The sequence below is a fragment of the Streptomyces sp. NPDC101118 genome (assembly GCF_044759445.1).
Classification (GTDB): Bacteria; Actinomycetota; Actinomycetes; order Streptomycetales; family Streptomycetaceae; genus Streptomyces.
The window spans coordinates 209219-266889 of sequence record NZ_JBIVZG010000005.1 but is presented as its reverse complement, the minus strand read 5'-3'; the positions used below and the strand labels follow the sequence as shown (position 1 = coordinate 266889).

45 protein-coding genes (1 of these 45 cut by a window edge) are annotated in these 57671 nt (G+C 73.8%); 31 read left to right on the top strand and 14 right to left on the bottom strand.

Going from position 1 to position 57671, the window contains the following annotated elements; genetic code table 11:
- From ACIQUQ_RS12305 to ACIQUQ_RS12285, 5 genes are all read left to right on the top strand, one after another.
- Positions 1-2323, top strand: the 3' portion of a protein-coding gene (locus tag ACIQUQ_RS12305; RefSeq protein ID WP_403974369.1) for a protein kinase. It extends 257 nt beyond the left edge of the window; the window shows 2323 of its 2580 coding nt (coding positions 258-2580); the start codon falls outside the window, past its left edge; it ends in the stop codon at positions 2321-2323.
- 103 nt (positions 2324-2426) lie between these two features.
- Positions 2427-4001, top strand: a complete 1575-nt coding sequence (locus tag ACIQUQ_RS12300) for a serine/threonine-protein kinase (RefSeq protein ID WP_403974366.1) — start codon at positions 2427-2429, stop codon at positions 3999-4001.
- Between the two features lie 115 nt (positions 4002-4116).
- On the top strand, positions 4117-5730 hold the full coding sequence (locus ACIQUQ_RS12295; RefSeq protein ID WP_403974363.1) for a succinic semialdehyde dehydrogenase: 1614 nt from the start codon (positions 4117-4119) through the stop codon (positions 5728-5730).
- A gap of 107 nt (positions 5731-5837) precedes the next feature.
- Positions 5838-7589, top strand: coding sequence for a GMC family oxidoreductase N-terminal domain-containing protein (locus tag ACIQUQ_RS12290; RefSeq protein WP_403974546.1), 1752 nt, complete (start codon positions 5838-5840; stop codon positions 7587-7589).
- 221 nt (positions 7590-7810) lie between these two features.
- Positions 7811-9424, top strand: coding sequence for a peptidase (locus tag ACIQUQ_RS12285; protein ID WP_403974361.1), 1614 nt, complete (start codon positions 7811-7813; stop codon positions 9422-9424).
- Positions 9425-10002: 578 nt separating this feature from the next.
- On the opposite strand, the gene ACIQUQ_RS12280 is transcribed toward ACIQUQ_RS12285, so the two are convergent.
- Entirely contained in the window at positions 10003-10308 is a 306-nt protein-coding gene (locus ACIQUQ_RS12280; RefSeq protein WP_403974359.1) for a chorismate mutase, read from the bottom strand.
- Positions 10309-10643: 335 nt separating this feature from the next.
- Here ACIQUQ_RS12280 and guaA point away from each other — a divergent pair, with 335 nt between their 5' ends.
- From guaA to ACIQUQ_RS12260, 4 genes are all read left to right on the top strand, one after another.
- Positions 10644-12227: a glutamine-hydrolyzing GMP synthase gene (gene guaA, locus ACIQUQ_RS12275; protein ID WP_403974357.1), complete on the top strand. Its 1584-nt coding sequence runs from the start codon at positions 10644-10646 to the stop codon at positions 12225-12227.
- Positions 12228-12494: 267 nt separating this feature from the next.
- Complete coding sequence (locus ACIQUQ_RS12270) at positions 12495-13289, top strand: class II aldolase/adducin family protein (RefSeq protein ID WP_403974355.1); 795 nt, start codon at positions 12495-12497, stop codon at positions 13287-13289.
- Between the two features lie 80 nt (positions 13290-13369).
- The gene (locus ACIQUQ_RS12265) at positions 13370-14638 is read left to right on the top strand and encodes a hypothetical protein (RefSeq protein ID WP_403974353.1); all 1269 of its coding nucleotides are present in this window, start codon (positions 13370-13372) and stop codon (positions 14636-14638) included.
- A 19-nt stretch (positions 14639-14657) separates the two neighbouring features.
- A complete protein-coding gene (locus tag ACIQUQ_RS12260; RefSeq protein WP_403974351.1) occupies positions 14658-15194 on the top strand; it encodes a TQO small subunit DoxD in 537 nt (178 codons plus the stop codon).
- Here ACIQUQ_RS12260 and ACIQUQ_RS12255 read toward each other — a convergent pair.
- Together ACIQUQ_RS12255 and ACIQUQ_RS12250 are read right to left on the bottom strand one after the other, a co-directional pair.
- Positions 15188-15433, bottom strand: coding sequence for a hypothetical protein (locus ACIQUQ_RS12255; RefSeq protein ID WP_403974349.1), 246 nt, complete (start codon positions 15431-15433; stop codon positions 15188-15190). The genes ACIQUQ_RS12260 and ACIQUQ_RS12255 overlap by 7 nt on opposite strands.
- Positions 15420-16769: a PspC domain-containing protein gene (locus ACIQUQ_RS12250; protein ID WP_403974346.1), complete on the bottom strand. Its 1350-nt coding sequence runs from the start codon at positions 16767-16769 to the stop codon at positions 15420-15422. The genes ACIQUQ_RS12255 and ACIQUQ_RS12250 overlap by 14 nt, the downstream gene beginning before the upstream one ends.
- Positions 16770-16900: 131 nt before the next feature.
- Here ACIQUQ_RS12250 and ACIQUQ_RS12245 point away from each other — a divergent pair, with 131 nt between their 5' ends.
- Both ACIQUQ_RS12245 and ACIQUQ_RS12240 read left to right on the top strand, forming a co-directional pair.
- Positions 16901-18193: a PspC domain-containing protein gene (locus tag ACIQUQ_RS12245; RefSeq protein WP_403974344.1), complete on the top strand. Its 1293-nt coding sequence runs from the start codon at positions 16901-16903 to the stop codon at positions 18191-18193.
- Between the two features lie 14 nt (positions 18194-18207).
- On the top strand, positions 18208-18903 hold the full coding sequence (locus tag ACIQUQ_RS12240; protein WP_403974543.1) for a LuxR C-terminal-related transcriptional regulator: 696 nt from the start codon (positions 18208-18210) through the stop codon (positions 18901-18903).
- Between the two features lie 22 nt (positions 18904-18925).
- Here the strand turns inward: ACIQUQ_RS12240 and ACIQUQ_RS12235 are convergent, their stop codons facing one another.
- The gene (locus tag ACIQUQ_RS12235) at positions 18926-19408 is read right to left on the bottom strand and encodes a MarR family winged helix-turn-helix transcriptional regulator (protein ID WP_403974342.1); all 483 of its coding nucleotides are present in this window, start codon (positions 19406-19408) and stop codon (positions 18926-18928) included.
- 123 nt (positions 19409-19531) lie between these two features.
- Between ACIQUQ_RS12235 and ACIQUQ_RS12230 the strand changes: the two genes are divergently transcribed.
- Complete coding sequence (locus ACIQUQ_RS12230; RefSeq protein WP_403974340.1) at positions 19532-20095, top strand: NADPH-dependent FMN reductase; 564 nt, start codon at positions 19532-19534, stop codon at positions 20093-20095.
- 35 nt (positions 20096-20130) lie between these two features.
- Here ACIQUQ_RS12230 and ACIQUQ_RS12225 read toward each other — a convergent pair whose 3' ends face one another.
- Positions 20131-21210: an NlpC/P60 family protein gene (locus ACIQUQ_RS12225; protein ID WP_403974338.1), complete on the bottom strand. Its 1080-nt coding sequence runs from the start codon at positions 21208-21210 to the stop codon at positions 20131-20133.
- Positions 21211-21402: 192 nt separating this feature from the next.
- On the opposite strand from ACIQUQ_RS12225, the gene ACIQUQ_RS12220 reads away from it, so the two are divergent.
- Entirely contained in the window at positions 21403-21756 is a 354-nt protein-coding gene (locus ACIQUQ_RS12220; protein ID WP_399946223.1) for a hypothetical protein, read from the top strand.
- 91 nt (positions 21757-21847) lie between these two features.
- Here the strand turns inward: ACIQUQ_RS12220 and ACIQUQ_RS12215 are convergent, their stop codons facing one another.
- Positions 21848-22915: an NlpC/P60 family protein gene (locus ACIQUQ_RS12215; RefSeq protein ID WP_403974541.1), complete on the bottom strand. Its 1068-nt coding sequence runs from the start codon at positions 22913-22915 to the stop codon at positions 21848-21850.
- A gap of 207 nt (positions 22916-23122) precedes the next feature.
- On the opposite strand from ACIQUQ_RS12215, the gene pcrA reads away from it, so the two are divergent.
- The gene (pcrA, locus tag ACIQUQ_RS12210) at positions 23123-25696 is read left to right on the top strand and encodes a DNA helicase PcrA (protein WP_403974335.1); all 2574 of its coding nucleotides are present in this window, start codon (positions 23123-23125) and stop codon (positions 25694-25696) included.
- A 78-nt stretch (positions 25697-25774) separates the two neighbouring features.
- Here the strand turns inward: pcrA and ACIQUQ_RS12205 are convergent, their stop codons facing one another.
- A complete protein-coding gene (locus tag ACIQUQ_RS12205; RefSeq protein ID WP_403974332.1) occupies positions 25775-27382 on the bottom strand; it encodes a M23 family metallopeptidase in 1608 nt (535 codons plus the stop codon).
- A 264-nt stretch (positions 27383-27646) separates the two neighbouring features.
- Positions 27647-28462: an esterase/lipase family protein gene (locus tag ACIQUQ_RS12200; protein ID WP_403974329.1), complete on the bottom strand. Its 816-nt coding sequence runs from the start codon at positions 28460-28462 to the stop codon at positions 27647-27649.
- Between the two features lie 222 nt (positions 28463-28684).
- On the opposite strand from ACIQUQ_RS12200, the gene ACIQUQ_RS12195 reads away from it, so the two are divergent.
- Positions 28685-29098, top strand: a complete 414-nt coding sequence (locus ACIQUQ_RS12195) for a cobalamin B12-binding domain-containing protein (RefSeq protein WP_403974326.1) — start codon at positions 28685-28687, stop codon at positions 29096-29098.
- A gap of 749 nt (positions 29099-29847) precedes the next feature.
- Here the strand turns inward: ACIQUQ_RS12195 and ACIQUQ_RS12190 are convergent.
- Positions 29848-31422: a DUF5691 domain-containing protein gene (locus ACIQUQ_RS12190; RefSeq protein WP_403974323.1), complete on the bottom strand. Its 1575-nt coding sequence runs from the start codon at positions 31420-31422 to the stop codon at positions 29848-29850.
- Positions 31423-31511: 89 nt separating this feature from the next.
- On the bottom strand, positions 31512-32867 hold the full coding sequence (locus ACIQUQ_RS12185) for an SWIM zinc finger family protein (RefSeq protein ID WP_403974320.1): 1356 nt from the start codon (positions 32865-32867) through the stop codon (positions 31512-31514).
- Between the two features lie 124 nt (positions 32868-32991).
- Here ACIQUQ_RS12185 and ACIQUQ_RS12180 point away from each other — a divergent pair, with 124 nt between their 5' ends.
- The 5 genes from ACIQUQ_RS12180 to sucD all read left to right on the top strand — a co-directional run bounded on the left by ACIQUQ_RS12180 (position 32992) and on the right by sucD (position 40643).
- Entirely contained in the window at positions 32992-34098 is a 1107-nt protein-coding gene (locus ACIQUQ_RS12180; protein ID WP_403974317.1) for an AAA family ATPase, read from the top strand.
- Positions 34095-36353 carry a DUF5682 family protein gene (locus ACIQUQ_RS12175; RefSeq protein ID WP_403974314.1) on the top strand — a complete coding sequence of 753 codons (2259 nt, stop codon included), beginning with the start codon at positions 34095-34097 and terminating at the stop codon, positions 36351-36353. The genes ACIQUQ_RS12180 and ACIQUQ_RS12175 overlap by 4 nt, the downstream gene beginning before the upstream one ends.
- A 640-nt stretch (positions 36354-36993) precedes the next feature.
- Entirely contained in the window at positions 36994-38145 is a 1152-nt protein-coding gene (locus tag ACIQUQ_RS12170) for a VWA domain-containing protein (RefSeq protein WP_403974538.1), read from the top strand.
- A gap of 410 nt (positions 38146-38555) precedes the next feature.
- A complete protein-coding gene (gene sucC / locus ACIQUQ_RS12165) occupies positions 38556-39734 on the top strand; it encodes an ADP-forming succinate--CoA ligase subunit beta (RefSeq protein ID WP_399946249.1) in 1179 nt (392 codons plus the stop codon).
- A 21-nt stretch (positions 39735-39755) separates the two neighbouring features.
- On the top strand, positions 39756-40643 hold the full coding sequence (gene sucD / locus ACIQUQ_RS12160) for a succinate--CoA ligase subunit alpha (protein ID WP_399946252.1): 888 nt from the start codon (positions 39756-39758) through the stop codon (positions 40641-40643).
- A gap of 158 nt (positions 40644-40801) precedes the next feature.
- Here the strand turns inward: sucD and ACIQUQ_RS12155 are convergent, their stop codons facing one another.
- Positions 40802-42559 (bottom strand): helix-turn-helix domain-containing protein, encoded by a 1758-nt coding sequence (locus ACIQUQ_RS12155; protein WP_403974310.1) that lies wholly within the window; start codon positions 42557-42559, stop codon positions 40802-40804.
- Positions 42560-42684: 125 nt separating this feature from the next.
- On the opposite strand from ACIQUQ_RS12155, the gene ACIQUQ_RS12150 reads away from it, so the two are divergent.
- Complete coding sequence (locus tag ACIQUQ_RS12150; protein WP_403974536.1) at positions 42685-44397, top strand: DUF6350 family protein; 1713 nt, start codon at positions 42685-42687, stop codon at positions 44395-44397.
- Between the two features lie 229 nt (positions 44398-44626).
- Here ACIQUQ_RS12150 and ACIQUQ_RS12145 read toward each other — a convergent pair whose 3' ends face one another.
- On the bottom strand, positions 44627-45196 hold the full coding sequence (locus ACIQUQ_RS12145) for a hypothetical protein (RefSeq protein ID WP_403974307.1): 570 nt from the start codon (positions 45194-45196) through the stop codon (positions 44627-44629).
- A gap of 205 nt (positions 45197-45401) precedes the next feature.
- On the opposite strand from ACIQUQ_RS12145, the gene purN reads away from it, so the two are divergent.
- Both purN and purH read left to right on the top strand, forming a co-directional pair.
- Entirely contained in the window at positions 45402-46016 is a 615-nt protein-coding gene (gene purN / locus ACIQUQ_RS12140; RefSeq protein WP_403974304.1) for a phosphoribosylglycinamide formyltransferase, read from the top strand.
- On the top strand, positions 46013-47581 hold the full coding sequence (gene purH / locus ACIQUQ_RS12135; RefSeq protein ID WP_403974301.1) for a bifunctional phosphoribosylaminoimidazolecarboxamide formyltransferase/IMP cyclohydrolase: 1569 nt from the start codon (positions 46013-46015) through the stop codon (positions 47579-47581). Before purN ends, purH begins: the two co-directional genes overlap by 4 nt.
- Positions 47582-47664: 83 nt before the next feature.
- On the opposite strand, the gene ACIQUQ_RS12130 is transcribed toward purH, so the two are convergent.
- A complete protein-coding gene (locus ACIQUQ_RS12130; RefSeq protein WP_403974298.1) occupies positions 47665-48402 on the bottom strand; it encodes an RDD family protein in 738 nt (245 codons plus the stop codon).
- A 247-nt stretch (positions 48403-48649) separates the two neighbouring features.
- On the opposite strand from ACIQUQ_RS12130, the gene ACIQUQ_RS12125 reads away from it, so the two are divergent.
- The 6 genes from ACIQUQ_RS12125 (at position 48650) to ACIQUQ_RS12100 (ending at position 54953) form a co-directional block, all read left to right on the top strand.
- A complete protein-coding gene (locus tag ACIQUQ_RS12125) occupies positions 48650-49558 on the top strand; it encodes a bifunctional methylenetetrahydrofolate dehydrogenase/methenyltetrahydrofolate cyclohydrolase (protein ID WP_399946268.1) in 909 nt (302 codons plus the stop codon).
- Positions 49548-49976, top strand: coding sequence for a DUF3017 domain-containing protein (locus ACIQUQ_RS12120; protein WP_403974295.1), 429 nt, complete (start codon positions 49548-49550; stop codon positions 49974-49976). Before ACIQUQ_RS12125 ends, ACIQUQ_RS12120 begins: the two co-directional genes overlap by 11 nt.
- 206 nt (positions 49977-50182) lie before the next feature.
- The gene (locus ACIQUQ_RS12115) at positions 50183-51172 is read left to right on the top strand and encodes a malate dehydrogenase (protein ID WP_399946274.1); all 990 of its coding nucleotides are present in this window, start codon (positions 50183-50185) and stop codon (positions 51170-51172) included.
- Positions 51173-51295: 123 nt separating this feature from the next.
- Positions 51296-53080, top strand: coding sequence for a hypothetical protein (locus ACIQUQ_RS12110; RefSeq protein WP_403974292.1), 1785 nt, complete (start codon positions 51296-51298; stop codon positions 53078-53080).
- Entirely contained in the window at positions 53067-53471 is a 405-nt protein-coding gene (locus ACIQUQ_RS12105; protein ID WP_403974289.1) for a hypothetical protein, read from the top strand. Before ACIQUQ_RS12110 ends, ACIQUQ_RS12105 begins: the two co-directional genes overlap by 14 nt.
- 606 nt (positions 53472-54077) lie before the next feature.
- Positions 54078-54953, top strand: coding sequence for a serine/arginine repetitive matrix protein 2 (locus ACIQUQ_RS12100; RefSeq protein ID WP_403974286.1), 876 nt, complete (start codon positions 54078-54080; stop codon positions 54951-54953).
- 115 nt (positions 54954-55068) lie between these two features.
- Here ACIQUQ_RS12100 and ACIQUQ_RS12095 read toward each other — a convergent pair whose 3' ends face one another.
- On the bottom strand, positions 55069-55905 hold the full coding sequence (locus ACIQUQ_RS12095; RefSeq protein WP_403974534.1) for a DMT family transporter: 837 nt from the start codon (positions 55903-55905) through the stop codon (positions 55069-55071).
- A gap of 108 nt (positions 55906-56013) precedes the next feature.
- Between ACIQUQ_RS12095 and ACIQUQ_RS12090 the strand changes: the two genes are divergently transcribed.
- Complete coding sequence (locus tag ACIQUQ_RS12090) at positions 56014-56322, top strand: hypothetical protein (RefSeq protein WP_403974283.1); 309 nt, start codon at positions 56014-56016, stop codon at positions 56320-56322.
- Between the two features lie 8 nt (positions 56323-56330).
- A complete protein-coding gene (locus tag ACIQUQ_RS12085; protein WP_403974280.1) occupies positions 56331-57539 on the top strand; it encodes a glutathionylspermidine synthase family protein in 1209 nt (402 codons plus the stop codon).
- Positions 57540-57671: the final 132 nt, after the last annotated feature.

Here is a 57671-nt window from a genome sequence, read left to right as displayed (position 1 = left end):
CGAGGCGGCCCAGGCCGCCGCACGCATCCCCGACCATCCGCGGCTGGACCAGGTCTTCGACGTGTTCGCCGAGGCCGGGTCCCTCTGGATAGTGAGTGAACTCGTCGCCGCCCGCCCGCTCGCGGCGCTCCTCGCGGACCGCCCGCTCAACGCGTACCGCGCGGCCGAGGTCGCCTCGGACGTACTGACCGCCCTGCGCGTGCTGCACGCGCACGGCTGGACCCACCGCAACATCACCGTGCGGACGGTGCTGGTCTGCGAGGACGGCCGCGTGGTGCTCACCGGCCTGGCCGCCGGCGCCGCCGAGGAGGCGCTGTGCGGGTACGACCCGGTCCCGCCGGCCGACCCGGGCGGTACGGGGCTCCCCGCGGCCGTACCCGGTTCCACCCCGCCGCCCGCGGGCCCGACGACCAGCACCACCGCAGCCGTTCCCGCCCCGGGCACCCCGCCGCCGCCCTCGCGCACGGCCCCCGCCCCGGCACCCGACCCGCGGCCCCCCGTCGCCCCCGGCTACGGCACCCCCGGCAGCGCCGACCTCAAGGCGGCCGCCCGCGCCGGGGCCATCGCGGCGTACCGCGCCGGCGCCCAGGCCGCCGCCACCCGCCGCGTGCCCGAGCCCGAACCGCCGCGCCCCCAGGGCTCCAACCTCCCCCAGGGCTACTCGTACCCGTACGGCGGCCCGGACGCGGCCAACCGGCGTCTGCCAGCCCGCCCGGCACTCCCGCAGGGCTACACCCCGGCCGCGGTCCCGCCCCAGCCCCCGGCACCCGAGCCGTCGGCACCCCAGCGCCCGGCACCCGAGCCGCCGCACCTCCCGGCCCCGCACCCGTCCCGGCAGCCGGCCCGCACGCAGGAGCCGGCCCGGCAGCCGGACCGGCCCCCCGCCGCCGACCCGGCACCGCGCCCCGCCGCCCCCTCGGGCTGGGACGACCCGGCCCCCGCCCCCGGCCGCGGCCCCGGCACCCCGCTGGCCGCCGAGCGCGCCCGGCAGACCCGGATCGCCGTGGTGGGCGCGGTCACCGAGCGCTGGGCGCCCGAACAGGCCCACCCCGTACACGAGAACTGGCAGCTGGCGGCACCCGTCGGCCCCGCCACCGACCTGTGGGCGCTCGGCGCGCTCCTCTACCGCGCGGTCCAGGGCCACGCCCCCTACCCCGAGGACAGCGGAGCCGAACTGGTCGAACTGGTCTGCTCCGAGCCCCCGGCGTTCGCCGAGGAGTGCGGCCCGCTGCGCCCGGTGGTCGAGTCCCTGCTGCGCCAGGACCCCACCGAGCGCCCGGACTTCGAGGAGCTGCGCGGCTGGCTGCGCTCCCTGGTCCGGTCCGCCCCCGAGCCCGAGGCCGGCACCCGCGCGGTGCCGCTGCCCGCGCCCGACGCCACGAAGCTGCCGATCGTGCGGCGCCGGGGCGAACTGGTACGCAAGCGGCGTCCGGGGCGCGAGGGTTCGGGCCACGGCAGGCACCGCCAGCCGGCCCCGCCCAAGCGCGGCGCCAGGGGCACGCCCAGGGGCACCTTCGAAGGCACTTCCGGGAATCCCTCCAAGGCCGCCAGGTCTGCCCACCGCACCTCCACCAGCGCCACGACCGCCATGCCCCGGACTCCGGGGGGCACTTCGGCCCGCCCCGCCCGGGCGCTGGGCCGCACCCTGCTGCTGGTGATCCTGCTCGCGCTGGCGGCCTGTGTGGCGTACGCGATGGTGTTCATGCCCAAGGCGGAGCCCACGGCGCAGAACGTCCCCCAGCGGCCCGGCGCCACGTCCGCCGGCCCCGGCACGCCGACCACCCGGGCGCCGAGCCCCGCACGGAGCAACTCCCGTCCGCAGCCGCAGACCACGGCCCCGGCCACCGCTCCCGCCCCGACCGGTGCCGCCGTGCCCGCGGGCTACACGCTCGCCAGGGACACCGAGGGCTTCGAGGTCGCCGTACCGCAGGGCTGGCAGCGGCGGCCGCTGAACGACAGCGGCCAGGTCCGGTACTCCAACGGGGACTTCGAGCTGATCCTGGTGCCCGGCCGGGACGCGGCACCCGGTGCCGGCGACCCGCTCGGCTACCAGCGGGACAGGGAACGCGAACTGGAGCCGGTCCGCAGCAGCAGCTGGGGCACCCAGACCGGGGTCCGCGAGATCACCGTGGGTAACCGGAAGATGGCCGAAGGGCAGTACACCTGGACCGACGGGAGCGGCCGTTCGGTCTACGTCCGCAACCGTGTGTACGCGCTCGGCGGCCGCTACCACGTGCTGATGGTGATCGGTCCGGATTCCGGACGCGACAAGGTCACCGAGATCTACGAGCGTGCCACGGCCAGTTACCGCAGTACGCGTTAAACCGACAGTTGCGTCACAGTGCGGTCTCGCAGGGCGCTCGTGGTACCTGGACGGTGACTTCGCTCCGTAACCTGGCTCAAGTTGCACAGAGTGGCGGGAATTCGTGAATCAGAGGACAGGCGCGGGCTCGGTACTCGCGGGCCGGTACCGGCTCGGCGAGCCCATCGGCAGCGGCGGCATGGGCAAGGTGTGGCGCGCGCACGACGAGCTCCTGCACAGGACGGTCGCCGTCAAGGAACTGACGGCGGGTCTGTACGTCGCCGAGGCCGACCGGGCGGTCCTCGTGGAGCGGACGCGCAAGGAGGCCCGGGCGGCCGCCCGCATCCAGCACCCGGCCGTGGTCACCGTGCACGACGTGCTGGAGCACGACGACCGGCCGTGGATCGTGATGGAGTACATCGACGGTCCGTCGCTCGCCGACGCGGCGAAGGAGACCGGGCACATCGACCCGCGCGAGGCGGCCAGGATCGGGCTGCACGTGCTGGGCGCACTGCGCGCGGCGCACGCCGTCGGCGTCCTGCACCGGGACGTGAAGCCGGGCAACGTGCTGCTGGCCAAGGACGGCCGCGTCCTGCTGACGGACTTCGGGATCGCGGCGATCGAGGGCGACTCCTCCATCACCCGCACCGGCGAACTCGTCGGTTCCATCGACTACCTGGCCCCCGAGCGGGTCACCGGCGGCGCCCCCGACCCGGCCTCCGACCTGTGGGCGCTGGGCGCGACGCTGTACACGGCGGTCGAGAACCGGTCGCCCTTCCGCCGCACCTCGCCGCTGTCCAGCCTGGCGGCGGTGGTCAACGACGAGCTGCCGCCGCCGCGTCAGGCCGGCCCACTGGGTCCGGTGATCACGGCGCTGCTCTGCAAGGACCCCGCGCAGCGGCCGAACGCGGCCGAGGCCGAGCGGATGCTGCTGGAGGCGATGGAGGGCCGGGCGCCCAAGGCCGCGCACGCGTACGTGCCCACGCAGCGGATCACCGCCGACCAGGTGCCCGACGGTGCGCCCGGGGGCACCGCGCGGCTGCCGGAGCAGCACCAGTTCGTCCGTACGGACGCCCGGCCCGCGGCCGGGCCGCTCCGGCGGGCCGTGCTGGTGGCCGTCGTGGCGGCGCTGCTGGGCGGCGGCATCGCCTTCGGGATCCTGCGGTACGCCGACAGCACCGGTACGGACGACCCCTCGGGCAATCCCACGGCGAGCGGGAGCGCGAAGGCGGCCCCGGCCGGGGAGACGCTGCCGGCCGGGTGGGTCAGGGTCGACGACCCCGAGGGCTTCAGCCTGGCCGTGCCGAAGGGCTGGAAACGGCAGACGGACGGCGACCAGATCGACTACACCCCGGACAACGGCCGGCACCGCATCCGGATCAGCCGGGACGCCACCCCGGACTTCGAGAACCCGTACATGCACCTGCTGGACGTGGAGAAGACGGTGCGGACGCGGCTGCCGAAGTACCACCGGGAGACGCTGCACGCGAACACCTTCCGGGGGCAGACCCAGGCCGGGATCTGGGAGTTCACCTGGACGGAGAAGAAGGACAACCCCGGCCCGAAGCGGGCGATCGACCAGATGTACGTGGCGCCCGACGGCACCGAGTACGCGATCTACATGTCGTCCCCGCTCAAGGACTGGGACACCACCCGCCAGCAGTTCGACACGGTGCTCAGGACCTGGAAGACCACCTGAACCCGGGGCCGGTGAGCGCCTGAGCTGGGATGTTGCCAGTGGATGCTGGCAGCGATGGCAAAATATGGTTACCGGCGGGTACCCAAAGGCTTGCGTTCCGCATACCCTCACGGCCATGACGGACTCGCTGGCCCAGGCCACCGCCCCCACCAATCCCGTGGCTCCCACCCCGGCAGGCGTACGCACCGCAGCCGACGTCGTGACCCCCGACCTGGTAGCCCGCCTCACCCGCGGAGTGGCGGGCTCCGGCCGGACCGCCAACCACACCCCCTTCACCGGGGAGAAGCTGGCCGACCTGCCCGAGTCCACCCCCGAGGACGTGGCCGCCGCCTTCGAGCGGGCCCGCGCCGCCCAGCAGACCTGGGCGGCGGTGCCGGTCCGCCGCCGGGCCGCCGTCCTGCTGCGCTTCCACGACCTGGTCCTCTCCCGCCAGTCCGAGGTGCTCGACCTCATCCAGCTGGAGACCGGCAAGGCCCGCCTGCACGCCCACGAGGAGGTCCAGGCCGTCGCGGTCGCGGCCCGCCACTACGGCCGCAAGGCGCCCGCCTACCTGCGCCCCAAGAGCCACACCGGCGCCATGCCCACCCTCACCAAGGTCACCGAGCTGCGCCAGCCCCGCGGGGTCGTCGGCCAGATCGCGCCCTGGAACTACCCGCTGGAGCTGTCCGTCGGCGACGCCCTGCCCGCCTTCGTCGCGGGCAACGCGGTCGTGATGAAGCCCGACACCGAGACCGCGCTGACCGCCCTGTGGGCCCGCGACGTGCTCATCGAGGCCGGACTGCCCGCCGAGGTCTTCCAGATCGTGCTCGGCGAGGGCCCGGTCGTCGGCCCCGAGGTCGTCAAGCACGCCGACTACGTCTCCTTCACCGGCTCCACCCGCACCGGCCGCGAGGTCGCCCAGGGCGCAGCCGCCCGCCTGGTCGGCGTGTCCCTGGAGCTGGGCGGCAAGAACGCGATGCTCGTCCTGCACGACGCCGACGTCGAGAAGGCCGCCGCCGGCGCCGTCCGCGCCTGCTTCTCCTCCGCCGGCCAGCTCTGCATCTCCATCGAGCGGCTGTACGTCCACGCCTCCGTGGCCGACGAGTTCGTCGCCCGCTTCGCCGCCCGCACCAAGGCCATGCGCCTGGGCAGCGCCCTCGCGTACGGCGCGGACATGGGCTCGCTGGTGGGCGAGCGCCAGTTGGAGACCGTCAAGCGGCACGTCGAGGAGGCCGTCGAGAAGGGCGCCAGGCTCGTGGCGGGCGGCGTCCACCGCACCGACATCGGCCCGCTCTTCTACGAGCCCACCATCCTCGACGGCGTCGAGTCGCCCATGGCCGTCTGCGCCGAGGAGACCTTCGGCCCGGTCGTCTCGATCTACCGCTTCACCGACGAGGACGAGGTCATCGCCCAGGCCAACGCCACCGCCTACGGCCTCAACTCCAGCGTCTGGACCAAGGACGCCCGGCGCGGCCACCAGGTCGCGGCCCGCCTGCGCACCGGCACGGTCAACATCAACGAGGGGTACGCGCCGGCCTACGGCAGCGTCCAGTCCCCGATGGGCGGCATGAAGGACTCCGGCCTCGGCCGCCGCCACGGCTCCGAGGGCATCCTCAAGTACACCGAGGCCCAGACGGTCGCCCACCAGCGACTGCTGCCGATGGCCCCCTCCCTCGGCATGGACGACGACCGCTACGCGGCGTTCATGACCCGCAGCCTGCGGGTCATGAAGGCCCTCCGGATGCGCTAGGAGTACCGGTGACCGACCCACACGAGAGCGGCACCCCCGCAGTCCCCGCCGGCACCCCCGACGGCGGCTCCGCGGGCGACGCCGCGTACGACTACGACGTCCTCGTCATCGGCTCCGGCTTCGGCGGCTCCGTCTCCGCCCTGCGCCTGACCGAGAAGGGCTACCGCGTCGGCGTCCTGGAGGCGGGCCGCCGCTTCACCCGCGAGACCCTCCCGAAGAACTCCTGGGACCTGCGCAACTACCTGTGGGCACCCGCCCTCGGCCTGTACGGCATCCAGCGCATCCACCTGCTCGGCAACGTGATGGTGCTGGCCGGCGCCGGGGTCGGCGGCGGCTCCCTCAACTACGCCAACACCCTCTACGTACCGCCGAAGGCCTTCTTCCAGGACCGGCAGTGGGCCGGCATCACCGACTGGCAGGAGGAGCTGGCCCCCTACTACGACCAGGCCAAGCGGATGCTCGGGGTGCGGCTGAACCCGACCATGACGCCCTCCGACGTCCACCTGAAGGCGGCCGCCGAGAAGATGGGCGTGGGCGACAGCTTCCACATGGCCCCGGTCGGCGTCTTCTTCGGCGACGGCGAGGACGCCGAGGGCGCCTCCCGCGCGAAGGCCGGCCAGGAGGTCCCCGACCCCTACTTCGGCGGCGCCGGACCCTCCCGCAAGGCCTGCACCGAGTGCGGCGAGTGCATGACCGGCTGCCGGCACGGCGCGAAGAACACCCTCAACGAGAACTACCTGCACCTCGCCGAGCGCGCCGGGGCCGTCATCCACCCGATGACCACCGTCACCGCGCTGTCCGAGCACCCCGAGGGCGGCTACCGCGTCCGCACCGTCCCCACCGACGGCCGCCGCAAGGGGAAGGCCACCGTGCTGCACGCCCGGTACGTGGTCGTCGCCGCCGGCACGTACGGCACCCAGACGCTGCTGCACACGATGAAGGACCGGGGCGAACTGCCCCGCCTCTCGCCGCGGCTGGGCGAGCTGACCCGTACCAACTCCGAGGGCCTGGTCGGCGCCCAGACCGACGACCGCCGCTACCGCAGGCGGCACGGCAGGAAGGCCGACTTCACCCGGGGCGTCGCGATCACCTCCTCGGTGCACCCCGACGCCGACACGCACATCGAGCCGGTGCGCTACGGCAAGGGCTCCAACGCCATGGGCTTCATGACCGTGCTCCAGGTGCCCTACTCCAAGCACCGGGTCGCCGCCTGGTTCGGCAGGACCGCCCGGCACCCCGTCCAGCTGCTGCGGTCGATCTCCAACCGGCGCTGGTCCGAGCGGACCATCATCGGCCTGGTCATGCAGTCCCTGGACAACTCCCTCACCACCTACCGCAAGCCGGGCGGCATCGGGAAGGGCCTGCTCACCGCACGGCAGGGCCACGGCGCGCCCAACCCGACGCAGATCGCCGAGGCGACCCGGGCCGCGACGCTCCTGGCCGAGGAGATCAACGGCTTCCCGGGCAGCAACGTGGGCGAGCTGATGGGCACCCCGCTCACCGCGCACTTCCTGGGCGGCTGCCCGATCGGCGGCTCCGCCGAGGAGGGCGTGGTCGACCCGTACCACCGGCTGTACGGCTACCCGGGCGTCTTCGTGGTGGACGGCGCGGCCGTCTCCGCCAACCTGGGCGTGAACCCCTCGCTGACCATCACCGCGCAGGCGGAGCGGGCGATGTCCTACTGGCCGAACAAGGGCGAGGCCGACCCGCGTCCGGCGCAGGGCGAGGCGTACGTACGGCTCTCCGCGGTGGAGCCCGCGAGCCCGGCGGTGCCGAAGGACGCCTTCGGTGCGCTGCGGCTGCCCTTCCTGGCGGTGCCCGAGGTGCCGAAGCGTTCCGGGGCCGGGGCACAGGAGTAGCGGCGGGAAAGGGAAAGGGGCTGCACCCCCCTCCTGGTGCAGCCCCTCACGCCGGAGCGTTGGTTCCGCATAGGTGACACGTGTTCGGCGGGGATGGTTGTAGCCGGATCCGGGAAATGCCCTGTGATCCGGGTCACATGAGGGGCTCCGTTCGATCATCGTCCTCAATTCGTGACCTGCCGGTACGCAACTCTGTTCGGGATTCGCTGGTCGAAGCGGGCATGAGACGAATCTCCCTGCTGGCTGCGGCGGGCCTCGTGGCCCTTGGGCTGACCACCCCCGCACAGGCCGCCGGCCCCGACTACACCCTGAGCGGCACCACCGAGGCCGGCCTCTCCCCGTACTCCGGAACGAGCGCGCCGAAGGCGTCTACCGCCGACATCTGGGTCACCAACCCGACGGAGAAGGACTACGAGGGCGAGTACACCGTCACGTTCGACCTGAGCGCGCTGAAGGGCGTCGCCGAGGTCAGCGTGAAGGAGGAGGGCAGCCGGGACTGCGAGCGTTCGGGCGACCGGCTCGTCTGCACCGACAGCCGCCTCTACGCCGGCCTGCAGAGCGTGGTGAAGCTGAAGCTCACCGCCGCCAAGGGCAGCAAGCTCGGTGACCACGGCGCCATCAAGGTGACCGGCAAGGCCGCGGGCATCAACTTCACCTCCTTCTCCACCGAGGTCACCGTCGGCGGCCCCGACCTGGTGATGCAGCGGCTGAAGCTGAAGAGCGCGATGAAGGTCGGCGACAAGCAGGCCACCCCGGTCGCGTTCGTCAACAAGGGCACCCGCCCGGCCAACGGCGTGGTGCTGGAGCTGATGACCACGCGCGGCCTGGAGTTCGTCGAGAAGTACGACAACTGCGAGTTCCGCCCCGAGGGCCCGCAGGCGGGCTATGGAACGACCGTCTGCACCTTCGAGGGCTCCTTCGAGCCGGGGTACGTCTACCAGCTCGACCAGCCGCTGAACCTGCGGGCGACGAACCGGGCCTGGTACGACTCCTTCATCTACCGGATCCACGAGACCCCCGACGGGGCCGCCCCGCTGAAGGCGCCCGGCACGGGCGCGAAGCTGAGCCTGAAGCCGGCCGCCTCGAAGTTCTCCGGTGACCTCACGCCGTGGGACAACCAGCAGGAGTTCGACTTCCGCACCGCCAACACGGCCGACTTCACCGCCACCCCGGTCTCCCTCAAGGCCGCGGCGGGCCAGACGGTCCGCGCCTCCTTCGGCTTCCGCAACCACGGCCCGGCGTGGATCGCGAACCTCCGCTCCGACGAGCCGGCCGCGACCGTCGACGTCAAGATCCCCACGGGCGCCCGGGTGACGAAGAAGCCCGAGGGGTGCTCGGCCCTCAACGCCGACTACAGCTGGCGCGAGCAGGAGCTCGGCGCGCCGCTCTACCGCTGCGGCACCGGCTACGTCGTCGACGAGAACGAGACCGTCGCCTTCCCCTTCGAGCTGAGGGTCGACAGGGTGGTCCCCGACGCGGCGGGCTCCGTGACCACCGGCGCGTGGCAGGGATCCGAGGCGCTCGGCAAGCTCCCGTTCGACCCGAACCACGGCAACAACACCGCCGTCCTCGTGCTGAACCCCTCCGAGACCGACCCGACGACGGACCCGAGCACGTCCCCGACGCCGACCGCCTCCGCCACGGCCTCCGCGAGCCCCTCGGCGAGCGCGTCCCCGTCCGCCTCCGCGACGCCCTCCGCGTCGGCCACGCCGGGCGGCCAGCTCGGTAACACCGGCAGCGACGCGGGTCTGCTCGCGGCCGGTGCGGCGGCCACCGTCGCCGGCGGTGCGGCGATCTTCTTCGCGGCCCGCCGCCGCCAGGGGCAGCGCCACTGACGCGTCCCGGTGGGGCGCAGGCCCGTACGCCGGTACGCCGAAGGGCCCCGCGGACACGGTCCGCGGGGCCCTTCGTGCGTCGGCCCGGCGTCAGGGCAGCGCCGGAGCCGATCCGCGGCGCCGGGGGGTGCGCCGCGTGGCAGGTGACTGCATGGTGCTCGACGGACCGGCGCCCCGCAACCATTTCCGCCGGGGTGACCGTTTGCGGCCAGCTGCTGGAGGCGCGGTCGTTGCGGAGGGTGTCCGCGCGGGCCTGGGAGGGAAACGGAAGGGGAACCGGACCGGCCGGCTCCGGGCGTCCCCGGAACCGGCCGTCCTTTTGGGTGACCGGGCTGCTGTCCCCTGCCGACCGGTCACGCGCTGGGGCGAGGTCCCACGACGTACGGTCCACGGGCCGTACGTCTCATCGCTCCAGCGGAGCCACGCGTGGTGTGTGCGGCCCGCGGCTGGCTGGCGCGGACTACCCACACCAACGAAGGGCCCCGGGGGCGGTCACGGTCCGGACGGGTGACAAACGCGTGGCCGCGTGGGCCCGTACGCGGCGCCTCCCGCACCGGTGACCCGGCCTCGTACGCCCGTCACACCCGGCCGCGGCACAGCTCCAGCAGCGTCATCGCCAGCGCGGTGCCGGGCTTGCCCAGGGCCTCGCTGTAGTGCGCCAGGACCTCCATCTCGCGCGAGAGGTTCACGCGGCGGCCGCCCGAGGTGATCCGGGCCTCCTGGATGACGGCGGAGACGGCCATCCGCTCCTGGATCAGGCCGATGATCCGGTCATCGAGCGCGTCGATGCGGTCCCGCGCGCCGGTGATCAGCTCGGCGGCGTCGGCGGTCCGGGCACCGGTGGCCTCGGCGCGGGTCTGCGTGGCGGTGGCGGTGATCGTCATGGGGTGTCTCCTGTCGGGGTGTGGTGGCCGACAGTCCGGGAACGACAGAGCGCCCCGGGCCTGTCGGCCGGGGGCGCTCTGGGGGTTCAGTGGCTCAAGCGGAGCATCACGAGGACCCATGGCGACCGGACCGGCCGGTGCCATAGGTAAAGAGGAAGCTCAGCTGCTTGCGCACGGCACGGATTATTGCCGCACGCGGCGCCCGGAGCCAAGCGGGTTCGGATGCTGAGACGAGAGCCGGCCCCCGCCCGCTTCGGATGGTGAGACGAATACGCCCGCACGGCCCCCGTTAGAATCGACAAAACAACACCCTCTTTCCCGCCGGAAGGCCCGCCGTGCCAGAAGCACCCTCCGCCCCGGACGTCGTCCTCGTTGTCGACTTCGGCGCGCAGTACGCCCAGCTCATCGCCCGCCGCGTCCGTGAGGCCCGGGTCTACAGCGAGATCGTGCCGAGCACGATGCCCGTCGCCGAGATGCTGGCCAAGAACCCGAAGGCGGTCATCCTCTCCGGCGGTCCGTCCTCCGTGTACGAGGAGGGTGCCCCCACCCTCGACGCCGCCCGTGACCTGTTCGACTCCGGTGTTCCGGTGTTCGGCATGTGCTACGGCTTCCAGCTGATGGCCACCACCCTCGGCGGCACCGTCGACAACACCGGCGCCCGCGAGTACGGCCGTACGCCGCTGTCCGTCAGCAAGACCGGCTCCACCCTCTTCGAGGGCACCCCCGAGCACCAGTCGGTGTGGATGTCGCACGGCGACGCCTGCTCCGCCGCGCCGGAGGGCTTCACCGTCACCGCCTCCACCAACGTGGTGCCGGTCGCGGCCTTCGAGAACGACGCCCGGAAGCTGTACGGCGTGCAGTACCACCCCGAGGTGATGCACTCCACGCACGGCCAGCAGATCCTGGAGCACTTCCTCTACCGCGGCGCGGGCCTGAAGCCCGACTGGACCACCGGCAACGTCATCGAGGAGCAGATCGCGGCCATCCGCGAGCAGGTCGGCGACAAGCGCGCCATCTGCGGCCTCTCCGGCGGCGTCGACTCCGCGGTCGCCGCGGCGCTGGTCCAGAAGGCCATCGGCTCGCAGCTCACCTGCGTGTACGTCGACCACGGCCTGATGCGCAAGGGCGAGACCGAGCAGGTCGAGAAGGACTTCGTCGCCGCGACCGGCGTCAAGCTGAAGGTCGTCGACGCGCAGGAGCGCTTCCTGTCCGCCCTCGCCGGGGTCTCCGACCCCGAGGAGAAGCGGAAGATCATCGGCCGCGAGTTCATCCGCGTCTTCGAGCAGGCCCAGGCCGAGATCATCGCCGAGGCCCCGGACGACCAGCCCGTGGAGTTCCTGGTCCAGGGCACCCTGTACCCGGACATCGTCGAGTCCGGCGGCGGCACCGGCACCGCGAACATCAAGTCGCACCACAACGTCGGCGGCCTCCCCGAGGACCTGGAGTTCAAGCTCGTCGAGCCGCTGCGCCAGCTGTTCAAGGACGAGGTCCGGATGGTCGGCCAGGACCTCGGCCTGCCCGAGGAGATCGTCCAGCGCCAGCCCTTCCCGGGCCCCGGCCTCGGCATCCGCATCGTCGGCGAGGTCACCAAGGAGCGCCTGGACCTGCTGCGCGAGGCCGACGCGATCGCCCGCGCCGAGCTGACCGCCGCCGGCCTCGACCGCGAGATCTGGCAGTGCCCGGTGGTCCTCCTCGCCGACGTCCGCAGCGTCGGCGTGCAGGGTGACGGCCGCACGTACGGCCACCCGATCGTGCTGCGCCCGGTCTCGTCCGAGGACGCCATGACCGCCGACTGGACCCGGATGCCGTACGAGGTGCTCGCCCGCATCTCGACCCGCATCACCAACGAGGTCAAGGACGTCAACCGGGTCGTCCTCGACTGCACCAGCAAGCCGCCGGGCACCATCGAGTGGGAGTAGGAACAGAGTGCCGGGAGGTGCCCACTCTCCGCCGACGCGGAGGTGTTCCGCCCCCGGGCACCATCGAATGGGAGTGACACTCCCCGGTACGCCGCCGAGGCCGCCGTCCGCCCTTCCGGGCGGGCGGCGGCCTCGCCGTTTCTCTGGCCACCTGCCGCAGCCGCCGGTACTTTGCGCCGCGAGCCGAGCCGTCTCGAAGGAGCCCCGATGCCGGGAGCCCCGATGCCAGGAGCGCCGATGCCAGGAGCCCCGATGCCAGGAGCGCCGATGCCAGAGCTGCCGCCGCCCGTGCCCGTCGACCGTCTGCGGCTCGCGATGCCGCCCCGGCACGCGACCGCCGAGGAGGAGCGCGCGTACCGCAAGGAGCGGCTGGCCGGGGCGCTCCGGCTGTTCGGCGCGCTCGGCTTCGAGGACGGCGTGTCCGGGCACATCACCGCCCGGGACCCCGAGTTCACCGACTGCTACTGGGTCAATCCCTTCGGCGCGGCCTTCTCCCTGATCCGCCCCGAGGACCTGCTGCTGGTCGACGGCGCCGGGCGGGTGCTCCAGGGGGAACAGCGGGTCAACGAGGCCGCGTTCGAACTGCACGCCGCCGTGCACCGGGCCCGGCCCGAGGTGGTCGCCGTGGCCCACGCCCACTCCGACCACGGCCGGGCCTTCGCCGCGCTCGGCGCACCGCTCGACCCGATCACCCAGGAGGCCTGCGCCTTCTACGAGGACCACGCCCTGCTGCACCGCTACACCGGGGTGTCGGCCGGTGAGGCGGAGGGCCGGCTGATCGCGGAGGCGCTCGGGCCGCACAAGGCGCTGGTGCTGCGCAACCACGGGCTGTTGACGGTGGGCGACTCGGTCGACGCGGCCGCCTGGTGGTTCGTGTCCATGGACCGGTGCTGCGGGATCCAGCTGGCCGCCAGGGCCGCCGGGCGGCCGGTGCTCATCGACCACAAGAACGCGGTGCTCACCCGCGAGCAGCTGGGCTCCGACCTGGTCGCGTGGATCAGCTACCAGCCCCTGTGGCAGCGGCACGCGTCAACATCACGTACGCAAGCTCACCCGCTCTGACATCGCTCGCAATCCGGAGCACTCCCGGCGTGGTGCACAATTCGCAGGCACTGCACGGTAGTTAGAGAGGCGGCACGTTCGTGGCTGTCCAAGAGATCCACCACCGAAGTACGCACGGCGGCGGCTGCACCTGCGACGACTGTCCGCACGGGGCCCGTGAGGGCCACCGCAGGGCCGTCGCCGCCTTCCTGGAACAGCGCGACGAGTTCGCCGCCGGCCAGGGGCTGCCCGCCGCCGTCGCCCGGTCCGCCGGCGCCTCCCGCCAGTGGGTCTCCGACGAGCTGACCCAGGCCGCGCGCACCGTGGCCGAGCGGGGCAGGGAGGCCGGGCACTCCTGGCTCTACCTGCTGTCGCGGCGCGCGGTGCTGGCCGTCTGGATCGCGGCCGGCGTGCTGCTGCTGGTCCAGGTCGGCACCGCCCTCGGGACGGGCTGGTCCACCGCACGCACCGCCGGGCTGCTGTCGGCGCTGGTGCTGGCCGGGCTGCTCACCGTGGCCGCGCGGGCCCAGACCCTGAGGGGCGGGCTGCTCGCGCCGCTGGTCGGCGAGGACAACCGGCTGTCCACGTCCAAGGCGGTGCCCTGCGCCTGGGTGCTGGTGACGGCGTTCGCCGCGCTGCTGCCCGCGCTGCGGCTGGCCGCCAGCTCGCCGGGGCCCGAGCGAGACGCGCTGTACGCCGGGCTGGAGCTGCCGCGGGCGCTGCCGCTGCTCGCGGTGCTGGCGCTGACCTCGGCCGTCGCCGTGCTGGTGCGGCGCGTGGTCTCCGTACGGATCCTGTCGCAGCGGCTGCAGAAGCTGCCGGCCGACCGGCCGCGCGGGGCGGACCTGCTCACCGACGACGCCGGGCGGGGGAGCCTGCCCGACGCGCAGTACGTGCTGGTGGCCACCGTGACGCTGGGCTTCGTGGCCGTGTCCCTGGCCCGTTACCCCGACCGGCTGCCGCACCTGCCCTGGTCGCTGGCGGTGCTGACGGGCCTGTCCGCCGGGGTGTACCTGGCCGCCAAGTACGCCGAGGGCTCGCGGCCCATGGTGCTGTCCGTGGTGCGCACACGGGAGCCCGGGGACCTGGACGCCGCGATCCGCACCGGCGACGACATCGAGATCCGGGGCGTCGGGTTCGTGCCCGCCGGGGCGCAGACGCCGGAGATGCTGGCCCGGCTGGTGGTGCGGATCGGCGCGGTGCACGTGCACGTGCCGCTGGTGCCGGTGGCGGGGGGCTTCGCCAACCCGTCGGACCAGGTCCTGACCGTGCCGGTGCCCGCCGACGTGGAGCCCGGGCGGGTGGACGTGCAGGTGGTCACCGCGGCCGGGGTGGAATCCAACCGCTGCACCATCGACGTGGCCGAATAGAGCGGGTAGACATGGTGGCGTGACCGGATTCAAGCTCTCCGACCTCGCCGCACTCCGTGCGCGGGCCGCGCGCCACGCACTGCTGCCGCTGCGCGTCTTCCTCGGCGTGACCTTCGTGTACGCCGGGCTGGACAAGCTGACGGACCCGGCCTTCCTGAAGGCCTCCGGCTCGGGCTCGATCGGCGAGCTGATGGACTCCGTGCGGGACAGCTCCGCCATCCCGGCCCTGGTCGACCTGGCGCTGCTGTCGCCGGTGGGTTTCGCCGTGGTCCTCGCGATCGGCGAGATCCTGGTGGGCCTCGGCACCCTCGCCGGGCTGTTCGCCCGGGTGGCCGCCGCCGGCGGAGCGCTGATCTCGCTCAGCCTCTGGCTCACCGTGAGCTGGCAGTCCGATCCGTACTACTACGGCAACGACCTGATCTACCTGATGTCCTGGCTGCCGCTGGTGCTCGCCGGGGCGCCCACCTTCTCGCTCGACGCGCTGCGCGCCGCGCGCAAGGGGGACCGGCCGCTGCCCCCGTCCGGTGGGACCACCCCCGGATCCCGGCCTCAGTAGCCCCGGCCCGGTCCGGAGGGCATGCCCTCGCCCGCCTCCTCCCGGCGCTGCCCGCGGCGCACGATGTACGCGGCCCAGCCGGCCAGCGCGGCCAGGGACAGACCCGCGCCGATCATCGGCACCAGCACCCACCAGGGGATCTCCAGGCCGCCCCGGGCGTCCACGGCGAACAGCACGCCGGCCACCAGCAGCACGATCCCGGCTATCAGCCGTCCCGGCTGGAACTCATGACGCCGCACGGGCCACCTCCACCTGTCCCACTCCTGCCTTCAGGTCCAGCTCGATGGTCCCGCCCGGCCGGCTCCCGGCAGCGGGCTCCAGCGTCACCGACTTCCGCTGGTCGGGGTGGACCTGGATGTCGTCGGCCTTCTCGCCGGGGAGCCGGATGTCCCCGAGGCCCAGGTCGATCTCGGTCCTGGCGGTCACCCCGGGCGGCAGGACGACCTTGAGCTTCCCCGCGCCGATCTCCGCCGAGACGGCCCGCGTCTGGCCCTTCGGCACCTCGATCCGGCTCAGGTCCAGCGTCGCCACGCCGGTGTCCGCCTCGTACCGCGGCTGCACCTGCGCCGCCGTGGCCGGGCGCCAGTACGTCCGCATCCACTCCGTGCCGATCTCGCGCGGCAGCACCATGGACCCCATCAGCAGGCCGGCCGTGACGAGGGCCAGGAACAGGCTCCCGAACCCGGTGCGGCCCTTCACCGAGCTGACCGCGATGCCGAGCCCGAAGACCGCCAGCGCACAGGCCAGGCCTATCTGCAGGGCGGTGCCCAGGGGGCTGGTGTCCCAGGTCAGGCCGGTGCCCAGGCCGCCCGCGAGGAGTGCGAGCAGGAAGATCCGGCCGCCGATCCCGCCCGGCCGGGGCTCCGCATCGCGCGGGGGCGCGGTCGCGGTGCCGCCCCAGGACGGCGTCGGCTCCTCCGCGCTGCGGTCCACCCCGGCGGCGTCCGGCGGTCCCCAGAGGTAGCCGACGCCCACGGGCCCGGTCGTGCCGTCCTTGACGAGCGGGTCCCGCCACCAGGACATGACGCTGCCCGGGACGGGCGGCGCCTGGGTCTCCGGCGGGGCCTCGGCGCGCACGTGGGCGGCGACCGACGCCTCCAGGCTGGTGTCCCCGGAGTCGGCGGGGCGCTTCTGCGACCAGTAGGCGGCGCCGACCATCGCCAGGACGACCAGCGCCGAGAAGACGCCCAGCCCGCCGTTGTCCAGCATCGACAGGAACACCGCGCAGCCCACCAGGGCCGTCAGCAGCGCGGCCAGCGTGGAGCCCTCGACCCGGCCGGTCAGCAGCCGGCGCGCCTCGTTCTCCTCCTCGCCCTCGGCGGGCAGCAGCAGCCAGGCGAAGCCGTAGAAGATGAGGCCCACGCCGCCGGTGACCGCCAGCACGCCCAGCACGACCCGGAAGACGACGGGGTCTATGTCGTAGTGGCGGCCCAGGCCGCCGCAGACGCCCGCCAGCACGCGATTGCCGCGCGGCCGGCGCAGGGACGCACGGTCCGCCGGCGCGCGGCCCGGTCCGCGCTCCGGTGACGGGGCACCGGCGGAACCCGGGGTCGGGGAGTCGGAAGGCTCGGTCATGGCTCCATGGTGACGGGCGCGCGAACCACGGGACATCAGGCCTGACCCTGGCGCAACCCTGATATCCCCCGGGGAGAACTGGGGGGATGCCCTGATGCCCCGGGCCGCGCGCACGTGTGACCATCGGTGCCATGCCAGCAGCAGCGCCGCGCGTCGCGCACCCCGTGCCCGAGCCCGAAGAGCAGCCACTGCGCAGGCTGTACCGCAGCGCCGACGGGCGGATGCTGGGCGGCGTCGCGCGGGGGCTCGCCGGGCACCTCGGGCTGCCCGTCCTGTGGGTGCGCCTGGCGTTCCTGGCGCTGTTCCTGTTCGGGGACGGGCTGGGCGTGCTGCTGTACGCCGCGTTCTGGGTGTTCGTGCCGCTGGGCGTGGGCGGCTCCGCGGGGAAGGACCGCTCCCCGTTCGAGCGGCTGCCCGACGGACGCCGCAGGCTCCGCCGGCCCGAGCGGGGCCAGGTCGCCGCGCTGATAGCCCTGGCCGCCGGCGCCGCGATCTTCATCTCCAAGGTGCAGTTCGGCGGCCAGTCGGGCCGGTACGTCTGGCCCGCGCTGCTCGTCGCCGCGGGCGTCGTCCTGGTCTGGCGGCAGGCGGACAACGCGAGGCGGGCCCACTGGAGCGACGTGTCGCGCCGCCACAGCAGGCTCCTTCCCCTGGCCCGGGCGCTGGCCGGGGTGGCCCTCGTCGGGGTCGGCGTCACCGTGTTCATCGTGGTCCGCGGCTCGGCGGCCCAGTTGGGGAACGTCCTGACCGCGGCCCTCGCCGTCCTCGTCGGCATCGCGCTGCTGGCCGGTCCCTGGCTGATCCGGATGACCCAGGACCTCTCCGAGGAGCGCCTGATGCGCATCCGCGCCCAGGAGCGCGCCGAGGTGGCCGCCCATGTCCACGACTCGGTGCTCCACACGCTCACGCTCATCCAGCGGAACGCGGAGGAGGCGGGCGAGGTGCGACGGCTGGCCCGTGCCCAGGAGCGCGAGCTGCGCAACTGGCTGTACAAGCCGGAGGGCACCGGCAAGGACGAGGCCGAGGCGCCGGAGACGCTGGCGGAGGCGGTCAAGAAGGCGGCCGCGGAGGTCGAGGACCACCACGGCGTCCCGATCGAGGTCGTGGTGGTCGGCGACTGCCCGCTCGACGAACGCCTGGGCGCCCAGGTCCAGGCCGCGCGCGAGGCGATGGTGAACGCCGCGAAGTACGGTGGCCAGGGCGGCCCGGTACAGGTGTACGCGGAGGTCGAAGGGGACACGGTCTTCGTGTCGGTCCGCGACCGGGGACCCGGTTTCGACCTCGACGCGGTACCGGACGACCGGATGGGCGTACGAGAATCGATCATCGGCCGGATGCAGCGGAACGGCGGGACCGCGCGGCTGCGGTCCGTGCCCGACGGCGGCACGGAAGTCGAGCTGGAGATGGAGAGGGCGCCGCAATGAGCGGGGTAGAGGGCATGAGCGAGGACGGCACTGCGACGGGCGGGACGGACCGCAGGGTCCGGGTGGTGCTCGTCGACGACCACCGGATGTTCCGCGCGGGCGTCCAGGCGGAGATCGGCGAGACCGGGCGGACCGGGGTCGAGGTCGTCGGCGAGGCGGCCGACGTGGACCAGGCGGTCACGGTCATCACGGCCACCCGCCCCGAGGTGGTCCTGCTCGACGTCCACCTGCCGGGCGGCGGCGGCGTCGAGGTGCTGAGGCGGTGCGCCCCGCTGATGGCGGCGGCCGAGCAGCCCGTGCGCTTCCTGGCGCTCTCGGTCTCGGACGCGGCCGAGGACGTCATCGGCGTGATCCGGGGCGGCGCCCGCGGGTACGTCACCAAGACGATCACGGGCACCGACCTGGTCGACTCGATCTTCCGGGTGCAGGACGGGGACGCGGTGTTCTCGCCCCGCCTGGCGGGCTTCGTGCTGGACGCCTTCGCTTCGACGGACGCGCCGCCGGTGGACGAGGACCTGGACCGGCTGACGCAGCGGGAGCGCGAGGTGCTCAGGCTGATCGCGCGCGGGTACGCGTACAAGGAGATCGCCAAGCAGCTGTTCATCTCGGTGAAGACGGTCGAGTCGCACGTCTCCGCGGTGCTGCGCAAGCTCCAGCTGTCCAACCGGCACGAACTGACCCGCTGGGCCACCGCGCGCCGGCTGGTCTGACCGGGAGGCCCGGACCTGGGCCTCAGGACTTCCTCCGCACCCCCAGGCGCCGCGCGATGTTCTCGCCGATGCCGGCCAGCGTCTCCAGCTCCTCGGGGGTGAGCAGGTCGATCAGGTGGCGCCGGACCGAGGCGACGTGCAGCGGCGCCGCCTCCCGGATCGTGGCCAGGCCCGCATCGGTCAGCACCACCTCGGCGCCTCGGCCGTCCCCCGCGACCTCCTCGCGACGGACCAGCCCGCGCTGCTCCATCCGGGTGAGGTGGTGGGACAGCCGGCTCCGGGACCACTGCATCAGTTCGGCCAGCGCCGTGATCCGCATCCGGGTGCCGTCGGTCCCGCTGAGCACGGACAGTACGTCGTAATCCGGCTCGGAGAGGTTGCTGTCCGTGCCGAGGTCGCGCGAGATCTCCGCGTTGACCAGGGGAAACATCCGCCGCCACGCGTACCACGCGTCCTGCTCCCGGCTGGTCAGCCAGCGGGGCCCGGGGGAGGCGGATTCGGTCATGCTTTCACTCTAGCCCAGTAGGTGACGTGTCACCTATCTAGTTGACATGTCATCAAGTTCGGGGTTCCATGGGCTCGGTCAATTGATGACACGTCAACAATCTCCTGTACCCGGAGGGCTCCCATGCCGCGCCTGCTCGTTCTGTCCGCCAGCACCCGCACCGCCTCCAACGGCCGCCCCTTCGCCCGCTGGATCACCGACACCGCCCGCGCCCACGCCGGCTTCCAGGTGGAGTTCACGGATCTCGGAGAGCTGGCCCTGCCGCTCCTCGACGAGCCCGAGTACGCCTCCACGGGCATCTACCACCACCAGCACACCCGCGACTGGAGCGCCGTCGCCGGCGCGGCCGACGCCTTCGTCTTCGTCATGCCGATGTACAACGGCGGCTTCACCGCGCCCCTGAAGAACGCCCTCGACCACCTCTACGCGGAGTGGAAGGGCAAGCCGGTCGGTCTCGTCAGCTACACCGCCGGCCCCACGGGCGGCACCCCGGCCGTCGAGATGATCCTCCCGGTCCTCGGCAACCTCGGCCTCAAGCCGGCCGACCGCCGGATCGCCGTGCCCGCCATCCACGAGCACGTCGCCGGGGGCGCCTTCACCGCTCCTGAGGGCCTCGCCGACGAACTCGGCGCCCTGCTCGACGAGCTGGCCAAGCGGACCGTCAGCGAGACCGTCGAGGCCGAGTAGCGCCCCGCCGGGGGAGGGGCGCCCGGCGCGGCCCGTCAGACGGGCCGGGCCGCCCCCGCCCAGGGCATGTCGTCGATCGACGCCACCCGCACGGTGCTGCCCGGGCGCGGGGCGTGGATCATCTTGCCGCCGCCGATGTACAACCCCACGTGACTCACCCCGGAGTAGAAGAACACCAGGTCACCAGGGGCGAGTTGGCTGCGCGAAATCCGGCTGCCCGTGTTGATCTGCGTGTACGTCGTCCTGGGCAGCGTCACCCCGGCCGACCGCCAGGCGGCCTGGGTCAGCCCCGAGCAGTCGTACGCGTTCGGACCGGTCGCCCCCCACACGTACGGCTTGCCGATCGCCCCGTACGCGAAGGCCACCGCCTGGGCGGCGCGCGAGCTGGGCGCCGCGACCGCCTTGGCCGGTGGCGGCGCCACGGTCCGGCCTGCCGAACGGGCCGCACGGGCCGGATCGGCCGAGCCGCCGCCGTGGCCGTCCTCGGCCTCGATCCGGGCGCGCTGCTCGGCGGTGAGCCGGTTCAGCAGCCGCTTGGCCTCGGCCAGTTTGCCCTCGACGGTGGCCTTGTGGCGGGCTAGCCGGGTCTGCTGGGTGCGGAGTTCGGCCAGCGTGGTGGCGGCCTTGTCCTGGAGGGCGCGCACCTCGCCCACCTGGCGGCGCACGGCGGCGATCTCGGCGGCGTTCCGGTCGCCCGCGCGCTCGATCAGCGCGGCCCTGGCCAGGTACTCCTCGGGGTCGTCCGCGAGGGCCAGCTGCATGGCGGGGCCGAGGCTCCCGCTGCGGTACTGCGAGGCGGCGAGCGAACCGAGGGCGTTCCGCGCGGTGTTGAGCTTCGCGGTCTTCCGGGCGGCCTCGTCGCGCAGCGCGTCGAGCGAGCGCTGGGCCCTGCCGGTCTTCTCCCTCGCCCCGTTGTACTGCTCGGTGGCCGCTTCGGCCTCCTCGTACAGGCGGTCCACCTTGGCCTTCACCTGGGCCGGTGTGAGGCCGGGCTCCGCCTGTGAGGAGCCGTCGAACAGGGTGGCGGTCGCAGCGCCCGCGAGGGCGAGGGTGGCGGCGGTCCTCACGGTGCCGCCGGTCAGCGGGCGCTGCCTGGGCTTTCGATGACTGGCCACGAGGGCACTCACGTCCTTCCGTAGGCGCGGCGCCCCGAGGGGCACGGCTTCTTGGGGGAGGACGCTAAACCTCCAGGTAACGGCCGGATGACGAGATGACCGGAAGTGATCCAGTCCTAGGGGCCGATGACCGGAACTGACGGAACCGACCCCTGCGCGGGCCCGGAATCGCCCGGACCGTAGGCTCGCCGCATGGACGTACTCACCAATGTCTTCGTCGGGCTCCACATCGTCGGCATCGCCTCGCTGCTGGGCGGGTTCCTCACCCAGATGAAGGCGATGGGCGCCGGCACGGCCAGGTTCGTCCCCGCGATGCTGCACGGCGCGCTGACGATGCTGGTGACGGGCGTGGCCCTGGTCGGCTTCAACGAGATGCAGGACCACAGCCTCAACAACATCAAGATCGGTGTGAAGCTGGCGATCCTGTTCGTCATCCTCGCGCTGGTCTACGTGAAGCGGGACGAGGAGAGCGTGCCGAAGGGCATGTTCGGCGCCGTCGGCGGCCTGACCCTGGCCAACGTCTTCATCGCCGTCCTCTGGACCTGAGCCGCCCCGGCCGGCCCGGGCGGGCCGGCCGCGTCCAGCGCACCTCCGTGAGGCGGGCGAAGACGATCACGTGGCCGTCGTGGTCCGGCCCTCAGGAGGGCCGGACCCTGCCGTACATCGGCTGGTAGTGGATCGAGTCCTCGCGGATGTACGCGCCGGGGCGCGGCGCGTGGATCATCCGGCCGCCCCCGATGTACAGCCCCACGTGCGAGATGTCGTCGTAGAAGAAGACCAGGTCGCCCGGGACCAGGTCCGCCGTCGCGATCCTGGGTCCCGCCTCGACCTGCTCCCAGGTGGTGCGCGGCAGGTCCACGCCGGCCGCCCGCCAGGCGGCCTGGGTCAGCCCGGAGCAGTCGTACGAGGCCGGGCCGGTCGCCCCCCACACGTACGGCTTGCCCAGCTGCGCCCGCGCGAAGGCCACCGCCCGCGCCCCGCGCGTCGAGGGCGTGGGTGCCGGGGTGCCCGGGTCCCGCCGCTCCCGCTGCGCCTCCGCCTCGCGCCGCGCCGCCGCGCGCTGCGCGTCCGCCCGCCGCCGGGCCTCCTCCGCCCGCTCCAGCTCCGCGAGCCTGGCCCGTTCCTCGGCCGTGAGCCGGGCCAGCAGCCCGCGCGCCGCGGCCAGCTTCGCCTGCACCTCGGCCTTGCGCCGCCGCAGCTCGGTCTGGGAAGCGCTCAGCTCCGCGAGGCGCTCCGCCGCTTCGGCGCGCTCCCGCGAGGCCGCCGCCTGCCGCGCGGCGAGGCCCGCCAGGGCGTCCCGCTCCTCGCCGCCGAGCCGGGCCAGCAGGTGCTGCTGCGCGAAGTACGCCTGTGGGTCGTCGGCCAGCAGCAGCGTGGCCGTGTCGCCCAGGCCGCCGCTGCGGTACCGGGCGGCCGCGAGGCTGCCGAGCCGGCGCCGGGCCTCGTTGAGCCGCTGCGCGTTCCTGGCCACCCGCTCCATCACGGCGTCCGCCGCGGCCCGCTGGGCGTCCGTACGTTCCTTCGCCGCGTCGTAGCGCTGCGTCGCCGCGCCCGCCTGCCGGTACAGTCCGTCCACCTGCCGCCGCACCTCCTCCACCGACGGGCGCGGCCCCGGCACCGCGGGCGCCGCCGCGGCGGTCTGGGCCAGCAGGCCCACCGAGGCGAGGGCGGCGGAGGCGCCGAGGGCGGGGGCGGTCGTGCGCATCGGGGTGCGCGGCTTGCGGTGGGACACGGCCAGCACGTCCTTCCGGGGCGACTTGGCGGAGCACGCTAGCGCCGGGCGGGACGGCTGGGAAGGGTCCGCGCGGAGGGTCACGCACCCGCCCCGCACCGTCACCGTCCGTGTGTGACGCGTCTCCCCTCCCGGAACACGGGCCACGCTGTCGGTGCGGGCCCCTAGACTCGGAAGGCGATGAGCAGCCTCTTTGACGACAGCTTCCTGGCGGACCTGAGCCCCTCCGGCGAGGAGCCCCCGCCGCCCCCCGAGGAATACGGCCCGGAGGAGCCCGCGGACGACCTGTTCGGCGGGAAGTTCGACGTGCCCATGACCGGTGACGCGTACTACCGCGACGGCGCGCCCAAGCCGGTCATCGACCCGGCCGCCCTGCTCGACGGGCTGAACGAAGAGCAGCGCGCCGCCGTGGTGCACGCGGGATCGCCGCTGCTCATCGTGGCCGGAGCCGGCTCCGGCAAGACGCGCGTGCTCACCCACCGGATCGGCCACCTGCTGGCCGCGCGCAACGTCCACCCCGGCCAGATCCTCGCGATCACCTTCACCAACAAGGCCGCCGGTGAGATGAAGGAGCGCGTCGAGGGCCTGGTCGGCCCGCGGGCGAACGCGATGTGGGTGTCCACCTTCCACAGCGCCTGCGTCCGCATCCTGCGCCGCGAGTCCAAGCGGCTCGGCTTCACCTCGTCCTTCTCGATCTACGACGCGGCCGATTCCAAGCGCCTGATGGCCCTGGTCTGCCGCGACCTGGACCTGGACCCGAAGAAGTTCCCGCCGAAGTCCTTCAACGCCAAGATCTCCAACCTCAAGAACGAGCTGATCGACGAGGAAGCCTTCGCCGACCAGGTGGCTGGGGGCACCTCCCAGACGGAGTCCGGGGGAGGGTTCGAGAAGACCCTGGCCCAGGCCTACGCGATGTACCAGGCCCGGCTGCGCGAGGCCAACGCCCTCGACTTCGACGACATCATCATGACCACGGTCCACCTCCTCCAGGCCTTCCCGGACGTGGCCGAGCACTACCGCCGCCGCTTCCGGCACGTCCTGGTGGACGAGTACCAGGACACCAACCACGCCCAGTACACACTCGTACGCGAACTGGTCGGCGCCGGCTACGACGACCTGCCCCCGGCCGAGCTGTGCGTGGTGGGTGACGCGGACCAGTCCATCTACGCCTTCCGCGGCGCGACCATCCGCAACATCCTCCAGTTCGAGGAGGACTACCCCGAGGCCACGACGATCCTGCTGGAGCAGAACTACCGCTCCACCCAGACGATCCTCTCCGCGGCCAACGCCGTCATCGAGCGGAACGAGAACCGCCGCCCGAAGAACCTGTGGACCGACGCCGGCACCGGCGCGAACATCACGGGGTACGTCGCGGACACCGAGCACGACGAGGCGCAGTTCGTCGCGGACGAGATCGACCGCCTCACGGACGCGGGCCACGCGAAGGCCGGCGACGTGGCGGTCTTCTACCGCACCAACGCCCAGTCCCGGGTGTTCGAGGAGATCTTCATCCGGGTCGGGCTGCCGTACAAGGTCGTCGGCGGCGTGCGCTTCTACGAGCGCAAGGAGGTCCGGGACATCCTGGCCTACCTGCGGGTCCTCGCGAACCCCGAGGACAACGTCCCGCTCCGCCGGATCCTGAACGTCCCCAAGCGCGGCATCGGCGAGCGCGCCGAGGCGATGATCGACGCCCTCGCCCACCGCGAGCGGATCACCTTCCCGCAGGCCCTGCGGCGCGTGGACGAGGCGTACGGCATGGCCGCGCGCTCGGCCAACGCCGTCAAGCGCTTCAACGTGCTGATGGAGGAGCTGCGCACCATCGTCGAGTCCGGTGCGGGCCCGGCCACGGTGCTGGAGGCGGTCCTGGAGCGTACGGGCTACCTCGCCGAGCTGCAGGCCTCCACCGACCCGCAGGACGAGACCCGGATCGAGAACCTCCAGGAACTCGCGGCCGTGGCGCTGGAGTTCGAGCAGGAGCGCGGGGCGGCCGCGGAGGCGGCGGACGGCGCTCAGGGCGCGGACGGCGCCGCGGGCGGCGCTGCTGCAGGCGGTGCGGCGGCCGGTGCGGCCACCGGGACCCTGGCCGAGTTCCTGGAGCAGGTGGCCCTGGTCGCCGACTCCGACCAGATCCCCGACGAGGACGAGGAGGGCAGCGGCGTCATCACGCTGATGACGCTGCACACCGCCAAGGGCCTCGAGTTCCCCGTGGTGTTTCTGACCGGCATGGAGGACGGCGTCTTCCCGCACATGCGGGCCCTCGGCCAGGTCAAGGAGCTGGAGGAGGAGCGGCGGCTGGCGTACGTCGGCATCACGCGCGCCCGCGAGCGGCTGTACCTCACGCGCTCGTCGATGCGCAGCGCGTGGGGCACGCCCTCGTACAACCCGCCCTCGCGCTTCCTGGAGGAGATCCCGGAGAAGTACCTGGAGTGGAAGCGCACCGGCGCGCAGAAGCCCGCCGGTCCCGTGTCGGGGCTGGGCTCGCGCGGCGGCCGGGCTTCCTTCGGGACCTCGCCGGAGGCCTTCCTGTCCACCTCGCGGACCAAGGCCGGGCCCTCCGGCTTCGCCACGCGCCGGGCCGCCGACAAGCCGGTGATCTCGCTGTCGGTGGGGGACCGGGTCACCCACGACCAGTTCGGGCTGGGGACCGTCATGGAGGTCAAGGGGGTGGGCGCGGACGCGCAGGCCACCATCGACTTCGGGGACGCCAAGCCCAAGCGGCTGCTGCTGCGGTACGCGCCGGTGCAGAAGCTCTGACGCGCAGGACGCGAAAAAGGGGGAGGGCCCGGGCTGGGAAGCCCGGGCCCTCCCCCTTTTCGAGGTCGGTGGTCCGTCCTACGTCGGGTCGAGGCCGTGGCTGCGGAGCCACGTCAGCGGGTTGATCGAGGCGCCGCCGCCCGGACGCACCTCGAAGTGGAGGTGCGGGCCGGTGGAGTTGCCGGAGTTGCCCGAGTACGCGATGACGTCGCCGGCCTTGACGGTGCCGGACCGGAAGCGCGTGCTGCTCAGGTGGCAGTACCAGGTCTCGGTGCCGTCGGGGGCGGTGACTATGGCCATGTTCCCGTAGGCGCTGTTCCACTGGGTGCGCACGGTGCCGTCGGTGGCGGCCATGACCGGCGTGCCGTAGGAGACCGGGAAGTCGATTCCGGTGTGCAGCGACATCCAGTTGACGCCGGACTGGCCGTACATGGCGCTCAGGCCGTGACGGGCCACCGGGAGCGCGAACTTGGGACGCAGCGCCTCCTTGCGGGCCGCCTCCTCCGCGCGCTTCTTGCGCTCCTGCTCCGCGCGTTCACGCAGGTCGATACGTTCCTGTGTGCGGCTCGCGCGGTCCGCGAAGTCACCCGCGTCGGCGCTGAGCGCGGCGAGCTGGGTGTCGAGCTTGCTGTTGGCGGCGACGGGCTTGACCGAGGCCGGGTCGGGAGCGGAGAGGGTCTTGGTCTCCTCGACGGGGGCCTGGCCCGTCAGTCCGCCGACCGAGGCGGCGGCGACGCCGGCCACGCCCATGACGCAGGCCGAGGGCACGGCGACGGTCAGCAGCGCGGAGCGCTTGGCGGGGGTGCGGCGGCGGCCGCGGCTGCCGCTCTGGGCGGCGGCCGCGCGGCGGGCGGCGCGGGGCGCGGGGGTGACGGTCTCGGGGATGGTGTCCGCGGCCTCGGGGGCCGGGTCCTCCGCCTCGAAGTCGAAGTCCAGCTCGATCTCGCCGACCATCGTGGCGGCGGCAGCGAAGGCGACCTGGTCGGCGGACGGGCCCTCGACCGCGGGGCCCTCGGACTCCGGGGCGGGCGGTGCGGCCGGCGTCGGCTCGGAGTACTCGGAGTACGTGGAGAGGTCGACGTAGGTCTGCGTGGCGTCGTACTGCTGGGCGGGCTGGTGCTCCGGATACTGCTGCTGCGCGTACGGGTCGGCCGAGGTGTCGTAGGCCGTCGCGGTCGCGTCGTAGGCGGCCGTCGTCGTGTCGTAAGCGGGCTCGTAGCCGCCGTTCCAGGCGGTGGCGTCGTACGTGCCGGTCTCGGAGCCCGGCGTCGCCCAGTGGCCGGAGTGCTGGCCCGAGGGGTCGTACGCGAACGGTTCGGGCTGCTGCTGGTGCGCGGTCTGCCAGGCGTTCGCGTCCCACTGGCCGGTGGTGTCGTCCGGGGTCAGCTGGGCCGGGATGGCGCCGAGGTAGCTCTCCTGCGAGGTCCAGGCGGTGGCGTCGTAGTGGCCCGACTGCCCGGCGTCGTAGCCGGTCGCGTAGGCCGTGTCCTGGGTGCCGTAGGCCTCGTGCGGCTGCTGTGCGCCGTACGCCCCGTAGGGGTCGTACTCGTACGAGGGGTAGGCCGCCTGCTGCGTTCCGTAGCCGCTGTCGAGGGACCCGAAGAGCGGGTCACCGGCGAAGGTGCTGGTGGAAAGGCCGTCGTACCCGGCATGCGGGTAGTGGCCCGACGATGGGCGGTCGTTCACCAACTTCTCTTTCGCCTCGGCGGTGGGGGCCTGGGTGGCCGGGGAGGTGAGAGGTTCCCCGGAGGAGAGCAGTGGCGTGACTGTACCCGGCGGTTACAGGCGTCGACAATCTTCGGCAGGTTTTGGGCATTCAGGAACCGGGCATTCAGCCGCCTTTCGGCCGACCCGAAGCCGAGGCTTGCCCTGAGGTTCGAATCGCGTTCGAACGATTTTCGCTGGGTGTTGGCCGAAAAGAGCCGGATGGTCCCGGGTGTGCGGGGGGAATCAGGCGACCGAGAACGAACCGGACGCCGGGCCCGACTCCAGGAGCGTCCCGGGCGCGTCGCCGGAGAGGATCCGGCGGACGTGCGCCGCCACGGCGGGGTGTGCCGGCAGCGCGAGGTGTCCGATGCCGGTGACCCGGATGTTCTCGGTGATCAGGTCGGGGTGGTCGAGGCGGGCGGCCGTCACCGGCACCATCAACTGGTCCAGATCCGTCCAGAAGCAGGCGAACCGGGTCCGGCAGCCGGGGGCCGGGGCTGCAAGCTCCGTGAGGACCGGTGAGTCCGGGCGCATCTGACGCACCAGCGGGTGGGCGTCCATCAGGGGCGCGATCCGGGTGCCGTGGTGCGGCGTGCCCAGGGTGACCACCGTGCGGACCCGGGCGTCGCCGCCGAGCCGCTGGACGTAGTACCGCGCGACCAGGCCGCCGAGGCTGTGGCCGACCAGGTCCACGCGGTCCTGCCCGGTGTGGGCGAGCACCTCCTCGACCTGCCGGGCCAGCCGGCGGGCGGCGGCGCGGAGGTCGGTGGTGAGCGGGGAGTAGTTCAGCGCCTCGACGTGGTGGCGGCCGCCCTCCGCGAGGATGCGACGCAGCAGGAGGAAGACGGAGCGGTTGTCCGTGAAGCCGTGCAGCAGGATCACCGGCGGGCGCGGCGCGCCGCGCAGCGGAACCTCGTCCGGGTGCGGGGGCCTGGGTGCGGCGGGTCGGCGCTCCGCGAGCACGCCCGTGGGGTACACCAGCAGGTGGGCGGTGAGGATGGCCAGTTCCAGCACGGTGGCGCGGAGTGCGGTCGTCGGCAGCTTGTGTGACAGGCCCATGGCCGTCCTCCCGAAATGATCTCCGGAGTTCGGCATCGGCATGCCACGCCACCGCGCCGCGCGGCTGACGGCACGGTGGCGTGGCGACCTCGTCGCGGCTCCCCTTGCGATCGTGTCCCACCGTGTGATTTCCCCCTCGGGGAGTGCCGCGAAACGGTGGCGTGCGGGATGCTGTCCTTAACGTTCGTTTACTTCGACAGCGCAGTCGGCATGGAGGCAGTGATGGGTGTGACCGGTCCGATCCGTGTGGTGGTGGCCAAGCCGGGTCTCGACGGCCACGACCGCGGCGCGAAGGTGATCGCCCGTGCGCTCCGTGACGCGGGCATGGAGGTCATCTACACGGGCCTCCACCAGACCCCCGAGCAGATCGTCGACACCGCGATCCAGGAGGACGCGGACGCGATCGGCCTGTCGATCCTGTCCGGGGCGCACAACACGCTCTTCGTGAAGGTGATCGACCTACTGAAGGAGCGCGACGCGGAGGACATCCTGGTCTTCGGCGGCGGCATCATCCCGGAGGACGACATCCCGCCGCTGAAGGCGAAGGGCGTGGCCGAGATCTTCACGCCGGGCGCCACCACGACGTCGATCGTCGACTGGGTCCGCGCGAACGTCCGCCACCCGGCCGAGGCGTAACCCCTCCGGGACGGGTGCGGGACCACACGGGTCCTGGGCCGCGGGGCCGTTGCCGGGGGCGGGGGCCAGGGGCCGGGAATGATGCGCACCCGGTGGGGAGTCGGGCCCACTTCCGGCGTTGAAGGCTGCGGTGGTGCGCTGGGGGCGGCGGCGGAACGCTTTTCGGCCGAGGGGTGACTCCACGCGCGCATGCTCGGGGTGTCTGCGAGGGCTTCCGGCTCGCCTTCGACCACGGTGACTCCACGCGCGCATGCCCGGGGTCGTCCCGGAACGTGACGAGTTCGCCGAGTGCGGAGCCGCCCTGGTGGGCGGAACCTGCCGGCGGTCGCCGACAGCTCGGTGCGCCTCTGCCGCCGTGGGGCTCCTGCCCCCCGCGGTGCCGGGCCGCGTACGTTCGGCACCGGGCCGCGTACGTTCCGGCGCTGGGCCGCGTACGTTCCGGCACCGGGCCACACCAGGCCGCACCGGGCCGCCTCGTGGTGCGTGGGTCCCCTCGCCCCTTGACCCGTCGTGGCCTGCAGGCCCTGAGGCAGGCCCACCCCTGGGGCAAGGGGGCTTCGCCCCTGGCCTTCGGCCACCCCAGGCCCGGGCCTGCCTCCGGACCAGCCTGCCACGACGCCTCAAGGGGCTCCCCCACGCACCACGAGGCGGCGGCGATCACGACGTCGGCCGGGACTGTCGCCGGGCCACGGCCGCGCCCCGCCGGGCCCGGCCGGGGTCAGGAAGTCGACCAGCATCGTGGCGCGGAGTCAGGAGAGTTCGGTCAGCATCGTGGCGCGGAGCCGCAGGGTCGAGACGAGGCGCTGGAAGGCCTCGGTCCAGTAGCCGCCGGCGCCGGGGGCCGTGTCGGCCGGCTCCTCCGGAGCCGCCGTCAGCGCCTCCAGGCGCACCGCCTCCGCGGGGTCCAGGCAGCGCTCCGCCAGGCCCATCACCCCGCTGAAGCTCCACGGGTAACTCCCCGCGTCCCGCGCGATGTCCAGCGCGTCCACCACCGCCCGGCCCAGCGGCGGGGCCCACGGCACCGCGCACACCCCCAGCAGCTGGAACGCCTCCGACAGCCCGTGGGCCGCCACGAACCCGGCCACCCACCCGGCGCGTTCCCCGCCCGGCAGCGCCTCCAGCAGCTTCGCCCGCTCGGCCAGCGACGCGGTGCCGGGACCGGCCGCGGGCGGCGCCGCGGGGGAGCCCAGCAGCGCCCGGGACCAGTCGGCGTCCCGCTGCCGTACCGCGGCCCGGCACCACGCCGCGTGCACGTCCTCCGCCCAGCCGTCGGCTATCGGCAGCGCCACGATCTCCGCCGGGCCCAGCCCCCCGAACCGCTCGCGCCAGCAGTCCAGCGGCGCCGCCTCGACCACCTGCCCCAGCCACCAGGACCGCTCCCCGCGCCCCGCCGGGGGACGCTCCACCACGCCGTCCTTGCGCATCCCCGCATCGCACTCCGTCGGCGCCGACACCCCCTCGGGCCCCACACAGGCCAGCGCCCGCTCCGCCATCCGCGCGGCCAGCGCCGACCGCGGCAGCGCGGACAGCAGCTCCGCGGCCGTGGCCCGGACGTTCCGGCTGCGGTCGCCCAACGCCCGCTCGAGGAAGGGCTCGTCCGCATCCGAGAGACCCGCTCGCAGCGAGTCCAGGAACATCAGCCGGTCCTCGGCCCGCTCGGCCCCCCACGTCGTCTCCAGCAGCTCCCGCGCCGCCGCCGCGTCGGACCCCCGTACCGACGCCAGCAGCGCCACGCGCTCCGCGAACAGCCCCTCCTCCCACAGCCGCGCCACCGCCGCCGTGTCCGACGGCTCCGGCAGCCCGGTGCCGCCCGCCCCGCTGCGCAGCGCGAACCGCCAGTCGGAGTTCAGCCGGGCCAGCCACCGCCCCCGCGCGCCCGCCAGCTCCAGCGCCGCCGGCCGCAGGTCCGTACGGGCCCGCGCCGCGTCCAGCAGTGCCGGCAGCAGCGCGGCGGGGGCCTGGTAGCCCCGCGCGTTCGCCGTCGCGAGCCACTGCGGCAGCAGCTCCGTCAGGTCCGGCAGCGTCCCCCGCCCGGAACCGCCCCCGCCCGTCCGGCCCGCCAGCAGCTGCCCCAGCCGCCGTCGCGCGGCCTCCGGCAGTTCCGGCCGCGGATCCTCCGCCGCGGGCTCCGGGCGCGGCCGCGCCGGCGCAGGCCGCAGCCCCGCCCTGCGCCGCACCGTCTGCAGGGCCGCCGCGTCCAGCAGCCCCTCGGGCGAGCCCCCGCCGGCCCCCTCGCGCCTCCGCTCGGTGCCCAGCAGCGCCGCGGTGACCAGGCCCTCCCAGTCCGTCGCCCGCCATCCGTCCACGACCGCGTCCGCCGCCATCGCGTCCTCCCCTCGTCGTCCCTGCGTATCCGTCCGCCCCCGGCCCCGCCCCGGTCCGGCCCCCTCCTCCGGGCCGGGGCGGGAGCCCCTCACACCAGAGCCACGGCCTCGGCCGAACCCGGCGTCCACGCCGTGAGCGGTGTGAAGCCCTGGTGCCCGCATTCGCCGAACACCGTCAGCGGCCCGCCCCCCGACAGCGCCGCCAGCTGCCACTGCCCGGTCCGCGAGCGCACGTCCCGGCTCAGCGGCAGGGCCGACTCCCCGTCCCCGTCAGCCAGTTGCCAGGCCGGCTCGCCCGGCACGGGTACCACCCCCGCCAGCACCACCGGCCAGGAGTCCAGCCACGGGTCCTCGCGCAGCGCCGCGCCGTACAGGTCGAGCGCCGCCCCCGTGCTCACCCCCGGCGGCGCCCCCGCACCCACCACCGGCGGGCCGGACCGCTCGCCCAGGTCCACCCGGAGCTGCCCCGCCCCCGCGTGGTACGTCGCCTCCGCGTCCAGCACCAGCCCCACGGGCAGCGACAGCTGCGGCGGCCGGCCCGCCGGGCCGAAGTCCAGCACCATCGCGGCCCGGCCGGAAGCCACCCCCCGCAGCCACACGCGCCGCGTGGTCAGCCGCCCGTCCGGCGAGACCGAGTCGTACTGGGACAGCACCTGCCACCGGTCCCGCACCACGGGGCCCGTCGCGGCCCCCGGCAGCCCCACGCGCGTCCGCACCGTGGCCGCCAGCGGCTCCGGCAGCGCGGACACGCCCGTCCAGGCCCGGTCCAGCAGGTGCAGCAGCGCGCACTCCTCCAGCATCCGCACCGGCCAGCCCGGCCCGGACGCCGGCAGCGTGCCCAACTCCCGCACCCGTGCCGCCAGCCCGGGAGCCTGCGCGTCCACCATGCGGGCGGCCGTCTCCTCCCACAGCGCGTACCCCGCCCGCTCCTGGCCGGCCAGGCCGCCCCGCAGCAGGTCGGCGAGCCGCTGCTCCAGCTCCGCGACGCCCGCCCCGATCCGCTCCGCGCGCCGCTCGGCCCGTCGCCTGGCCGCCTCCGGATCGGCCGGCCCGTCCCCCGTGCCGCCCTCCTTCCGCTTCGCCGCCCGGTCCGCCCGCTCCGCGCGCGCCCCGAGCCACTCGCCCGCCCAGTCCGGCGCCTCCTCCGTCTCCGGCACGGCGTCCGCGTCCGCCGCCCAGAGCAGCAGCAGCCCGATCGCGTGCTTGCACGGGAACTTCCGGCTCGGGCACGAGCACGAGTACGCGGGCCCGGTGAGGTCCACCACCGTGCGGTACGGCCTGCTGCCGCTGCCCTTGCACTGCCCCCATACGGCACCGGAAGCGGAACCTCCGGTCTCCGACCACGGCCCCGCTCCGCCGAGCTTGCTTCCCGCCTTGCGCGACGCCTCGTCAGGAGCCAGAGACAGCACCTGTTCCGACGTCCAGCGCACCCCCTGCTGAGTCATGCCAACGACCGTAGGCCCGGCCACTGACAATCGCCCTGACCTGCAACGACGCCTGGAAGGAAGGGTGTTGTCAGTGGGGTGGTGCACCGTGGAAACCACACGGCACGACTTGGAGGGGGACGCCATGACCAAGCCCGAGAACAGCACCGGCGCACAGGCGCTGCGACCGCACGCCGAGGACGCCTTCGCGGCGGAACTGAAGGCCCTCGCGGCCGCCGACGACCGGCCCCGGCCGGCCCGCTGGAAGCTCTCCCCGTGGGCCGTCGCCACGTACCTGCTCGGCGGCACGCTGCCCGACGGCACCGTCATCACGCCCAAGTACGTCGGACCGCGCCGCACCGTCGAGGTCGCCGTCACCACCCTCGCCACCGACCGGGCCCTGCTGCTCCTCGGTGTGCCGGGCACTGCCAAGACCTGGGTCTCGGAACACCTCGCGGCCGCCGTCAGCGGCGACTCCACCCTGCTCGTCCAGGGCACCGCGGGCACCCCCGAGGAGGCCATCAGGTACGGCTGGAACTACGCCAGGCTCCTCGCCCACGGCCCCAGCCGCGAGGCACTCGTGCCCAGCCCCGTCATGCGGGCCATGGCCGAGGGCATGACCGCGCGCGTCGAGGAGCTGACCCGTATCCCCGCCGACGTCCAGGACACGCTCATCACCGTCCTGTCCGAGAAGACCCTGCCCATCCCCGAACTCGGCGAAGAGGTGCAGGCCGTAAGCGGGTTCAACCTCATCGCCACCGCCAACGACCGCGACCGCGGGGTCAACGAGCTGTCCAGCGCGCTGCGCCGCCGCTTCAACACGGTCGTGCTCCCGCTGCCCGCCACCCCCGAGGCCGAGGTCGACATCGTCGCCCGCCGGGTGGACCAGATGGGGCGCTCGCTCGACCTCCCCACGGGGCCCGACGGCATCGACGAGATCCGGCGCGTCGTCACCGTCTTCCGCGAGCTGCGGGACGGCGTCACCGCCGACGGCCGCACCAAGGTCAAGACCCCCAGCGGCACCCTGTCCACCGCCGAGGCGATCTCCGTCGTCACCAACGGCCTGGCCCTGGCCGCGCACTTCGGGGACGGCGTGCTGCGCCCCTCGGACGTGGCCGCCGGCATCCTCGGCGCCGTCGTCCGCGACCCGGCGGCCGACAAGGTCGTCTGGCAGGAGTACCTGGAGGCGGTCGTCCGCGAGCGCGAGGGCTGGAAGGACTTCTACCGCGCCTGCCGGGAGGTGACCGTATGACCGGGCCCGCCCTGCTGGGGGTGCGGCACCACGGTCCCGGCTCGGCCCGGGCGGTGCGGGCCGCGCTGGACGCCGTACGGCCCTCGGCCGTGCTCATCGAGGGTCCGCCCGAGGCCGACGACCTGCTGCCGCTGGCCGCCGACCCCGGGATGCGGCCGCCCGTCGCGCTGCTCGCCCACGTCGTGGACGACCCCGCCCGGGCCGCGTTCTGGCCGCTGGCCGAGTTCTCGCCCGAGTGGGTCGCCATCCGCTGGGCCCTGGACGCCGGCGTGCCGGTCCGCTTCATCGACCTGCCCGCCGCCCACACGCTGGCCGCCGGGCCGGACGGGGGCGCTGCCCCTGACCCGGAGGAGGCGGAGGCCGAGGGGGCCGCGCTGCGGCTGGACCCGCTCGCCGTGCTCGCCGACGCCGCCGGTTACGACGACCCCGAGCGCTGGTGGGAGGACGCCGTCGAGCACCGCACCGGCGCCGGGCTCGCCGCCTTCGAGGCCGTGGGCGACGCCATGGCCGCCCTGCGCGAGGAGTACGGCCACGGCGGCGACCGGCGCGACCTGGTCCGCGAGGCGTACATGCGCCAGCGGATGCGGGCCGCCCGCCGTGAGTTCGGCGACGACTACGCCGTCGTCTGCGGCGCCTGGCACGTCCCCGCGCTGCGCGCGAAGACCACGGCCACGGCCGACCGGGCGCTGCTCACCGGGCTGCCCAAGGCGAAGGTCGAGCTGGCCTGGGTGCCGTGGACGCACCGCAGGCTCGCCCGGTCCTCCGGGTACGGCGCGGGGATCGCCTCCCCGGGCTGGTACGGACACCTCTTCGCGGCACCGGACCGGCCGGTGGAGCGCTGGCTGACGAAGGTCGCGGGGCTGTTGCGGGCGGAGGACAGGCAGGTCTCCTCGGCGCACGTCATCGAGGCGGTGCGGCTCGCCGGGACGCTGGCCGCCGTGCGGGACCGGCCGCTGCCGGGGCTCTCCGAGACCATGGACGCGGTGCGCGCGGTGATGTGCGAGGGCTCGGACGTGCCGCTCGCGCTGATCGAGGACCGGCTGGTCGTCGGCGACGCGCTGGGCGAGGTCCCGGACAGCGCGCCCGTGGTGCCCCTCCAGCGGGACCTGACCAAGCGGCAGCGGACGCTGCGGCTCAAGCCCGAGGCGCGCGACCGTGAGCTGGAGCTGGACCTCCGCGGCGAGACCGACACGGCCCGCAGCCTCCTCCTGCACCGGCTCCGGCTGCTGGGCGTCCACTGGGGCGAGCCGACGGCCTCGCGGGGCAGCACGGGCACGTTCCGGGAGACCTGGCGGCTGCGCTGGGAGCCCGAGCTGTCGGTGCGGGTGGCGGAGGCCGGCATCTGGGGCACCACCGTGCAGGCCGCCGCCGTGGCCAGGGCCGAGGCGGACGCGACCGCGGCGAAGGAGCTGGGCGAGGTCACCGCCCTCGCGGAGCGGTGCCTGCTGGCCGGGCTCGGCGAGGCACTGCCGGCCGTCCTGCGGACCCTCGCGGACCTCGCCGCGCTCGACACCGACGTGGCGGGGCTCGCCAAGGCGCTGCCGGCGCTGGCCCGTTCCCTCAGATACGGCGACGTACGGGGCACCGACACGGCGGCGCTGGGCACGGTCGCCGCGGGTCTCGCCGAGCGCATCTGCGTGGCGCTGCCCCCGGCCTGTGCGGCCGGCCTGGACGCCGACGCGGCGGAGGCGCTGCGGGGACACGTGGACGCCGTGCACGGCGCGGTGGCCCTGCTGGAGGCCGAGGGGCTTCGGGAGCGGTGGGCCGCCGTGCTGAAGGGGCTCGCCGGGCGGGACGCGATACCCGGGGTGATCCGCGGCCGGGCGGCGCGGCTGCTGCTGGACGAGGGGCGGCTGGAGCCGGAGGAGACGGCCCGGCTGATGGGCCTGGCACTCTCCCCGGCCACGCCGCCGGCCGACGCCGCGGGCTGGATCGAGGGCTTCGCCGGCGGCGCGGCGGGCGGCGGCACGCTGCTGGTCCACGACGAGCGGCTGCTGGGCCTGGTCGACGCGTGGCTGACCTCCGTGCCGGCGGGCGCGTTCACCGACGTACTGCCGCTGCTGCGGCGGACGTTCGGCGCGTACGAGCCGGGGGTGCGGCGCACCCTGGGCGAACTGCTGCGCCGCGGCCCGGGCGCGGCTCCGGCCGCCACCGGAGCGGGGGCCGAGGGCTTCGCCGCCGAGCTCGACCAGGCCCGCGCCGACGCGGTGGTCCCGCTGATCACGCTGCTGCTGGGGGCGGGCGCCGCGGCCTGAGGCGGGGCTCCCGGGGCCGGGCGGGTGTGGCCGGGGCCGCCCGGCGGGTGCGGGCGACGGGGACGGGGACGGGGCCGGACGGTCCGCCGGGGCGGGCGGGCCGCCGCCCCGGTGCCGGGGAGCGGAGCTCAGGGGCGCCGGACCTGGCGCGGCTGCCTCCGCAACAGCCGGCGGAACACGAGCACGAACGCGAAACACGCGACGAACACGACGCAGGACGGCGCACGGAGGACGTGCGGACGACCCAGAGGGGGACGAGCGGATGAAGCACGCCGAGAACCACGCGGGCTTGTGGAGCGAACTGCCGACGGTGAACCCGGTGGGCGCGGGCGCGGCCACGGCCGGGGCGGGCACCCCGGGGTTCGCGGGTCCGGTGGCCGGCCAGGCGGGGGCGGCCGACGCCGGGGACGCGCCGGCGGGCGGGGCCGTGTCGGCCCTGCCGGGGTCCGGGGGGACGGGTGTGCTGCCGGACGAGGCGGAGAGACCGCCCGTCGGCGGCACCGGCGGCACCGGTGGCACCGGTCGATCCGCCCCGGCTCCGGGTGCCGGTTCCGCCGGGAGTGTGGACGCGCCCAGGGGTGCCGGTTCCGCCGGGGGTGCGGACCGGTCCGGCGGTGCAGGTGCCGACGGGGGTGCCGGCGTGCCCGGTGGTGGCGATGCCGCCGGGGAGCGGTTGCGGCGGTGGCGGCTCGTGCTCGGCGGGGAGGGCGGGGACGGGACCGGGTACCGGCTGGACGGGCGGGACGCCGGGATGGACGCGGCGCTGAGCGCCCTCTACGGCGGTGGCGGCGGGCGGAAGCGGGCCGGCGAGCGCTCGGCCGGGCTCGGGGGGTCCGCGCCGTCCGTGGCCCGCTGGCTCGGGGACATCCGTACGTACTTCCCCGCCTCGGTCGTCCAGGTGATGCAGCGCGACGCCATCGACCGCCTCGGCCTGTCCACCCTGCTCCTGGAGCCGGAGATGCTGGAGGCCGTCGAGGCGGACGTCCACCTCGTCGGCACGCTGCTCTCCCTCAACAAGGCGATGCCGGAGACCACCAGGGAAACGGCGCGGGCGGTGGTCCGCAAGGTGGTCGAGCAGCTGGAGAAGCGCCTGGCCACCCGCACCCGCGCCACCCTGACCGGCGCGCTCGACCGGTCCGCCCGGGTCAGCAGGCCCCGCCACCGGGACATCGACTGGGACCGCACCATCCGGGCGAACCTCAAGAACTACCTGCCCGAGCACGGCACCGTCGTGCCCGAGCGGCTGGTCGGGTACGGCCGGGCGTCGCAGTCGGTGAAGAAGGACGTGATCCTCTGCATCGACCAGTCCGGCTCGATGGCCGCGTCCGTCGTGTACGCGTCCGTCTTCGGCGCGGTGCTCGCCTCCATGCGGTCGATCGCCACCCGGCTCGTCGTCTTCGACACCGCGGTGGTGGACCTGACCGACCAGCTCGACGACCCGGTGGACGTCCTCTTCGGCACCCAGCTCGGCGGCGGCACCGACATCAACCGCGCCCTCGCCTACTGCCAGTCGAAGATCACCCGGCCCGCCGACACCGTCGTCGTCCTCATCAGCGACCTCTACGAGGGCGGGATACGCAACGAGATGCTCAAACGCGTCGCCGCGATGAAGGCCGCCGGCACGCAGTTCGTCACGCTGCTGGCCCTGTCCGACGAGGGCGCGCCCGCCTACGACCACGAGCACGCGGCGGCGCTGGCCGCCCTCGGCGCTCCCGCCTTCGCCTGCACGCCCGACCTGTTCCCGGAGGTGATGGCCGCCGCGATCGAGAAGCGGCCGCTGCCCGTTCCGTGACGGGCCGCTGCCCGATTCCGTGACGGGCCGTGCGCGCCGGTTCGCCGGGTGTGTTGCCGGGGGAGCGGCGGGCGCGGGGGCGGGCGCCGGTCACCGAGCGTGGCCGGGGCGCCCTCCGGACGGCCGACCGGAGGCGGCGTGAGCGCGCGGTACGGCCTACCGTAAATGGTGAGATCACACGAAGTCGCAGCTCAGATGTGAGGCGATCTGTGAGGCGAATCACCGCTCTGTTGTGACATGCGATTTAGGGACCTGTGTCCCACGGGGATAACCTGCCGGACGGACATGCCGCGTCCACGGTCACCGTGTGCGCTTCCCTTGTGACAGCGCCGTCACGTTGCCCTTCGCGGCACGCCCACGCAGACAACCGCGATCACTGCGAAATCTTTGAAGACAAGGGACGGACGCGCGTGGACCTGTTCGAGTACCAGGCGAGGGACCTCTTCGCCAAGCACGGTGTACCGGTGCTGGCCGGTGAAGTCATCGACACGCCTGAGGCGGCGCGCGAGGCGACCGAGCGACTGGGCGGCAAGTCGGTCGTCAAGGCGCAGGTGAAGGTCGGCGGCCGCGGCAAGGCCGGTGGCGTCAAGCTGGCCGCCACCCCGGACGAGGCCGTCGCCCGTGCGACGGACATCCTGGGCATGGACATCAAGGGCCACACGGTCCACAAGGTGATGATCGCGGAGACCGCTCCGGAGATCCTCGAGGAGTACTACGTCTCCTACCTGCTCGACCGTACCAACCGCACCTTCCTGGCCATGGCCTCGGTCGCGGGTGGCATGGACATCGAGGAGGTCGCCGCGACGACCCCCGAGAAGCTCGCCAAGGTCCCGGTCGACGCCAACGAGGGCGTCTCCATCGAGAAGGCCCGCGAGATCGTCGCCCAGGGGCAGTTCCCGGCCGAGGTCGCCGAGAAGGTCGCCGAGGTCCTCGTGACCCTGTGGAAGACCTTCGTCGCCGAGGACGCGCTCCTCGTCGAGGTCAACCCGCTGGCCAAGGTCGCCTCCGGTGACGTCATCGCCCTCGACGGCAAGGTCTCGCTCGACGAGAACGCCGAGTTCCGTCAGCCGTCCCACGAGGAGCTCGTGGACAAGGCCGCCGCGAACCCGCTCGAGGCCGCGGCCAAGGCCAAGGGCCTCAACTACGTCAAGCTCGACGGCGAGGTCGGCATCATCGGCAACGGCGCGGGTCTCGTCATGAGCACCCTCGACGTGGTCGCGTACGCCGGTGAGAACCACGGTGGCGTCAAGCCCGCCAACTTCCTCGACATCGGCGGCGGCGCCTCCGCCGAGGTGATGGCGAACGGTCTCGAGATCATCCTCGGCGACCCGGACGTCAAGTCGGTCTTCGTCAACGTCTTCGGTGGCATCACCGCGTGCGACGAGGTCGCCAACGGCATCGTCCAGGCCCTCGCCCTGCTGGAGAAGAAGGGCGAAGAGGTCACCAAGCCGCTCGTCGTCCGTCTCGACGGCAACAACGCGGAGCTGGGTCGCAAGATCCTGTCGGACGCCAACCACCCGCTGGTCCAGCGCGTGGACACCATGGACGGCGCGGCCGACAAGGCCGCCGAGCTCGCGGCTGCGAAGTAAGGAAGAGGGGAACACAAAGCCATGGCTATCTTCCTCACCAAGGACAGCAAGGTCATCGTCCAGGGCATGACCGGCGCCACCGGCATGAAGCACACCAAGCTCATGCTCGGTGACGGCACCAACATCGTCGGCGGCGTGAACCCGCGCAAGGCCGGCACCTCCGTCGACTTCGACGGCACCGAGGTCCCGGTCTTCGGCTCCGTCGCCGAGGCCATGGAGAAGACCGGCGCCGACGTCTCCGTCCTCTTCGTGCCGCCGGCCTTCGCGAAGGCCGCCGTGGTCGAGGCCATCGACGCCGAGATCCCGCTGGCCGTCGTGATCACCGAGGGCATCGCGGTGCACGACTCCGCCGCCTTCTGGGCGTACGCGAAGGCCAAGGGCAACAAGACCCGCATCGTCGGCCCGAACTGCCCCGGCCTGATCACCCCCGGCCAGTCCAACGCCGGCATCATCCCGGGCGACATCACCAAGCCCGGCAAGATCGGTCTCGTGTCGAAGTCCGGCACGCTGACCTACCAGATGATGTACGAGCTCCGTGACATCGGCTTCACCTCCGCCGTCGGCATCGGTGGCGACCCGGTCATCGGCACCACGCACATCGACGCCCTGGAGGCCTTCGAGGCCGACCCGGAGACCGAGCTGATCGTCATGATCGGTGAGATCGGCGGCGACGCCGAGGAGCGTGCGGCCGACTTCATCAAGGCCAACGTCACCAAGCCGGTCGTCGGTTACGTCGCGGGCTTCACCGCCCCCGAGGGCAAGACCATGGGCCACGCCGGCGCCATCGTCTCCGGTTCCTCCGGCACCGCCCAGGCGAAGAAGGAGGCCCTCGAGGCCGCCGGTGTCAAGGTCGGCAAGACCCCGACGGAGACCGCGAAGCTGGCGCGCGAGATCCTCGCGGGTGCCTGATTCCTGCGGCGCCTGACCGGTGCCGAGGGCTTCTTGATGCCTTGACGTCTTGAGGCAGAGCGCGGCCGCGGCCCGCATCCCTGAACGGGGTGCGGGCCGCGGCCGTTTTCGGTGGCTGTGGCTGTGGCTGTGGCTGTGGCTGTGGCTGTGGCTGGGCGTCAGGTGCTGCTCGGGACCAGGCGTTCCGGGCCCGGGGCCGGTTCCGAGCGCAGCTTCTCGCGCAGTTCCACGTCCTGTTCGGTGAGCTGCTGCGGGCCGCTGTGCGGGGGGACGCCGGAGACGGCCGTGCCGGGTGCCTCCTTGGGCACGTACTCCCTGGGCGCGGTGGCGGTGGTGTACGCGGTGGCCGCCGCGATCACCGCCGTCAGCCCGATGGCGGCGCGCGTCCACCGCCGGGTGCGGTGCTCGCCCGCCGCCCGGACCACCGCCGCCGGCCGGGGCTCCAGCCGTACGGACGGCACGACTGAACCCAGCCTGTGGTGCAGGACCCCCGGTACGGACAGCTCCGGCATCCGCGCGGTGAGCCGGGCGTGCGCGTTGAGCAGCCGCCGCCCCGCGGCCGGCGTACTGGCCTCGGTCTCCGCTGCCGTCTCGGGCAGGTCCAGGCCCACGCCGTCGTACAGCAGCACGGTCCTGCGGTGTACGGGGGTCAGTTCGAGCATCGCGTCCATCAGCGCCCGGTCCGCGGGGGAGGCCGGGGGCTGGTCGGGATGCTTGTGGGCGCGGCGGAACTGGTGCCAGGGGGAGAGCGCGTACTCGTACGCCACCGCGCGCACCCAGCCCACCGGGTCCGGGTCGGTGGCGACCTCGGGCCAGCGTTCCCAGGCCTGTTGGAAGGCCCGTTCGACCGCCTCCTGGGCGAGTGCACGGCGACCGGTGAGCAGGTAGGCCTGCCGGATGAGTGCGCCGGAGCAGTAGGCGTAGAGGGCGTCGAAGGTCTGTTCCGGGCTCAAGGGGGGTGGGGTCGGGGGTGGGGTGGAGGTGGAGGTGGAGGTGGGGTCGAGGTCGGGGTCGGCGTCGGGGTCGGGGGTGAGGGGTGGTTCGGCGAGAGCTGCCTGGTGCTCCTCGATGCCTTCCGCGGTGCCCGCCTCGATGCCCTCCTGGTCGGCCGCCGCGGGGGCCGGGGAGGGAGCCGGGGAGGTGGCGGGTGCGGTTGAGGGGGGCTCAGGTGCTGCCTGCCGGGACGTTTCTGCGGGAGCCGACGTGCCTACCGAGGACCGTTCGCGGGCTGCCGCGAAGGCTGCCGCCAACTGGTCCCTGCGGGGCGGGTTGTGGCGGGCCACCGGCATTGGCGGCTTCGCGGCACGTTTGGCGGCCGGCTTGGGCCGGGTGCTGGGTGAGGCCGGCTTGGCCGGCGGCAGCGGCCTGCCGCGCCCGGCCGGGGGCCCGGGCAGCGGAGGTTCGGGCTGGGCGGGTTCTGGCTGGTCGCGTTCGGACTGGGTGCGTCCGGGCCGGGTGGGTTCTGGCGGAGTGGGTTCGGGGGGCTCGTATTCGAGGCGCGCGGGTGCTGCGTGCGCGGCTTCGGGGTGCGTGGGTTCCGGCTGTCCGGGCTCCGGGTGCCCCGGCCCGGGGTGCCCCGGCTCGGGGTGCCCCGGCTCGGGGTGCCCCGGCTCGGGGTGCCCCGGCTCGGGGTGCCCGGGTTCCGGCCGTGCGGCTTCCGCTCCGGGCGGTGCCGGTTCCGTGTCCGTTGGTTCTTCCGCGAGCGAGCCCAGCCGGGCCAGGAGCTTCGCGTACGCCTCGCGCTTGCGGCCGCGGGGCTCGGTGCGCCCCGTCTCCCACGAGCGGACCGTCGTCGGGGTCACGCCCAGCGCCGCCGCGAGCTCCTCCGGGGTGAGGTCCCCGGACTCGCGCAGCCGCCGCCGCTCCTTGGGGGAGGGCAGGGACAGGTCGGAGGCGGTGTCGACGCTTTGTGTCATGCCGGACTCCCCGGAACGCTCCCTTGGCCGAAAAAGTACATAACCGTATATTGCGAGACACTACGATCATTCGCCTGTTACGCGGCCTCAGCGCGTGTCGTTGGGACCATGTCCGCGTGACCCACGTGTCGTCCGGCCGTCGCCGCCGCTCCCCGGCGGCCGCCGCCTGCGTACTGGGCGGCGCACTCGCCGCCGGCCTGGGCCTGGGTGCCCTGGCCGTCCTCGTCATGGTGCTGTGGATCAGCTCGCCCTACCCCGACAGCGGGCCCGGCGCCGCGCTGCACGTGGCGGCGGGGCTGTGGCTGCTGGCCCACGGCACCGAGCTGATCAGGTACGACACCCTGTCCGGGGTGCCGGCCCCCGTCGGACTCACCCCGCTGCTGCTCGTCGCGCTGCCCGTGTGGCTGGTGCGGCGGGCGGTGCGGATCGCCCTGTACGAGGACGAGGGGGAGGGGGAGGGGGAGGGGCATCCGGAGGGTGCGGACCACCGGGAGGGTGAGCCGGGGGAGGCTGGGGCTGGAGCCGGTGGGGTGAGGGCCGGGCTCGGTGCGGCTGCTGGTGCCGGTGCTGGCGCTGGTGCCGGTCCTGGTCCTGGTGCGCGGGTCGAGCGGTTGTCTTCCGGGGCTGTCTTTTCCGCTGTGGTGTGCGGGTACCTGCTCGTTGCCGCGGCGGCCACGGTGTACGCGGCCGGCGGTCCGATGCCGGCCGACCCGCTGAGTGCGGCCTGGCACGTGCCGATGGTGGTGGTGTTCGCCGCCGCCGCGGGGGTGTGGAGCTCGCGGGGACGCCCGTACGGGCCGCCGCCGGGCTGGCTGCCGAGGGGCGTGCGCCGGCACCTGATGCGCCCCGGTTTCGAGACCGCGCTGCGTTCGGGCGCCGCTGCGACCCTCGTGCTGGCCGGGGGCGGCGCCCTGCTGGTCGGTGCCTCGCTGGTCTGGCACGCGGGGGACGCGCAGCGGTCTTTCCTGGAGCTCACCGGTGTCTGGTCGGGCCGCTTCGCGGTGCTGCTGCTGGCGCTCGCGCTGGTTCCGAACGCCGCTGTCTGGGGGGCCGCGTACGGGCTCGGGCCCGGGTTCGCGCTCGGGACCACCGCGACCGCGACACCCCTGGCCTTCGTGGGCGCGCCCGCGCTGCCCGGCTTCCCGCTGCTGGCCGCGCTGCCGCCGGCGGGTGCCGGGTCCCCGGCCACCTGGGCGGCGCTGGGGGTGCCGGTGGTCGCGGGTGTGGTGCTGGGGTGGTTCGTCGGGCGCGACGCGGACGAGGACACCTGGGGGGAGGCCGCTCTCACCGCCCTCTACGGGGCGCTGGTGTGCGGCGGTGCGCTGGCGGCGCTGGCCGCGGCGGCCGCGGGCTCGCTGGGCTCCGGGCGGCTGGCGGCCCTCGGGCCGGTGTGGTGGGCCGTCGGTGCCGCCGCCGCGGGGTGGACCGCGGTGCTCGGCGTACCCGTGGCGCTGGGGGTACGGGCCTGGCGGCTGCTCCCGGCCGAGCTGGTGGGCGGGGAGGACGAGGACGGGGAGGACGGCACCTGGGACGCGGGCACCTGGCACGACAGCGGGGTGCGGGAGGTCCGGTGGGAGGCCTTGCGGAGGTCGGCGGGGGACTTGATTCCGGAGATCGAGAGCGGGGTTGGGGTCGGGGTTGGGGTTGGGGTTGGCGTGAGGGTGGGGGAGGAAGGGAGGGTGCGGGACGACGCCTTTGCCCTGGAGGAGGCCCTCGAGGAGGTGCGGGCCCGCGTCCTGCCCCCCTTGACGCCGGTCGGCCTCATCGGTACCCGGATCGTCCCGCGCGTACAGCGGGTGCCGGAGGACGAGGAGCCGGTGCCCGGCGGCGCGCCGTAGCCGCGCCGGGCCCGGTGCCGCACCCGGGCGCCCCGCGTCGGCCACCGCCGCGGTGTCGGGTCGTCCGCCTGCCGAGGGTTTCCGGGACGCGCCGGGAGGAACGCCCGGGGGGACGGCGTGAGCCGGGCCGGCAGCCCGTCCGTTGCCCCGTGGTTCCGGGCGCCGGTGCGTCCTTTGGGGTTGGGACGGGTCCGGCGGGGTGCGGGTGCGTGGTGGGTGCCGGGGGTGGCTACTTCTTGACGCCGATCAGGTCGCGGAGCGGGTCCGGGAGGAGGTCGTTGCACTTCAGTTCCGCGGACTTCGTCAGGGCGTCGTCGCGGCAGACGTAGAAGTCCTTGTAGACCAGCTGCATCGCGTACGTGCCCGCCGTGAGGAGGAGGGCCAGCACCGCCGTCAGGAGGCCGCTGACCGCTGCCGTCGTCTGGGGGCGGATCGGGCCCTCAGGTGCGGTGGTGTTGGGGGCCGGCTTGGCGCGGAGCGAGCTGATGCCCCAGTACATGGCGAGGGAGCCCAGGAGGAGGCCCATCGCCGGGATGCCGAACAGGGTGAAGAAGAAGGCCCACATGCCCGAGAGGAGTGCGTAGCGGGCGCGGCGCTGGACCGGGTCCGTGGGGTCCCAGCGGCCCCGCTGCTGGTCGGGGTCGTTGCCGGGGCCCTCGGGGCCGCCGCCCTTGCCGTGGTCCGTCACGCGCCGCGGCTCCCACGGCTGGTCGGGACGTCCCTCCGGCGGCGCCGCGAAGGGGTTGTCTTCGCCCTGGGGCGCGGGCGGCTGGGCGGGGGACTGGCGTGGGTCCGGCATCGGGTGAGTTTCTTCCCCTGGGCGACTGGTCGGGTGAGCGCTGTACGCCAGACGCTACCGCCCGGCCATCCCCCCGTCCCTCGGGGGCCGTCCGGTGTGCCGGTATCGTTGCAGGCGGTCGGTCGCTTCGTATGGTTCCCCGTAAAACGGGGTCTTACGTTTTTGTACGACCGCACAAGACGCACCCCGTGAGAAAGGGCCTGTCATGGCCTCCTCCCGCCTGGTCGTGCTGGTCTCCGGTTCCGGCACCAACCTCCAGGCCCTGCTCGACGCCATCGCCGCCGACCCCGAGGGTTACGGTGCCGAGATCGTGGCCGTCGGGGCCGACCGTCCCGGGATCGCCGGTCTGGAGCGTGCGGAGCGCGCAGGGATCCCCACCTTCGTGTGCCAGGTCAAGGACTACGCGAGCCGCGGGGAGTGGGACGCGGCGCTGGCCGCGGCCACCGCCTCGTACGAGCCGGACCTGGTGGTGTCCGCCGGGTTCATGAAGATCGTGGGGAAGGAGTTCCTCGCGTCGTTCGGCGGGCGGTTCGTCAACACCCACCCCGCCCTGCTGCCGTCCTTCCCCGGCGCGCACGGCGTGCGGGACGCGCTGGCCTACGGGGCGAAGGTCACCGGCTGCACCGTCCACTTCGTGGACGACGGCGTGGACACCGGTCCGATCATCGCCCAGGGTGTGGTCGAGGTCCGGGACGGGGACGACGAAGCCGCTCTCCATGAGCGCATCAAGGAAGTCGAGCGCAGGCTGCTCGTCGATGTCGTGGGGCGTCTGGCCCGCAACGGCTACCGCATCGAGGGACGAAAGGTAACGATCCAGTGACCGCCGAAGGTACGAACAAGCGGCCCATCCGACGCGCGCTCGTCAGCGTCTACGACAAGACCGGGCTGGAAGAGCTGGCCCGCGGGCTGCACGAGGCGGGCGTCACGCTGGTGTCGACCGGTTCGACGGCGTCGAAGATCGCCGCCGCGGGTGTGCCCGTGACCAAGGTCGAGGAGCTGACCGGCTTCCCGGAGTGCCTGGACGGCCGGGTCAAGACCCTGCACCCGCGCGTGCACGCCGGCATCCTGGCCGACCTGCGGCTGGAGAGCCACCGCGAGCAGCTCGGCGAGCTGGGGGTGGAGCCGTTCGACCTGGTGGTCGTCAACCTGTACCCGTTCCGCGAGACCGTGGCCTCGGGTGCGACCCCCGACGAGTGCGTCGAGCAGATCGACATCGGCGGTCCTTCGATGGTGCGCGCCGCCGCCAAGAACCACCCGTCGGTGGCCGTGGTGGTCAGCCCCGAGCGGTACGGCGACGTGCTGGAGGCCGTGCAGGGCGGCGGCTTCGAGCTGGCCGCGCGCAAGCGGCTGGCGGCCGAGGCGTTCCAGCACACCGCCGCGTACGACGTGGCCGTGGCCTCCTGGTTCACGAACGCGTACGCGCCCGAAGAGGGCGCCGTGCTGCCGGAGTTCCTGGCCGGTGCGTGGGAGCGCAAGGCGTCGCTGCGCTACGGCGAGAACCCGCACCAGGGTGCCGCGCTGTACACCGACGGGCAGCCGGGCGGGCTCGCCAACGCCGAGCAGCTGCACGGCAAGGAGATGTCCTTCAACAACTACGTGGACACCGAGGCCGCCCGCCGGGCCGCCTACGACCACGACGGGCCGTGCGTCGCGATCATCAAGCACGCCAACCCGTGCGGCATCGCGGTCGGCGCGGACGTCGCCGAGGCGCACCGCAAGGCGCACGCGTGCGACCCGCTGTCCGCGTTCGGCGGCGTGATCGCCGTCAACCGTCCGGTGACGGTGGAGCTGGCCGAGCAGGTCGCCGAGATCTTCACCGAGGTCATCGCGGCCCCGGCGTACGAGGACGGCGCGCTGGAGGTCCTGGCGAAGAAGAAGAACATCCGCGTGCTGAAGGTCGACGGCGACGGCCGCCCGGTGGGCGACCTCCGTCAGGTCTCCGGCGGCGTGCTGCTCCAGCAGGCCGACGTCTTCCAGGCCGAGGGCGACGACCCGGCGAACTGGACCCTGGCGACCGGCGAGGCGCTCTCGGAGTCCGAGCTCGCCGAGCTGGCCTTCGCCTGGAAGGCCTGCCGCGCGGTGAAGTCGAACGCGATCCTGCTGGCCAAGGACGGCGCCTCGGTCGGCGTCGGCATGGGCCAGGTCAACCGCGTGGACTCCGCGAAGCTCGCGGTCGAGCGGGCGGGCGAGGAGCGCGCGCGGGGCTCGTACGCCGCCTCCGACGCGTTCTTCCCGTTCCCCGACGGTCTGGAGATCCTCACCGAGGCCGGCGTGAAGGCCGTGGTCCAGCCGGGTGGTTCGGTCCGTGACGAGCAGGTCGTCGAGGCCGCGAAGAAGGCCGGGGTGACCATGTACTTCACCGGCACCCGTCACTTCTTCCACTGACGGACCCGGAAGACGGCGAAGGCCGCGTCCCGCACTTGCGGGACGCGGCCTTCGCCTTTACGCGGTGTGTACGCGCGGAATGGTTACTTCGTCTTGACGACGAGGGTGCCCGCGGCGCGGTCGTGCCAGCCCTGGAGCTTGCCCGAGTTGTCGAAGAACGGCGACAGGTAGACGAGCACGGCGCCGATGTAGCAGAGGAAGGCACCGACGATCGGGATGATCCAGCGGATGAAGCCGCCGCCCAGGCCGGGGGCCTGACCGGTGTTCTCCTTGACGACCTTCAGGCCCAGGGCCATCTTGCCGAGGGTGGCGCCGACGAAGGCGATCATCAGCCACTCGTAGAGCAGGGTGATGAGGAAGAACAGCAGCATGACGCCCAGGAACGTCATGACGATGCCGCCCGCGGCCGCGGAGGCCTCGTTGACGCAGTCCGAGTAGGCCTGCGACAGCGGGTCGTAGCCCGAGCAGTCGTCGATGGTCTTCGAGGCGCCGAAGACGCCCGCGAGGCCGATCGCGCTGAAGACGGCGTACAGGATGCCGATGGCGACGCCGTCGATCAGACGGGCGCCGAGGCGGCGGCCCATGGTCGCCACCTGGACGGTGCCCAGGCCCGCGACGTTGATGTAGCCGTTGTTGGCCTGGAGGGTGCCGGGGGCCTGCGGAGGCACGGCGCCGTAGGCGGGCTGGCCCTGCTGCGGGTAGCCGTAGCCACCCTGCGGCGGGACACCCTGGGGGGCCTGCTGCGGGTAGCCGTAGCCGGGCTGGCCCTGGGGCTGCTGGGGCTGCTGCCCGTACGGGTTGTTCGGGTCGCCGAAGCTCATCTTGCGAGTTCCTCCGTTGGGAAGTGCGGGGACGCAAGGCCGCGCGAGGAGGAATCTAACGATCTGAGCGGTCGGCCCCCCCGGCACTGCCCGCGGCACTACTATCCGGCCATCGTGGTCGGAGCGGCTCGCTCTTGTCCAGTCGGTTGCACGTCCCGTTGTGCAAGTGCAACCTCCCTTCACACCACCCACATCGCGTGTGCGGGCGGAAGTGGAACCGGGCGACTCCATCCGGGAGGATGGGGTCATGACTGCCCAGATTCTCGATGGCAAGGCCACCGCAGCCGCTGTCAAGTCCGAACTGACCGCCCGCGTGGCGGCTCTCAAGGCCGGCGGAATCACCCCCGGCCTGGGAACGCTGCTGGTCGGCGACGACCCGGGCAGCCGCTGGTACGTCAACGGAAAGCACCGGGACTGTGCCGAGGTCGGCATCGCGTCGATCCAGCGCGAACTGCCCGACACCGCCACGCAGGAGGACATCGAAGCGGTCGTACGTGAACTCAACGCGAACCCCGAGTGCACGGGCTACATCGTCCAACTCCCGCTCCCCAAGGGCATCGACACCAACCGCGTGCTGGAGCTGATGGACCCGGCGAAGGACGCCGACGGGCTCCACCCGACCAACCTCGGCCGCCTCGTCCTCAACGAGCCGGGCCCGCTGCCCTGCACCCCCTACGGGATCGTGCACCTGCTCCGCCACCACGGCGTCGAGCTGAACGGTGCGCACGTGGCGGTCGTCGGCCGCGGCGTCACGGTCGGCCGCTCCATCGGCCTGCTGCTCACCCGCAAGTCCGAGAACGCGACCGTGACCCTGTGCCACACCGGTACGCGCGACCTGTCCGCGCAGCTGCGCCAGGCCGACGTCATCGTCGCCGCGGCCGGGGTCCCGCACCTGGTCAAGCCCGAGGACGTGAAGCCGGGCGCGGCCGTGCTGGACGTCGGCGTCAGCCGTGACGAGAACGGCAAGATCGTCGGCGACGTCCACCCGGGCGTCGCGGAAGTGGCCGGCTGGCTCTCCCCGAACCCGGGCGGCGTCGGCCCCATGACGCGGGCCCAGCTGCTGGTGAACGTGGTCGAGGCGGCCGAGCGGTCGGCGCGCGACGACGAAGCGGAGGCGGCCGAACAGGCGGAGCGGGACGAGCACCGTGCTGGCTGAGCGCAAGGACCCGGGGGAGCGGCAGGGGCAGCAGGCCTCCCGCCGGTTCCCCCAGGTCACGCGCGACACCGCCCGGCCCGAGGGCGGTGGCCGCGCCGCGCCCGGCGACGCTCCCGCCCCCGCACGGCAGTGGCCGATGCTCAGCGTGCTCGGTGCCACCGCGGTCGGGCTGCTGCTCACCGCGCTGGACTACTTCCGGGCGGGCTGCCTGATCATCGGCGTGGCGCTCATCGTGGCCGCCGTGCTGCGGCGGGTGCTGCCCTCGGTGGGCATGCTGGCCGTCCGCTCCCGGTTCACCGACATGGTCACGTACGGGGTGCTCGGCACGGCGATCGTGCTGCTCGCGCTGGTCGTGGAACCGAAGCCGCTGCTGGAGGCGCCGTTCCTCGAGGACGCGGTCCGGTTCACGGTGCGTTGATCTTCTGATCGACGGCGGAACGTACGCCATTCCTTCGAACCCCCGACTCGTGTGCGACGGACCACACGGGGTCGGGGGTTGGACCTGTCCCGGGTCGGATAGCCTGACCCGCGGATGTCTCTTCACGTCAAGATTCACAGGGAAGCGGCGTCCTCCAGCACATGGGGCCAGGAGGCTCCACCGCCAGCTGTCTAACGGAGAAGGCCATGACCCGCACTCCCGTGAATGTCACCGTCACCGGCGCCGCCGGCCAGATCGGCTACGCGCTGCTCTTCCGCATCGCCTCCGGTCACCTGCTCGGCGCGGACGTGCCGGTCAACCTGCGCCTCCTGGAGATCCCGCAGGGCCTGAAGGCCGCCGAGGGCACCGCCATGGAGCTCGACGACTGCGCCTTCCCGCTGCTGCGCGGCATCGAGATCACCGACGACGCCAACAAGGCGTTCGACGGCGCCAACGTCGCCCTCCTGGTCGGCGCCCGCCCGCGTACGGCCGGCATGGAGCGCGGTGACCTGCTCTCCGCCAACGGCGGCATCTTCAAGCCGCAGGGCAAGGCCATCAACGACCACGCCGCGGACGACATCAAGGTCCTCGTCGTCGGCAACCCGGCCAACACCAACGCCCTGATCGCTCAGGCCGCCGCGCCGGACGTACCGCGCGAGCGCTTCACCGCGATGACCCGCCTGGACCACAACCGCGCGATCTCGCAGCTGGCCGCCAAGACCGGTGCCGCCGTCTCCGACATCAAGCGCCTGACCATCTGGGGCAACCACTCGGCCACCCAGTACCCGGACATCTTCCACGCGGAGATCGCCGGCAAGAACGCCGCCGAGGTCGTCAACGACGAGCAGTGGCTGGCCGACACCTTCATCCCGACCGTCGCCAAGCGCGGCGCGGCCATCATCGAGGCCCGTGGCGCCTCCTCGGCCGCCTCCGCCGCCAACGCCGCGATCGACCACGTCCACACCTGGGTCAACGGCACCGCCGAGGGCGACTGGACCTCCATGGGCATCCCGTCGGACGGCTCCTACGGCGTCCCGGAGGGCCTGATCTCCTCCTTCCCCGTCACCTGCAAGGACGGCAAGTACGAGATCGTCCAGGGCCTGGACATCAACGAGTTCTCCCGCACCCGCATCGACGCCTCGGTGCAGGAGCTCTCCGAGGAGCGCGACGCGGTCCGCGAGCTCGGCCTGCTCTGACCCGGCACGCGGCGCGCTGACGCGCCGTGAACCGAACCACCGAACGCCCCGGCAAACCCTGCCGGGGCGTTTTGGCGCGTTTGGCGCTGTCACCGCCCGCAGGGCCGGTCCTAGGGTGCGCGGATGACCCAGTCGGCCCACTTACCGCCCCAGCCGCCCCGCCCCCCGGACCCGCTGCTGCTCGGCAAACCGCCGGTCGCGCCGGCCGCCAGCGAGGCCGGCCGCCTCATGTGCGCGGGCGTCTACCTCGACCCCGCCTTCCGGGACCAGGTCATCGACGAGCTGTACGTCCACGAGGAGCGCCTCGTCGCGCCGAGCCACGGCTTCGACGCGGCCCGGGTCCTCGCCCACGCCCTGCGCGCCAGACGGACCGAACTCCGCTACGCGGCGGGGGTCGTCGCGGTCTGGCTGCTGGCCTGGAAGCTCACCGGCGGGTTGTTCCTCGCGTACTTCCTGCTGCCCTGCCTGCTGCTGACGCTGGCGGCCCGGATGAGCCGCGAGAAGAAGAACCCGCCGGTGCGCCTCTTCGGCGGGCTCGTGCGCTGGTACGCGCGGCTGCTGATGGCCGTCGCCCTCTTCAGCCTCGGCGCCAACCTGTACGTCGGCACGCACTACGAGCGGTACGACAACGCGCTCATCGAGTTCGTCTTCGAGAAGGGCCGCATGATCGACCTGGAGCAGCTCGTGCTCCCGGACGGCTGGCAGTACTGGTACACCGACTACGACGGCGGCTTCCTGGAGAACGCGTGGGGCGTCGCGCTCTTCTTCCTGCTGCTGGCCGCGCTCACGGGGCTCCAGCGCGGACAGTTCTCCCGGATGATGGCCGGCGAGCTGTCCCCGCGGCGCTACCCCGACGTACGCTCCGACCCCGCCGACGGCCAGGCGGGCGTACGCTTCCGCCGCATCCAGCGGCTGATCCGCGCGGAGCAGCACTCGCCCCTGGTCATGTACGACACGGCGGCGCCCTTCCGCGGCGCCGGCTGGCCCTGGGACGTCTGGCACCTGTCGGTCGAACTCAGGCCGCGCACCGACCTCGGCACCCGCAAGCCGGAGCTGCTCGACAACCAGGAGCTGCTCGGCCGGATCGTGAAGCTGGTCGAAGCACTCCGGGTGCCCTCGCCGCGCCGGGACCCGGCGGTCGCCGCGGCCGTCCTCGACCGGCTGCGGGAGCTGGTGGTCGACGAGTGCGTGTTCCTGCCGGCCGCCGGGCTGCCGACGCGCGACGCGGCGCCGACCCGGCAGGGCGACTTCGAGCTCCACCGGGCCGGGTCGGTGGAGGAGGGCGGCGAGAAGCGGCGCCACTTCCTGCGCATCCGGGTGGGCGGCTGGGACGAGGACATGGTCGTCACCGTGTACGTACGGGTGCACACCCAGGGCGGCATGCTGATGCTGGAGTTCGCCCCGCACGTGCTGCCGCCGGTGCGCGACGCCTTCCAGAGGGCCGACGACATCGCGCAGCGCTACCGGAACAACAACCGCTTCGGGAAGCTGGTCTGGGCGCTGTCCCACGCCCCGCGCTCGCTGACCGCGGCCCTCGCCACGCTCGGCCGCGGGGTGGTGAGCCTCTGGCGGGTGCTGACCGCGGGGCACGGCGGGGCCCGCCCGGCGGGGCCCGAACGGGCCGTCCGGGAGCTGGCCACGGACTTCAGGCTGTCGCTCTTCCAGCGGATGGACCACGACCGGTACCGCAAGACCATCCAGGACCGGGTGACGGAGGGGGTGAAACTGGCGCTGTACGAAGCGGGTTGGCAGACGGGCGAGTTCGAGCAGAAGATCATCAACCTGAGCGCGGGCTCGACGTACGTCGACTCGGTCAGCCACAGCGCGGTCAACTTCGGGGAGAAGGGCGCCGCGAGCAACACCAACACCGCGAGCGGAGCCAAGGGGGCCAAGGGTGCCGGCAGGTAACGGGGAACACGGGGCGGATCCCGGGGCGGAGCCCGCGGGCCCGGTCCGGATCGGCCGGATCGAGGGCAGCGCGGTCAACTTCGGCGCGGGCGGTACGGCGAACAACACCAACGTCTTCCACGGCGCCCCGCGCGACGCGGCCCAGGAGGAGCTGCTGCGGGCGGTCCGGGAGCTGCGGGCCGACCTCGCGCGGGTGCGGCGCACCGGGCCCACGGAGGTGCTGGAGGCCGAACTGGTCGGCGCGGAGGACGAGTACGAGGCCTCCGGCGAGGTGACGCGGGGCCGGCTGACCCGGCTCCGCGACGCGCTCGCCGACTCCGGGCCGGTCCTGGAGCTGCTGGCCTCCGGCGGCGCCCTGGCCGCGGCCGTCGCGCAGCTGCTGGGGGGCTGAGGCGTGCCGGAAAGCGGTCCCCGCTGGAACCCCCAGACCCAGAGCTGGGAATTCGGCCCGCCGGAGGAGCCGGCCCGCGGCGCGGCGCGTGACGAGGACCGGGCGCCGACGCCGCCCGCCCCGGCCACGCCCGCACCGCCGCCCGCGCCCGGCCCCGCCGCGCCGCCGGCTCCGGGGGTGGTGCCGTGGCCGGCCGCGCCGCCGGCCCAGGGCGCCGCCCCGGGCCCCGGGGCGTCCGCCGGCGATGCCCCGGGCCCCAGTGGGGCGTTGGGCGCTGATCAGGCTTCGGCCCCCACCCAGGGCCCGGCCCCCGCCGAGGGCAGTGGCCGTGCCTCCGGGCAGGGGCACGCGTCCGGGCAGGGGCACGCGTCCGGGCAGGCAGGGGCCCCGGGCCAGGCTTCGGGCTCCGGCGACGCGCCGGGCTCGGTCCACGCGCCGGGCGGCCGGCCGGACTCTGCGGCGGGTCGGACATCCGGCACCGGGCCCGGTGCCGGTCGGGCTTCCGCCCACGGCGAGCTGCCGGGCTCCGGTCAGGCGCACGGCGGGTGGCCGGGGTCCGGCGCCGGGCGGGAGTCGGCGCCCGGTGGGGGTGCCGGGTTCGGGCCGGTGGTCGGGGGCGGGCCCGCGTACGACCCGCTCGGCGGGGCCGCTGCGGTGGCCGACGCCGAGACGCGGGCGGCCGGGGCATGGCCCGGACACCCCGGTGCCGGCACCCTGCCCGCGCTGCCGCCGCACCCGTCCGTGCCGCCCCAGTACGGGCCCGTCGGCGGGCCCTTCGTACCGCCCCCGCCTCCGCCCCCGCCTCCGCCGCCGCCCCGGCCCGCCGGCCAGGGCTGGCTGACCCCGCTGACCGCCGGTGTCGCGGTGGCGGCCCTCGCGGCCGGGGCGGCGGTCGTGTGGTTCGTACAGCGCGGCGACGAAACGCCCGCCCCGCGCCCCAGCGCCACCCTCTCCTCCCCGTCCGTCAGCCCGACGGACGACGCGGGGGAGGCTTCTCCGACGCCTTCCGACCCGCCGTCGGACCAGGCTTCGCCCTCTCCCTCGCCCTCCGCCCCGGCGGGCTACCGCGTGGTGGACGACCCGGCCGGCTTCCGCATCGCCGTCCCCGAGGGCTGGCAGCGCGAGGAGCTGAAGGCCGGTGTCTTCTACCGGTCCGCCGACCGGACCTCCCTCGTGCAGGTGTTCCGCGTGAACGAGCCCGGCATGACCCCGCTCGAAGCGGTCCAGGGCGCCTCCGAACAGCTCTCCGCCAACCCGGGCTTCACGCAGGTCGAGATCGGCGACCGCGGCGACGGCTCGGCCGAGCTGGTCTACGAGTACGACAGTGCGGAGACCGGCAGCCGCCGGCGCGGCGTCGAGCGGGTCCTGACCACCCCGGACGGGCGGATGTACGCCGTCCTGGTCGCGGCCCCCGCGAGCGAGTGGCCGGTGCACCGCGAGGTCCAGGCGGCCGCCCTGAAGGACTTCGCCCCGACCTCCTGACGACCGGCCGGAGTGCGGGGTGCGGACCCGGCCCGCCCCCGCACCCCGGGCCCGCCTTCCGGGTGACCAGGCGTCAGGCGGTGGGGTGTCCCGCGCGCGGCCGTCCCGCGAACCCTCACCCCGCCCCCGCCGGCTCCGGTTCCGGTTCCGGGGGTTCGCCGAAGCGGGCCAGGGCCAGGGCGCCCGAGACGGCGACCGCGAAGCCCAGTACGGCCAGCCAGGCCAGGCCCTCACGCGGCTCGTCGCCGAGGCAGACCACGCCCACCACCGACGGTCCGATGGTCTCGCCCAGCACCAGCCCTGCCGTCGCGGTGGTGACCGAACCGCGCTGGAGGGCCGAGGTCAGCAGCAGGAAGCCCGCCGCCCCGCCCAGCAGCAGGGCGTACAGGGCAGGGCTGGTGAGCGCCGACCACCCGTCGACCAGCCGCACCGCGACCTCGACCACCCCGAAGCCGGTGCCCGAGGCCAGACCCAGTACGAGCGCCCGCGGCCGGTCCGGCAGGCGCCCGGCGGCAGCGCCCAGCACCAGCACCGCCACCGCCGCGGCCAGCAGGGCCCATTCCAGGGCGGGGGTGCCGGGCCGGTCGCCCTCCGGCCCCGAGGACAGGCCCAGCATCGCCAGTCCGGCGCACACCATCCCGACGGCGGCCCACTCGGTCCGCGTCAGCCGCGTGTGCATCAGCCGTGCCGCCACCACCGCCGTGACGGCCAGGCTGGAGGCGAGGGCCGCGCCCACCGCGTAGATGGGGATGGACCGCAGGGCGATGATCTGGAGCACGAAGCCGAGCCCGTCCAGGCCCAGGCCGGCGAGATAGCGCCACTGCCGCAGCACGCGCAGCATCAGCGCCGGATCCACTCCCGAACCCGTCCCCGGCCCGGTGGCACGGGCCGCGACTGCCTGGAGAACCGAGGCCGTGCCGAAGCAGACCGCCGAACCGAGGGCGCAAAGCATCCCAATGAGCACAAAGAGACCTTAGTGCAGCACCTGCGCACCGGCCGGATTCCATCGGTCCCCGGACGGTTCTACCCTGTGGGCGAGACACCCCAGGGGGAGGACAGGATGGACAGCAAGAACAGCCGGCGGATGCGCTCCGGCGCCGTCGTGCTCGGCGGCATGGGCCTGCTCGCGGCGACTCTGGTCGCCTGCGGCTCGGACTCGGACCCGGACCGCCGCTGCGCCGACCGGAAGACGCTCAAGGTGCTGCCCGGCAAGGAGTGCAAGAAGGGCGGCAGCGGCTCGTACTACTACGGCGGCAGCACGAAGAACGGCAAGCTGAGCGGCGGCAGCTTCGACAAGTCCGCGGTCACCCGCGGCGGCATCGGCAAGTCCGGCGGCGGCTCCGGCAAGTCCGGCTCCAGCGGAGGCTGAACCGTACCGTGGAGCGCCACCGCATCACCCCGCGTCCCGACTGGCAGCGGATCGTGGAGGAGCAGGGTCTGATCTACCCGCTCACCCGCCAGCCCGACGGCTCGCTCACGCCCTACTGGGACGAGAGCGCGTACTACTCCTTCACCCTCCCCGAGGTCGAGGCCCTGGAGGAGAGCGTCGAGGAGCTGCACGCCATGTGCCTGCGGGCGGCGGAGTACATCGTCGAGCAGGATCGTTTCGCTGACCTGGGGATCACCGACCCCCGGCTGCGGGACCTGATCGCCGAGTCGTGGCGGCGGCGCGCCGAACTCCCGTCGCTGTACGGACGGTTCGACCTGCGCTACGACGGCACCGGCCCCGCCAGGCTGCTGGAGTACAACGCCGACACCCCCACCTCGCTGGTGGAGGCGGCGAGCCCCCAGTGGTTCTGGATGGAGGACCGCTTCCCGGGCGCCGACCAGTGGAACTCGCTGCACGAGCGGCTGGTCGACGCCTGGCGGCGGCAGGCCGAGCTGCTCCCGCCCGGGCCGGTGCACTTCGCGCACTCCGAGACCGACGAGCTCGGCGAGGACCTGATGACGGTCGCGTACCTGCGCGAGACCGCCCAGCAGGCCGGGCTGGTCACCAAGGCCCTCTCGGTGGAGCGGATCGGCTGGGACCGGCTCAGCGGCCGGTTCGTCGACGAGCAGCTGGCCTTCATCCGCAGCTGCTTCAAGCTCTACCCCTGGGAGTGGCTGGCCACCGACGCCTTCGGCCCCCAGGTGCTGGAGACCCTGGACAACGGCGGCGGCTCGGGCAGCACCTGCTGGATCGAGCCGGCCTGGAAGATGCTGCTGTCCAACAAGGCGCTGCTGGCGGTGCTCTGGGAGCTGTTCCCCGGCCATCCGAACCTGCTGCCGGCCTACCTCGACGGCCCGCGCGAGCTGGCGTCGACGACCGGGTACGTGTCCAAGCCGCTGCTGGGCCGGGAGGGTGCCGGGGTCACCGTGCACGAGCCGGGCGCGGAGCCCTCCCCCGGCCACCGCCGGGAGGGACCCCCACGCGACGACGAGCCCTGCGTCTACCAGGAGCTGGCGGCCCTGCCCGAGTTCGACGGCAACCGCACCGTGCTGGGCGCGTGGGTCGTCGAGGACGAGGCGGCCGGGCTCGGCATCCGGGAGTCCGCGGGGCTGGTGACGGACGAGTACGCCCGCTTCCTGCCCCACGTCATCCGCTGAACCGGCGCGGGGGGGGGGGCCCCCCGGCCCCCCCCCCCCGCCCCCCCGCCCCCCCCGCCGCGGGCCCCCCCCCCCCCCCCCGCCCCCCCCCCCCCCCCCCCCCCCGCGCGGCGGGGGGGCCCCCCCCCGGGG

Bases quoted from the DNA above. Each gene is read 5' to 3' on its own strand.
- ACIQUQ_RS12235 (WP_403974342.1), bottom strand. From the start codon at position 19,408: ATGACCGAATCCGCCTCCCCCGGGCCCCGCTGGCTGACCAGCCGGGAG.
- ACIQUQ_RS12280 (WP_403974359.1), bottom strand. From the start codon at position 10,308: ATGACGATCACCGCCACCGCCACGCAGACCCGCGCCGAGGCCACCGGT.
- ACIQUQ_RS12195 (WP_403974326.1), top strand. From the start codon at position 28,685: ATGGGTGTGACCGGTCCGATCCGTGTGGTGGTGGCCAAGCCGGGTCTC.
- purN (WP_403974304.1), top strand. From the start codon at position 45,402: ATGGCCTCCTCCCGCCTGGTCGTGCTGGTCTCCGGTTCCGGCACCAAC.
- ACIQUQ_RS12175 (WP_403974314.1), top strand. From the start codon at position 34,095: ATGACCGGGCCCGCCCTGCTGGGGGTGCGGCACCACGGTCCCGGCTCG.
- ACIQUQ_RS12285 (WP_403974361.1), top strand. From the start codon at position 7,811: ATGAGACGAATCTCCCTGCTGGCTGCGGCGGGCCTCGTGGCCCTTGGG.
- ACIQUQ_RS12230 (WP_403974340.1), top strand. From the start codon at position 19,532: ATGCCGCGCCTGCTCGTTCTGTCCGCCAGCACCCGCACCGCCTCCAAC.
- ACIQUQ_RS12185 (WP_403974320.1), bottom strand. From the start codon at position 32,867: ATGACTCAGCAGGGGGTGCGCTGGACGTCGGAACAGGTGCTGTCTCTG.
- ACIQUQ_RS12245 (WP_403974344.1), top strand. From the start codon at position 16,901: ATGCCAGCAGCAGCGCCGCGCGTCGCGCACCCCGTGCCCGAGCCCGAA.
- sucD (WP_399946252.1), top strand. From the start codon at position 39,756: ATGGCTATCTTCCTCACCAAGGACAGCAAGGTCATCGTCCAGGGCATG.
- ACIQUQ_RS12240 (WP_403974543.1), top strand. From the start codon at position 18,208: ATGAGCGAGGACGGCACTGCGACGGGCGGGACGGACCGCAGGGTCCGG.
- ACIQUQ_RS12155 (WP_403974310.1), bottom strand. From the start codon at position 42,559: ATGACACAAAGCGTCGACACCGCCTCCGACCTGTCCCTGCCCTCCCCC.
- ACIQUQ_RS12250 (WP_403974346.1), bottom strand. From the start codon at position 16,769: ATGACCGAGCCTTCCGACTCCCCGACCCCGGGTTCCGCCGGTGCCCCG.
- ACIQUQ_RS12095 (WP_403974534.1), bottom strand. From the start codon at position 55,905: ATGCTTTGCGCCCTCGGTTCGGCGGTCTGCTTCGGCACGGCCTCGGTT.
- ACIQUQ_RS12115 (WP_399946274.1), top strand. From the start codon at position 50,183: ATGACCCGCACTCCCGTGAATGTCACCGTCACCGGCGCCGCCGGCCAG.
- ACIQUQ_RS12215 (WP_403974541.1), bottom strand. From the start codon at position 22,915: ATGCGCACGACCGCCCCCGCCCTCGGCGCCTCCGCCGCCCTCGCCTCG.
- ACIQUQ_RS12180 (WP_403974317.1), top strand. From the start codon at position 32,992: ATGACCAAGCCCGAGAACAGCACCGGCGCACAGGCGCTGCGACCGCAC.
- ACIQUQ_RS12295 (WP_403974363.1), top strand. From the start codon at position 4,117: ATGACGGACTCGCTGGCCCAGGCCACCGCCCCCACCAATCCCGTGGCT.
- ACIQUQ_RS12130 (WP_403974298.1), bottom strand. From the start codon at position 48,402: ATGAGCTTCGGCGACCCGAACAACCCGTACGGGCAGCAGCCCCAGCAG.
- ACIQUQ_RS12125 (WP_399946268.1), top strand. From the start codon at position 48,650: ATGACTGCCCAGATTCTCGATGGCAAGGCCACCGCAGCCGCTGTCAAG.
- ACIQUQ_RS12200 (WP_403974329.1), bottom strand. From the start codon at position 28,462: ATGGGCCTGTCACACAAGCTGCCGACGACCGCACTCCGCGCCACCGTG.
- ACIQUQ_RS12110 (WP_403974292.1), top strand. From the start codon at position 51,296: ATGACCCAGTCGGCCCACTTACCGCCCCAGCCGCCCCGCCCCCCGGAC.
- ACIQUQ_RS12190 (WP_403974323.1), bottom strand. From the start codon at position 31,422: ATGGCGGCGGACGCGGTCGTGGACGGATGGCGGGCGACGGACTGGGAG.
- ACIQUQ_RS12145 (WP_403974307.1), bottom strand. From the start codon at position 45,196: ATGCCGGACCCACGCCAGTCCCCCGCCCAGCCGCCCGCGCCCCAGGGC.
- ACIQUQ_RS12090 (WP_403974283.1), top strand. From the start codon at position 56,014: ATGGACAGCAAGAACAGCCGGCGGATGCGCTCCGGCGCCGTCGTGCTC.
- ACIQUQ_RS12270 (WP_403974355.1), top strand. From the start codon at position 12,495: ATGCCAGAGCTGCCGCCGCCCGTGCCCGTCGACCGTCTGCGGCTCGCG.
- pcrA (WP_403974335.1), top strand. From the start codon at position 23,123: ATGAGCAGCCTCTTTGACGACAGCTTCCTGGCGGACCTGAGCCCCTCC.
- ACIQUQ_RS12220 (WP_399946223.1), top strand. From the start codon at position 21,403: ATGGACGTACTCACCAATGTCTTCGTCGGGCTCCACATCGTCGGCATC.